General features: G+C 63.4%; 53 protein-coding genes and 1 pseudogene (2 of these 54 only partly in view). 34 read left to right on the forward strand and 20 right to left on the reverse strand.

What is annotated here, in order from left to right; translation table 11 throughout:
* On the reverse strand, window positions 1-1,427 hold the 5' portion of the coding sequence (locus DAAJ005_RS08005) for a tetratricopeptide repeat-containing diguanylate cyclase (protein WP_151846657.1). 355 nt of this gene lie to the left of the window's left edge; only the first 1,427 of its 1,782 coding nucleotides appear in the window; its start codon is at window positions 1,425-1,427; its stop codon lies beyond the left edge, outside the window.
* Window positions 1,428-2,047: 620 nt separating this feature from the next.
* On the opposite strand from DAAJ005_RS08005, the gene DAAJ005_RS08010 reads away from it, so the two are divergent.
* The gene (locus tag DAAJ005_RS08010) at window positions 2,048-3,217 is read left to right on the forward strand and encodes an Ig-like domain-containing protein (RefSeq protein WP_226342638.1); all 1,170 of its coding nucleotides are present in this window, start codon (window positions 2,048-2,050) and stop codon (window positions 3,215-3,217) included.
* A 74-nt stretch (window positions 3,218-3,291) separates the two neighbouring features.
* On the opposite strand, the gene DAAJ005_RS08015 is transcribed toward DAAJ005_RS08010, so the two are convergent.
* On the reverse strand, window positions 3,292-5,208 hold the full coding sequence (locus DAAJ005_RS08015) for an ABC-F family ATP-binding cassette domain-containing protein (RefSeq protein ID WP_151846659.1): 1,917 nt from the start codon (window positions 5,206-5,208) through the stop codon (window positions 3,292-3,294).
* Window positions 5,209-5,269: 61 nt separating this feature from the next.
* Between DAAJ005_RS08015 and DAAJ005_RS08020 the strand changes: the two genes are divergently transcribed.
* Together DAAJ005_RS08020 and DAAJ005_RS08025 are read left to right on the forward strand one after the other, a co-directional pair.
* Complete coding sequence (locus DAAJ005_RS08020) at window positions 5,270-6,925, forward strand: FecR domain-containing protein (protein WP_151846660.1); 1,656 nt, start codon at window positions 5,270-5,272, stop codon at window positions 6,923-6,925.
* Entirely contained in the window at window positions 6,909-8,402 is a 1,494-nt protein-coding gene (locus DAAJ005_RS08025; protein WP_151846661.1) for a CHASE2 domain-containing protein, read from the forward strand. The genes DAAJ005_RS08020 and DAAJ005_RS08025 overlap by 17 nt, the downstream gene beginning before the upstream one ends.
* Here DAAJ005_RS08025 and DAAJ005_RS08030 read toward each other — a convergent pair.
* The 5 genes from DAAJ005_RS08030 to DAAJ005_RS08050 all read right to left on the reverse strand — a co-directional run bounded on the left by DAAJ005_RS08030 (window position 8,399) and on the right by DAAJ005_RS08050 (window position 12,798).
* A complete protein-coding gene (locus tag DAAJ005_RS08030; RefSeq protein WP_151846662.1) occupies window positions 8,399-9,385 on the reverse strand; it encodes a GNAT family N-acetyltransferase in 987 nt (328 codons plus the stop codon). The two genes, DAAJ005_RS08025 and DAAJ005_RS08030, sit on opposite strands and share 4 nt — an antisense overlap.
* 124 nt (window positions 9,386-9,509) lie before the next feature.
* Window positions 9,510-11,045, reverse strand: a complete 1,536-nt coding sequence (locus DAAJ005_RS08035) for a radical SAM protein (RefSeq protein WP_192930902.1) — start codon at window positions 11,043-11,045, stop codon at window positions 9,510-9,512.
* 149 nt (window positions 11,046-11,194) lie between these two features.
* Window positions 11,195-11,962 (reverse strand): endonuclease III, encoded by a 768-nt coding sequence (gene nth, locus DAAJ005_RS08040; protein ID WP_151846664.1) that lies wholly within the window; start codon window positions 11,960-11,962, stop codon window positions 11,195-11,197.
* 6 nt (window positions 11,963-11,968) lie between these two features.
* Window positions 11,969-12,148: a hypothetical protein gene (locus DAAJ005_RS08045; RefSeq protein WP_151846665.1), complete on the reverse strand. Its 180-nt coding sequence runs from the start codon at window positions 12,146-12,148 to the stop codon at window positions 11,969-11,971.
* A gap of 143 nt (window positions 12,149-12,291) precedes the next feature.
* The gene (locus tag DAAJ005_RS08050) at window positions 12,292-12,798 is read right to left on the reverse strand and encodes a transcriptional regulator (protein ID WP_029480936.1); all 507 of its coding nucleotides are present in this window, start codon (window positions 12,796-12,798) and stop codon (window positions 12,292-12,294) included.
* A gap of 332 nt (window positions 12,799-13,130) precedes the next feature.
* Between DAAJ005_RS08050 and DAAJ005_RS08055 the strand changes: the two genes are divergently transcribed.
* The 4 genes and pseudogenes from DAAJ005_RS08055 (at window position 13,131) to DAAJ005_RS08070 (ending at window position 16,231) form a co-directional block, all read left to right on the forward strand.
* On the forward strand, window positions 13,131-13,574 hold the full coding sequence (locus tag DAAJ005_RS08055; protein WP_151846666.1) for a hypothetical protein: 444 nt from the start codon (window positions 13,131-13,133) through the stop codon (window positions 13,572-13,574).
* Between the two features lie 6 nt (window positions 13,575-13,580).
* Window positions 13,581-13,766 (forward strand): annotated as a pseudogene (locus DAAJ005_RS08060) (helix-turn-helix transcriptional regulator); the annotation flags it as partial.
* A gap of 463 nt (window positions 13,767-14,229) precedes the next feature.
* On the forward strand, window positions 14,230-14,979 hold the full coding sequence (locus tag DAAJ005_RS08065; RefSeq protein ID WP_151848459.1) for an ATP-binding cassette domain-containing protein: 750 nt from the start codon (window positions 14,230-14,232) through the stop codon (window positions 14,977-14,979).
* A gap of 16 nt (window positions 14,980-14,995) precedes the next feature.
* Window positions 14,996-16,231 (forward strand): ABC transporter permease, encoded by a 1,236-nt coding sequence (locus DAAJ005_RS08070; protein ID WP_151848458.1) that lies wholly within the window; start codon window positions 14,996-14,998, stop codon window positions 16,229-16,231.
* Between the two features lie 252 nt (window positions 16,232-16,483).
* Here DAAJ005_RS08070 and DAAJ005_RS08075 read toward each other — a convergent pair whose 3' ends face one another.
* Window positions 16,484-17,467, reverse strand: coding sequence for an alpha/beta fold hydrolase (locus tag DAAJ005_RS08075; protein ID WP_370519807.1), 984 nt, complete (start codon window positions 17,465-17,467; stop codon window positions 16,484-16,486).
* Window positions 17,468-17,554: 87 nt separating this feature from the next.
* On the opposite strand from DAAJ005_RS08075, the gene DAAJ005_RS08080 reads away from it, so the two are divergent.
* The 5 genes from DAAJ005_RS08080 (at window position 17,555) to paaD (ending at window position 21,906) form a co-directional block, all read left to right on the forward strand.
* The gene (locus tag DAAJ005_RS08080) at window positions 17,555-18,544 is read left to right on the forward strand and encodes a polyprenyl synthetase family protein (protein WP_151846668.1); all 990 of its coding nucleotides are present in this window, start codon (window positions 17,555-17,557) and stop codon (window positions 18,542-18,544) included.
* Between the two features lie 179 nt (window positions 18,545-18,723).
* Window positions 18,724-19,701: a 1,2-phenylacetyl-CoA epoxidase subunit PaaA gene (paaA, locus tag DAAJ005_RS08085; RefSeq protein WP_151846669.1), complete on the forward strand. Its 978-nt coding sequence runs from the start codon at window positions 18,724-18,726 to the stop codon at window positions 19,699-19,701.
* A gap of 235 nt (window positions 19,702-19,936) precedes the next feature.
* On the forward strand, window positions 19,937-20,605 hold the full coding sequence (locus tag DAAJ005_RS08090) for a phenylacetic acid degradation protein (protein WP_151846670.1): 669 nt from the start codon (window positions 19,937-19,939) through the stop codon (window positions 20,603-20,605).
* On the forward strand, window positions 20,602-21,381 hold the full coding sequence (gene paaC / locus DAAJ005_RS08095; protein ID WP_151846671.1) for a 1,2-phenylacetyl-CoA epoxidase subunit PaaC: 780 nt from the start codon (window positions 20,602-20,604) through the stop codon (window positions 21,379-21,381). The genes DAAJ005_RS08090 and paaC overlap by 4 nt, the downstream gene beginning before the upstream one ends.
* A gap of 24 nt (window positions 21,382-21,405) precedes the next feature.
* On the forward strand, window positions 21,406-21,906 hold the full coding sequence (paaD, locus tag DAAJ005_RS08100) for a 1,2-phenylacetyl-CoA epoxidase subunit PaaD (protein WP_151846672.1): 501 nt from the start codon (window positions 21,406-21,408) through the stop codon (window positions 21,904-21,906).
* A 70-nt stretch (window positions 21,907-21,976) separates the two neighbouring features.
* Here the strand turns inward: paaD and DAAJ005_RS08105 are convergent, their stop codons facing one another.
* Window positions 21,977-22,354 (reverse strand): NADH-quinone oxidoreductase subunit 15, encoded by a 378-nt coding sequence (locus DAAJ005_RS08105; protein ID WP_151846673.1) that lies wholly within the window; start codon window positions 22,352-22,354, stop codon window positions 21,977-21,979.
* A 78-nt stretch (window positions 22,355-22,432) separates the two neighbouring features.
* On the opposite strand from DAAJ005_RS08105, the gene DAAJ005_RS08110 reads away from it, so the two are divergent.
* The 8 genes from DAAJ005_RS08110 (at window position 22,433) to DAAJ005_RS08150 (ending at window position 30,285) form a co-directional block, all read left to right on the forward strand.
* Window positions 22,433-22,984 carry an adenylate kinase gene (locus DAAJ005_RS08110; RefSeq protein ID WP_151846674.1) on the forward strand — a complete coding sequence of 184 codons (552 nt, stop codon included), beginning with the start codon at window positions 22,433-22,435 and terminating at the stop codon, window positions 22,982-22,984.
* A 437-nt stretch (window positions 22,985-23,421) separates the two neighbouring features.
* Window positions 23,422-24,075 (forward strand): GntR family transcriptional regulator, encoded by a 654-nt coding sequence (locus DAAJ005_RS08120; protein WP_226342639.1) that lies wholly within the window; start codon window positions 23,422-23,424, stop codon window positions 24,073-24,075.
* Between the two features lie 38 nt (window positions 24,076-24,113).
* Entirely contained in the window at window positions 24,114-25,283 is a 1,170-nt protein-coding gene (locus DAAJ005_RS08125; RefSeq protein WP_151846676.1) for an ABC transporter substrate-binding protein, read from the forward strand.
* 136 nt (window positions 25,284-25,419) lie between these two features.
* The gene (locus tag DAAJ005_RS08130; protein ID WP_226342640.1) at window positions 25,420-26,580 is read left to right on the forward strand and encodes an ABC transporter substrate-binding protein; all 1,161 of its coding nucleotides are present in this window, start codon (window positions 25,420-25,422) and stop codon (window positions 26,578-26,580) included.
* Window positions 26,581-26,744: 164 nt separating this feature from the next.
* On the forward strand, window positions 26,745-27,632 hold the full coding sequence (locus DAAJ005_RS08135) for a branched-chain amino acid ABC transporter permease (protein WP_075832478.1): 888 nt from the start codon (window positions 26,745-26,747) through the stop codon (window positions 27,630-27,632).
* Window positions 27,629-28,633, forward strand: coding sequence for a branched-chain amino acid ABC transporter permease (locus tag DAAJ005_RS08140; protein WP_151846677.1), 1,005 nt, complete (start codon window positions 27,629-27,631; stop codon window positions 28,631-28,633). Before DAAJ005_RS08135 ends, DAAJ005_RS08140 begins: the two co-directional genes overlap by 4 nt.
* Window positions 28,630-29,403, forward strand: a complete 774-nt coding sequence (locus DAAJ005_RS08145; protein ID WP_151846678.1) for an ABC transporter ATP-binding protein — start codon at window positions 28,630-28,632, stop codon at window positions 29,401-29,403. The genes DAAJ005_RS08140 and DAAJ005_RS08145 overlap by 4 nt, the downstream gene beginning before the upstream one ends.
* A gap of 123 nt (window positions 29,404-29,526) precedes the next feature.
* Complete coding sequence (locus DAAJ005_RS08150) at window positions 29,527-30,285, forward strand: ABC transporter ATP-binding protein (protein ID WP_151846679.1); 759 nt, start codon at window positions 29,527-29,529, stop codon at window positions 30,283-30,285.
* 41 nt (window positions 30,286-30,326) lie between these two features.
* Here DAAJ005_RS08150 and DAAJ005_RS08155 read toward each other — a convergent pair whose 3' ends face one another.
* Window positions 30,327-31,064, reverse strand: a complete 738-nt coding sequence (locus tag DAAJ005_RS08155) for an MBL fold metallo-hydrolase (protein WP_192930903.1) — start codon at window positions 31,062-31,064, stop codon at window positions 30,327-30,329.
* Between the two features lie 273 nt (window positions 31,065-31,337).
* On the opposite strand from DAAJ005_RS08155, the gene ispG reads away from it, so the two are divergent.
* The 3 genes from ispG (at window position 31,338) to DAAJ005_RS08170 (ending at window position 33,551) form a co-directional block, all read left to right on the forward strand.
* A complete protein-coding gene (gene ispG, locus DAAJ005_RS08160) occupies window positions 31,338-32,564 on the forward strand; it encodes a flavodoxin-dependent (E)-4-hydroxy-3-methylbut-2-enyl-diphosphate synthase (protein WP_151846681.1) in 1,227 nt (408 codons plus the stop codon).
* Window positions 32,565-32,625: 61 nt separating this feature from the next.
* Window positions 32,626-32,853, forward strand: a complete 228-nt coding sequence (locus tag DAAJ005_RS08165) for a hypothetical protein (RefSeq protein ID WP_151846682.1) — start codon at window positions 32,626-32,628, stop codon at window positions 32,851-32,853.
* A gap of 296 nt (window positions 32,854-33,149) precedes the next feature.
* The gene (locus DAAJ005_RS08170) at window positions 33,150-33,551 is read left to right on the forward strand and encodes a DUF4259 domain-containing protein (RefSeq protein WP_151846683.1); all 402 of its coding nucleotides are present in this window, start codon (window positions 33,150-33,152) and stop codon (window positions 33,549-33,551) included.
* Window positions 33,552-33,602: 51 nt separating this feature from the next.
* Here DAAJ005_RS08170 and DAAJ005_RS08175 read toward each other — a convergent pair whose 3' ends face one another.
* Complete coding sequence (locus DAAJ005_RS08175; protein WP_151846684.1) at window positions 33,603-35,249, reverse strand: methylmalonyl-CoA mutase family protein; 1,647 nt, start codon at window positions 35,247-35,249, stop codon at window positions 33,603-33,605.
* Window positions 35,250-35,377: 128 nt separating this feature from the next.
* On the opposite strand from DAAJ005_RS08175, the gene DAAJ005_RS08180 reads away from it, so the two are divergent.
* Together DAAJ005_RS08180 and DAAJ005_RS08185 are read left to right on the forward strand one after the other, a co-directional pair.
* Window positions 35,378-36,310, forward strand: coding sequence for a hypothetical protein (locus tag DAAJ005_RS08180; RefSeq protein ID WP_151846685.1), 933 nt, complete (start codon window positions 35,378-35,380; stop codon window positions 36,308-36,310).
* A gap of 42 nt (window positions 36,311-36,352) precedes the next feature.
* Window positions 36,353-37,270 (forward strand): aldo/keto reductase family oxidoreductase, encoded by a 918-nt coding sequence (locus DAAJ005_RS08185; RefSeq protein WP_151846686.1) that lies wholly within the window; start codon window positions 36,353-36,355, stop codon window positions 37,268-37,270.
* Window positions 37,271-37,335: 65 nt separating this feature from the next.
* On the opposite strand, the gene crtI is transcribed toward DAAJ005_RS08185, so the two are convergent.
* From crtI to DAAJ005_RS08200, 3 genes are all read right to left on the reverse strand, one after another.
* Window positions 37,336-39,054 carry a phytoene desaturase family protein gene (gene crtI, locus DAAJ005_RS08190; protein ID WP_151846687.1) on the reverse strand — a complete coding sequence of 573 codons (1,719 nt, stop codon included), beginning with the start codon at window positions 39,052-39,054 and terminating at the stop codon, window positions 37,336-37,338.
* 109 nt (window positions 39,055-39,163) lie between these two features.
* Window positions 39,164-39,748, reverse strand: a complete 585-nt coding sequence (locus tag DAAJ005_RS08195; protein WP_151846688.1) for a hypothetical protein — start codon at window positions 39,746-39,748, stop codon at window positions 39,164-39,166.
* Window positions 39,749-39,840: 92 nt separating this feature from the next.
* Window positions 39,841-41,334 (reverse strand): serine hydrolase, encoded by a 1,494-nt coding sequence (locus tag DAAJ005_RS08200; RefSeq protein WP_151846689.1) that lies wholly within the window; start codon window positions 41,332-41,334, stop codon window positions 39,841-39,843.
* A 257-nt stretch (window positions 41,335-41,591) separates the two neighbouring features.
* On the opposite strand from DAAJ005_RS08200, the gene leuS reads away from it, so the two are divergent.
* The gene (leuS, locus tag DAAJ005_RS08205) at window positions 41,592-44,069 is read left to right on the forward strand and encodes a leucine--tRNA ligase (protein ID WP_151846690.1); all 2,478 of its coding nucleotides are present in this window, start codon (window positions 41,592-41,594) and stop codon (window positions 44,067-44,069) included.
* 83 nt (window positions 44,070-44,152) lie between these two features.
* Here the strand turns inward: leuS and DAAJ005_RS08210 are convergent, their stop codons facing one another.
* Window positions 44,153-45,112 (reverse strand): hypothetical protein, encoded by a 960-nt coding sequence (locus tag DAAJ005_RS08210; RefSeq protein ID WP_226342641.1) that lies wholly within the window; start codon window positions 45,110-45,112, stop codon window positions 44,153-44,155.
* The gene (locus DAAJ005_RS08215; RefSeq protein ID WP_151846691.1) at window positions 45,109-45,792 is read right to left on the reverse strand and encodes a M23 family metallopeptidase; all 684 of its coding nucleotides are present in this window, start codon (window positions 45,790-45,792) and stop codon (window positions 45,109-45,111) included. Before DAAJ005_RS08215 ends, DAAJ005_RS08210 begins: the two co-directional genes overlap by 4 nt.
* A 202-nt stretch (window positions 45,793-45,994) precedes the next feature.
* Between DAAJ005_RS08215 and DAAJ005_RS08220 the strand changes: the two genes are divergently transcribed.
* Entirely contained in the window at window positions 45,995-47,143 is a 1,149-nt protein-coding gene (locus DAAJ005_RS08220; protein WP_370519819.1) for an aminotransferase class V-fold PLP-dependent enzyme, read from the forward strand.
* A gap of 73 nt (window positions 47,144-47,216) precedes the next feature.
* Here the strand turns inward: DAAJ005_RS08220 and DAAJ005_RS08225 are convergent, their stop codons facing one another.
* On the reverse strand, window positions 47,217-47,840 hold the full coding sequence (locus DAAJ005_RS08225) for a CBS and ACT domain-containing protein (protein ID WP_151846693.1): 624 nt from the start codon (window positions 47,838-47,840) through the stop codon (window positions 47,217-47,219).
* Between the two features lie 328 nt (window positions 47,841-48,168).
* Window positions 48,169-49,101, reverse strand: coding sequence for a cation diffusion facilitator family transporter (locus DAAJ005_RS08230; RefSeq protein ID WP_151846694.1), 933 nt, complete (start codon window positions 49,099-49,101; stop codon window positions 48,169-48,171).
* A 325-nt stretch (window positions 49,102-49,426) separates the two neighbouring features.
* Between DAAJ005_RS08230 and DAAJ005_RS08235 the strand changes: the two genes are divergently transcribed.
* Window positions 49,427-50,446, forward strand: coding sequence for a DUF4384 domain-containing protein (locus DAAJ005_RS08235; RefSeq protein WP_151846695.1), 1,020 nt, complete (start codon window positions 49,427-49,429; stop codon window positions 50,444-50,446).
* Window positions 50,447-50,539: 93 nt separating this feature from the next.
* Here the strand turns inward: DAAJ005_RS08235 and DAAJ005_RS08240 are convergent, their stop codons facing one another.
* Together DAAJ005_RS08240 and DAAJ005_RS08245 are read right to left on the reverse strand one after the other, a co-directional pair.
* Window positions 50,540-51,151 carry a CoA pyrophosphatase gene (locus DAAJ005_RS08240; protein WP_370519808.1) on the reverse strand — a complete coding sequence of 204 codons (612 nt, stop codon included), beginning with the start codon at window positions 51,149-51,151 and terminating at the stop codon, window positions 50,540-50,542.
* Window positions 51,148-51,780, reverse strand: coding sequence for a MazG family protein (locus DAAJ005_RS08245; protein ID WP_151846696.1), 633 nt, complete (start codon window positions 51,778-51,780; stop codon window positions 51,148-51,150). Before DAAJ005_RS08245 ends, DAAJ005_RS08240 begins: the two co-directional genes overlap by 4 nt.
* A gap of 113 nt (window positions 51,781-51,893) precedes the next feature.
* Here DAAJ005_RS08245 and DAAJ005_RS08250 point away from each other — a divergent pair, with 113 nt between their 5' ends.
* The 6 genes from DAAJ005_RS08250 to DAAJ005_RS08275 all read left to right on the forward strand — a co-directional run.
* Window positions 51,894-52,400 carry a hypothetical protein gene (locus tag DAAJ005_RS08250; protein WP_226342642.1) on the forward strand — a complete coding sequence of 169 codons (507 nt, stop codon included), beginning with the start codon at window positions 51,894-51,896 and terminating at the stop codon, window positions 52,398-52,400.
* A gap of 137 nt (window positions 52,401-52,537) precedes the next feature.
* Entirely contained in the window at window positions 52,538-52,813 is a 276-nt protein-coding gene (locus DAAJ005_RS08255; RefSeq protein ID WP_151846697.1) for a hypothetical protein, read from the forward strand.
* Window positions 52,814-52,903: 90 nt separating this feature from the next.
* The gene (locus DAAJ005_RS08260; protein WP_151846698.1) at window positions 52,904-53,647 is read left to right on the forward strand and encodes an SDR family oxidoreductase; all 744 of its coding nucleotides are present in this window, start codon (window positions 52,904-52,906) and stop codon (window positions 53,645-53,647) included.
* A 202-nt stretch (window positions 53,648-53,849) separates the two neighbouring features.
* Entirely contained in the window at window positions 53,850-54,515 is a 666-nt protein-coding gene (locus tag DAAJ005_RS08265) for a TMEM175 family protein (protein ID WP_151846699.1), read from the forward strand.
* A 30-nt stretch (window positions 54,516-54,545) separates the two neighbouring features.
* Window positions 54,546-54,977, forward strand: coding sequence for an SsrA-binding protein SmpB (gene smpB, locus DAAJ005_RS08270; protein ID WP_151846700.1), 432 nt, complete (start codon window positions 54,546-54,548; stop codon window positions 54,975-54,977).
* Window positions 54,978-55,072: 95 nt separating this feature from the next.
* Window positions 55,073-55,744, forward strand: the beginning of a protein-coding gene (locus DAAJ005_RS08275; RefSeq protein ID WP_226342643.1) for an N-acetylmuramoyl-L-alanine amidase. The gene runs 693 nt beyond the window's last position; the window shows 672 of its 1,365 coding nt (coding positions 1-672); the start codon lies at window positions 55,073-55,075; its stop codon lies beyond the right edge, outside the window.

Consider the following 55,744-nt stretch of genomic DNA (forward strand, 5'->3'; position numbering starts at 1 on the left):
TTGACCTGCTTAAAATGATCGATGTCGCCGATCACCACCGTCATCTGGACGCCGGGTTGCAGGCGCTCCACGGCGCTGTCGAAGGCCCGCCGATTGGCCAGACCGGTCAGGGCGTCCTGATTGGCCTGCTGCTCGACCTGTTCCAGCAGCGCCGAGGTCCGGGCATGGGCGACGGTCAGTTCCTGATGTGTGCGTTCCAGTTCGCTGTTCAGTTGCTGAAGTTCGGCGCTCAACTGCTCGGCGGCGGCGCGTTGCTGCTCGGCGCGTTCCAGTTCAAACTGAATCTGCAAGCTCTGGACCCGCTGATCGGAGGCCGCGTTGAACAGCTCTTCTTTCAGCAGCAGATGCTGTTCCAGGTGCAGGAATCCCTCGCGGAACTGCCCGGCCTGACGGTAGGCGTCGGCCAGAGCCAGATCGGCGGCGCAGCGTTCGGTCTGTGCCTGACTGTGTCCGGCGGTGGCGCGCGCCGCATGAATGGTGTCCAGTGCTTCCTGCGTCTGGCCTAGGAGCAACTGAAGACCACCCAGGTGCCGCATGCTCTCGGCCTGACCGTGTAGATCGCCGATCTGCTGGCGCATCTGGAGGCCAAGACGGAAAAAGTGTTCAGCCTCCTCAAATCTGCGCTGATGCTGGGAGAGCCGTCCCAGTTCGTCGTGAACTTCTGCCACAGCCGCCTGATCTTCCAGTTTCTCAAAAATCGCCAGCGCCTGCTGATTCAGATCCAGAGCGCGGTCCAAGTGGTCAAGTTTGAAGCATGCGCGGGCGGCATTGTGAAGGGCCAGAGCGGATGTATGGGTGATGAAGGATTCTGTATCGGGCGCGACATCTAAACTGGCCTGTGCCGCTTCCAGTGCATCGTCGTAGCGCGTAAGTTCATAATACTCCACGCTCAGGTTATTAAGAATCTCGCTCTCCACGTCACGCAGTTCATGCTGTTGTGACAGACGCAATGATCGGAGGTACGATTCCAGCGCCCCCGGATGGTTGCCCATTGAAACGTACACGCTGCCAACATTATTTAACGCCTCGATTTCGCCCTGAATCAATCCAAGCGCCACGCTCAATTGCCGCACCTGCAAGAACGTCTGCAAGGCGGCCACCGGCTGGCCCAGCTCGCACTGCACCATGCCCAGAGTGTTGGAGGTCGTGCGCTTCTGGAGCAGGTCGCCCGCATCGGTGAACGTATCGAGGGCCTGGGTCAGTTCGGTCTGGGCGGCGGCAAATTCGCCCAGACGCAAGAGTCCGTAACCCAGACACAGCCGTGCCCTGGATTCCTCTGGGGTGGGCAGGTCAAGGGTCAGTGCCAGTCGCGCGAGCCGCACAGTTTCACGCGGCTCGCTGCGGCGGATTTCCCATGCCTGATTCAGCATCTGTATCATGGACACAGAAACTGCTTCGGAGACGGGATCGGCGGTAAGGTCAGTCATGGGTGTAGGAGTAAGACGGATAACTTGTGGCTCAATTCCGGTACAGGGGAATCAGTCCGTCCTCAGGCTAGGGGCGAGAGGCTTACCCCGCGCTTACATACAGTCACTTATAGGCCTGTTCCTTTATAGCAGTCGTCGGCTCCTCCCGAACGAGACCGGACACCGGGCGCGTCGCCACAAGCGAGATTGGCGGCGAGACCAGACGGCGGTGCCACGTCACTCATCCGGGTTTCTGTTCTGGGATCGCAAAACCAGATTTCACGTTTCCGTAACGCCTGTTGCCGGAAAGTGGAGTCAAGCATTATTCCTGGGTCGTGGGCGCACCTGCATAGTGGTGAAATAAACACAATGCAGAAGGGACCGTACCGAACGGACGAGTCTGTTCCGAAGCGCGGTCTGGCGTACCTCTTGATATAATGTGGCTTCTGTTGCCCTCTGTTTAGGTCATGTCGGGGGGAGTGGAGTCTCTGTGCAGAACGGATTGCAGTAGATTCAGACGAAGTAAATTGCAATCTATATGCGGCAAAAAAGTGCATGCTACGATACTGAACGCAATCCCTGACCCCTCGCCCTCTCAATACTCCTCTTTAAAGGTAAGGTACTTCATGTCAACATTTTCCATGTTCCGCCGTCCCGCAACCATTGCACTGTCGCTCACCGCTTCTATTGCTATCGTCGCCTGTAACCCCACCCCCGCGCCCACCGCCACTGTCACTAATGTGGCTGTGAGTGCCTCCCCAAGTACCATCGCCATCAACGCAACCACGACAGCCAAGGCCGTGGTGACCGGCACCAATAGCCCGGCCCAGACGGTGACCTGGACCAGCAGCGTGCCGACAGTGGCCTCAGTCAGCGGTGCGGGTCTGGTCACTGGTCTCAAGGAAGGTACGACGGTCATCACGGCCAAGTCCACCGTGGACACTAGTAAGTCTGGCTCGGTGACCATCACTGTTAAGGCACCCGCCAGCACCACCCCCGTCGTGACTGGCGTAGTGCTGACCCTGACCCCTGCAACTGCCCCTGTGGGCGGCACTGCCACGGCCAAAGGCGTTGTGTCTGGTACGAATCAGAGCCAGAACGTGACGTTCAGCAGTAGCAATGAGGCCATCGCCATGGTTGATGACAACGGCAAGATCACGGCCAAGGCTGTCGGGACCGCCACCATCAAGGTTACGTCTGTCGATGACACTTCCAAGTTCGATGCCGATACGTTCACCGTGACGCCTGCAACCACTCTGACCACCGCCAAGATCAACTTTCAGACCGCCACCGCCGCGACGCCTGCGGGTTACACCCCTAATACGGGAGCGGCCTACGTTGCTACGTCGGGTATCGGTTGGGTCACTGAGGCTACTGCTGGAACCGCAACACCCACGCCTCTGAACCTGACCAACAATGCCCGTAACCGCGTGCCGGATGGCACTAATGTTATCGCAGGCCAGGATGCCCGCCTCTACACCCAGATTCAGATGCAGTGCGGAACGCCTACCACGGGCGCCCCCTGCACTGATCCTGCCGTGCTTACCTCTGGCGCTTTCGAGTACCGCGTGGTGAACGGCAAGTACAACGTCACGGTGAGCGTGGGCGACGCCGATAAGCGCAACCTCAACAGTCTGCACAGCATTAACGTTGAGGGTGCTGTCGCCATCGCCCCCTTCACTCCTACGCTTACCAGCCAGTTCAAGTCGAACACGGTGGCCGTGACCGTCACAGACGGCAGCCTGACCATTGACGCCAAGAATGGCAAGAACACCAAGCTCAACTACGTTGACATCGTCCCAGCCCCTTGATCGCAAGTTTTGTAAAGGTTTAAAACAAACGCCCCCCATTACGGGGGGCGTTTCCTATTGCCTGCTCCAGAAATTTACCCTTCTTTCTCCTCGACCTCCGCTCCCTTCTCGCCCCACTCTTCCAGCTTGCGTTCCAGGGCCAGTTCCAGGTTGTGGGCGGCCTGACCCAGTTCGGTGAAATCGGCGTCGGGGAGCGCGCTGTTCAGGATGGCCTGGGCGGCTTCCAGTTCAGCTTCCAGGCGGGCAATGTCCGCCTCAATGGCCTCCACTTCCCGCTTGAGATGCCACAGGCCCTTACCCTTCGGGGCGGTAAGTTTTGGGGCCGCTTTCGCCTCGGCCTGCGCGGCCTCTTTCGCTTCCTCGGCCTCCAGTTCGGCCAGACTGCGGTGCTTGGCGCGGTAGTCCTCCCAGCCGGGGTATTCGTAGAAGTGGCCGTCCTCAATCAGCCAGATGCGGTCTGCCAGACCCTCGATAAAGGCGCGGTCATGGCTGACCATCAGCAGGGTGCCGCCAAAGTCCTCCAGGGCAAGTTCCAGGGCTTCCACCATTTCCATATCCAGGTGGTTGGTCGGCTCGTCCATCACCAGTAGGTTGCGGTCCTCCTGCGCCAGCTTCAGCAGGGCCAGCCGCGCCCGCTCACCACCGGACAGGATGCGGGCGGCTTTGTCGTGCTGGTCATAGGGGAACATAAAGGTGCCCAGCAGATCGTGGGCCTGCGGGTCTTTCTGCACATACTCACGGGCCACGTCATAGAGGGTCTGATCAGGGGAGACGCCGCGCAGGGCCTGATCGTAATAGCCCACGCCCACCCGCGCGCCGGTCAGCACCTTGCCGCGTGGATCGTCGCTCTTTTCCAGGCCCAGCAGCATTCGCAGCAGCGTGGTCTTGCCCGCCCCGTTGCGCCCAACGATGGCGATGCGCTCGCCCCGGCGCACCTGCACATTGATGTCCTCAAACAGCGTGCGGAATGCCCCGTCCTCCACCGGAATGCGGCGGCTGAGGTGGCGGGCGTCCAGCACGATGTCGCCGCTGCCGGGGGCGTGGAAGGTGATGCGGGCGCTGCGTTCCTCGGGTGGTGGGGCCGCCGTGGCGCGGGCCTGCATGCGGTCCACGCGTTTTTGCATGGCCGCTGCGCGCCGGGCCAGCTTGCTCATGCCCAGGCCCCAGATCTTCATGCGGTCTGCGCTGCTCTGGAGGCTGGAGATCTGGCGGGCGTCCTGCACGGCGCGGGCGGCCTGTAACTCGGCTTCGGCGTCCAGCGCGGCCCGGAAGGTGCTGTAATTGCCCGGATACGTTCGCAGGGTGCCGCCGCGCAGGTGGGCCGTTTCATTGGTCACGCGGTCCAGAAAGGTGCGGTCATGGCTGATCACCAGCACCGCGCCGGGGTAGCGGCTCAGGAAGTTTTCCAGCCACTCCACCATCACGATATCTAGGTGGTTGGTCGGCTCGTCCAGCAGCAGCACATCGGGGTTTTCCACCAGCAGGGCGGCCAGACCCAGACGGGTGCGTTCGCCGCCGCTGAGGCGCTCGGCCAGGGTGTCCTCGCGGCCCCGGAAGCCGAAGGCCAGTGTGACGGCGTCCTTGCGGCTGCGGCGTTCGAAGCCGCCGCGCCGGACATAGTGTTCCAGAATCTCCTCGTGGCGCAGCACGCTCTCGGGCGTTCCGGCGCTCATGGCCCGCGCGGCGGCGTCCAGTTCGGCCTCCAGGGCGTCCAGATCGTGGAAGGCAGCGTCCAGCACGCTGTCCACTGTCGTCCCGGCTTCAAACACCGGGTCCTGCTGCAAGGCGCGGACGCGCACGCCCGGCGCGCGGCGCACGCTGCCCCCATCCGGGGGAAGTTGCCCGGTCAGCAGCCGCAACAGGGTGGTTTTCCCCGCCCCGTTGCGGCCCACCAGACCGATGCGGTCGCCGCTCCTGACGGCAAAAGTGACCTCAGATAACACGGTGGCGGGACCGTAATCTTTGATGGCGTCCTGCACAGCAACAAGCACGCCCTTAAGTATACCTTGGGTCGCCCAAATGTCAGGTTTTTCTCGTAAACTGGTGGCTAAGATGCCCAAGGCCCTCCACTCTCCCTCTCCTGCCCGTGAGCTTTTGCTGCGGTCAATGGCGCTGTATAGCTGTCTGGGAGCGGGTGGACAGGTCGTGGCGCAGACCTCACCCCTGTCTCCGGCGTCTGCCCAGGCTGCCCCCAGCCAGGCCGACTCTGTCCCGCCGCCCACTTTGCAAGCCGCGCAGGGGCGCGTGGAGATTCAGGGACCGGACGGCACCTGGCGTGCCCAGACCGCGCCCACCGAGATCACCACCCGCCTGCGCGTCGGGACGGGCCGGGCCGTGGTGCAGGAAGGGCGGCTGGGTCAGGTGGTCGTCGGCAGCGCTGCTGAATTACGGCGCTATCTGGGCGAGGCCGATCTGCTGTCCGGGCGGTTTTTCCTGCGGGGACCGGTGGCCGTACATGTCGCGGGCAACCATGTGGTGATGGACGGTGCCGGGGAAATGCGTGTCGATCTGAGCGCCAATGAAAAGCGGGTGGCCGTGATCGCCGGGCGGCTGCGGATCGCGCTGAAGGGACGCGGGATAGAGGTGGGCGCGGGCCAGCAGATCGCGCTGGACAGCGGCAGGGTCAGCGCCTTCCGTGAGGCCGATCCGTGGTACGCCGCGCAGTTCACCGGGCTGGGCGCGGCCAGCGTGGAGGCGACGCGCGGCCCGGTCAGCCTGATTCAGCGGGGGGCGACGCGGGTGGCAGTCATCGGCGACGATCTGCAACCTGGCGCGGCGCTGAACACCGGGGCCGCCGCCTGGGCCGAGATCGGCTTCACGGGCGGCGGCTACCTGCGTCTGAACGAGGAGAGCGCGCTGAGCGTGGTCAGCATTGAGCGCACGTCGGCGGGGCGCGAAGTGTTGCTGAAACTGGAGAAGGGCACCGCCTGGAACGTGGTGGAAAAAGGTCAGGGTGGCTACCGCATCGATACCCCGGTGGTCAGCACGGCGGTGCGCGGGACCGTTTTTCGGGTGGATGCCAACGGACTGGTCAAGGTCTTCGACGGTCAGGTGGCGCTGCCGGGCCAGACCGCTGGAGGACAGGTGGCTGGAGATCAGGCCGTTTCACAGGGCCAGCAGCTCAGTCCCGGTGGCCCGCTCGTTCCGCTGCAACTCGACGCCGTGGACCGCTTCAACATCGCGCAGGACGCGGTGCGGGCGCAGGCGCTGACGCTTAGCCTGGACCTGCCGGGCCGCAGCTTGCAGGAACTGGCCCTCTCGGCCCGCAGCCTGCCCGACGCGCGGGTCACGCTGACGGTGGCCGGGCAGACCGTTCCTCTGGGCGGCGAGAACGGAGTGTTCCGGCTGGAGCGCCTCACAGACTCGCTGCCGGAAGGCCAGTACACCGTGACCGTCCGTGCCCAGCGCTACGGCCAGACGCTGACGCGCACGAAGCCCATTACTGTGGACCGGACGCCGCCGCGCCTGAGTGGGCTGGTGGTCAAGCGCGTGGGCCGCATCCTGACCCTGAGTGGCGTGGTCACGGATGCTGGAGACTCCCGCATTGGCCTGGGTGTCACGGTGGGCGGCCAGACCTACACCCGCACGGTGGAGACCCAGAGCAGTGGGTCTTTCGTGTGGTCTTTACCACTGCCCTCGCCCGCCGCCCCTGCCTCGCTGACCCTGCGGGACGGGGCCGATAACCAGAGTCATGCTCGGCTTCCCTGATTCCCTGGCCTTACGGCCCGGCCCGGCACGTCCGGTCCGGCGGCTGACCTTACCGCTGGCCGCACTGCTGGCGGCGGCGCTGGCCTGGGCGGTGCCCGAGAACGGCCTGCTGTGGGACGCCCTGAACCGCGCCCTGCCCAGTCCTCCTGATGGGCGCGTGCTGGTGGTGGGTATCGACGACGCCACGCTGCGGGATTACGGACGCATCGGAAGCTGGCCGCGCGAACTGTACGCCCAGGCCCTGAACACGCTGGATCAGGCGGGAGTCGCGGCCATCGGCGTGGACGTGCTGCTGGCCGATCCGGCGCGCAACGACGCCGCCCTGGCCGCTGTGTTTAGCCGTCCCAACGTAGTGCTGGCCACTGCCCCCGGCGAACCCACCGCACTGCGCCCCGACTGGCGCTCGCCCACCGGCATCAGCGCCCTGAACCTGAGTGAGGACGGCATCGTGCGCTCCTTTCAGGCGGCCTATCCGGATGCTGCTTCAGCACTGGCCCCCAGCTTTGCGCGCCAACTGGCGGTGGCGGCGGGACGCACCGTGCCGCTGGACGAACAGCCACGAATCCTGCGCTACAGCGCCCCTGATCCCCAGCGCCTGCCTGTGATTCCCTTCCGTGACGTGGTGAACGGTTCCATTCGTTACGGCGACTTTCAGAACCGGGTGGTGCTGGTGGGTCTGACCGCCAGTGGCGTGGGTGGCCCGGCAGTACGGGACGTGAGCGGTCAGGTCGTTGCCGGTGTGGAGTTGCAGGCGCGGGCGGTTTCCAGCCTGCTCAGCGCGCCGTTTGCCTCTCTGCCGCTGTGGACGGTCATGCTGGCCGGTGTGCTGGCCGCCATTGCCGCCGTGCTGGCGGGTGGAGTGTGGGGCTTTGCCATCGCTCTGCTGGCGCTGGCACTGGCCGTGCCGTACTGGTTGCTCAATTCGCTGCTGCCGGGGGTCACGCTGTCGCTGTGTGCGGTGCTGGGCACCGGACTGGTCATGCTGGAACGCTGGTGGATTCTGCGACGTTCTGGCGTGCGCGATCCCCTGACTGGCTTCGGCAACCGCCTGGCCTTTACCCGCGCCGTGGAGAGCCGCTGGCAGGGCCGCCAGAGCCGCCCGCTGGGACTGCTGCTGGTGGACCTCAGCGGCTTTCGCAAAGTCAATTCGGTGTACGGGTACGCCGCCGGGGATGAGCTGCTGCGCGAGCTGGCGGGCCGCATCATGCAGCACAAGCGCCGGGGCGACCTGATCTTCCGCTGGGGTCCCGACGAGTTCGCCGTGCTGCTGGACAACACCGCCTCTGCCGAACTGGCCGATCTGACCCGCCGCGTGCAACTCTCGCTGGACAATGTGTCTTACCGTGACCTGTCGCTTCAGGCCAGCGTTGGCGGCGCCAGCACTGGCCCGGACATCAACACCCCCGGCGATCTGATCGAGGCCGCCAGCCGCAGCCGCTACCGCATCAAGTACCAGCGCCAGCAGTGGCGGGTCTAGACCTCCTTTCGCAGCGTCGCCCGCGCACCTTCCCGCACGAACCCCAGCCGCTCGTTCACCGCCAGCATGGGGATATTGATGCTGTGGTTGCCTGTCCGAGAATGCGTGAATCCCCGTTCCAGTGCGGCGCGGGCGGCGGCCAGTTTGAGGGCCAGCGCGATGCCCTGCCCGCGCCAGGGCTTTAAAACTCCGGTCAGACCGTTGTGCAGCGTGCCGGGGCGCGTGGCGATGGGCAGGTACAGTTCGCTCAGGCCCACCCATTCGCCGTTCGGGGCCAGTGCGATAAACACGCCTTCTGGCAGCACCTTTACACCTGCGCGGCGTTGCCAGACCTCGAAAGGCCACACGCTGACTGGCGTGGTGCTGGGAACGTCATTCAGCAGAGTGGCCACCAGCGTATAAAAACGGCGCTGCTGCACTTCACCGAATCCGCCCAGTTCCGAGAGAGGCTGGATGGTCAAGCCCGCCGCCGCCACCCGCGCCTGACTCCCGGCAAAGCGAGTGAAGTCCAGCGCCTGCAAATTCAGGGTGCTGTTCCACATGCGATCATGCTCCGCGTAACCGCGCGCCAGGAGAAAATCGTGTTCCCACCAGTCTTCGTGAACGTGGGAGACGAGTGTGCCTGCGCCCTGGGCCACGGCGTCTGCCTCCGCCAGTTTCAGCAACTCACCGGGCAGTGCGCCGCCCACCTCTTCTGATCGGGTGCGAATCCTGACTTCCAGCCAGCCGGGATGCCCGTCCATGCGCGGCACACCCGTTTCTGCCAGCCCCACAATTTCCCCGCCGCGCAGTGCCAGAAGCTGACGGTGGGTTTCGCCCAGCATCCGCCCCGCCGCCAGCCGCTCCAGATCCTCTGCGGAAGTTGGGGCGTCGGGATGGGCAGCGCTCAGAAACGCGGCCAGATGGGGAAAGTCGGCGGCGCTGCACTCAAGAAGCTGGAGGTCTGGGAAACCGGGCAGTGGGGGAGAGGCGGTAGGTTCCATGCGTGAGTACAGCACAGGCGGGCGGCGTGGGCATCGGCCAAGTGGCGGAGTGGAGAGCAAAAAAAGCCCCCTGTAGGGGAAGCCTTGTAGAGCTGCCATGCAGAGGGTTGAAAGGGAACTTTAGTTAGACAGCCAGCCCATCCGCGTGGGCGTTGACTCCCCTGGGCACGTACTGGCCCGGCGGCAGCGAGATGGATGAGGCGTCGTTGTCGCCGTACTCATCCACCCAGCCGATCTCGTCCAGTGCTTTCTTCCATGCGCCGATGCTCTCGTTGCGGTAGAGCGTGTAGGCGGCCATGCCGATTTCTGGGCCACCCCGCGCGATCACGCTTTCCACCCAGGCCCATTTGGCAGACACATTGCGGAGTTCGGCGGTGCGGCGTAGCTCTTTCTGGATACGCTTGAGCCGCGCCTCAATCACCTGCACGCCACCAAAGGGATCGGCAAAATGCGGCGTATGGCGCTTGGGCACGAATGGAGAGATGCCCAGCGCAATCCGGTTGATGCCCGCCAGTTCCTTGGTGAACGAGATCAATTCGGTGATGTCGTCGTCGTTCTCCGGCCCCAGGCCGATCATCATGTAAACCTTGAGGCCGGAAAAGCCCAGGTCACGGCTGATCTGCGCGGTTTTCAGCAAGTCCTCGGTGGTAATGCCCTTCTTGAGCCAGCGGCGCAGGCGTTCGCTGGGTGCGTCGGAGGCCACCGTGAAAGTTCGCAGGCCGCCCGCCTTCAGAATCTCGGCCAGCTCAGTGTCCACCGTGTCGGCGCGGATGGAGCTGACGCCCAGCTTGACGCCGCGCTCGGTCAGGGTGCGGCCCACGAACTTGGTGTGTGGGAAGTCCGAGAGGGCCGCGCCCACCAGCCCCACCTTCTGCGCCCAGTCGGGAATTACGTCCAGCAGTTCTTGGCCGCCGTTGTTGCGGTTCGGGCCATACATGGTGCGCGCCAGACAGAAGGTGCAGGGGCGCGGGCAGCCGCGCTGCGCCTCCACCAGAAACATGTTGCTCAGTTCGCTGTGCGGCGTCACGATCTGGCTGTAGGCGGGCAGCAGCTCCTTGGGCGCGGTGGCCCAGGTGGGTTCATGCGTGTGCCGCGCTGGAAGGAAAATGCCCGGCATCCCGTCAATCAAGTCGTAGAAATCCTCGCGGGAGCCAGATTCGCGTAGGGCGTCGGACACTACAGGAATGATCTGTTCGCCGTCGCCGATCACAATCACGTCGGCAAAGGGGACCAGCGGGTAAGGGTTAGAGGACGTCAGCGGCCCGCCGATCATCACGATGGCGTCGCTGTCGTCGCGCCGTTCGCGCAGGGGATGCAGCCCCACCACGTCCAGCATGCGGATGATATTGGTCAGGTCCAGCTCAAAGGACACGCTCATGGCGAACAGTTCGCAGTCCCCGGCCTCGCGCCCGGTTTCTACGGTGGGCAGCGGCTGGCCCAGCTTTTCAAAGGCGTCCACATCGTCAGGCAAGAAGGCCCGTTCGCAGGCGACGCCTTCCTCGTTGTTGAACATGCGGTAGATGACCTGAAAGCCCAGCGAGGCCATGCCCACACTGTAGCGGTTGGGAAAGGCCAGCGTCACGCGCACTGGGGCGTGCTTGAACATCGTGCCTGTTTCGTCGTCCAGCAAGGGTTTCATGGTATTGCGCCAGTAACTCAAAAGTCCTCCGGGGTGTACGCGCGGCGGCCCCAGGTGTTGCTTGAGGTTAGCGGGGAGGCAGGCGCGTCACAGCCGCACAGTGTATCGCGTCTGCTGGCAGGAATTGGGGGATTGAACGCGGGTTGAATGTAATGCCTCCAAGCGAACATTCACTTTTGGGACTTCTTCGCCGCTTCACTTCTTTTCGCCTTCGTCTCAGTGAAACTCGGCACCCTGTCACCGAAAACCGCGAAGGCGTCGCATCTCTCGCGCAGGATACACACGCCGCATTTGGGGCGGCTCCAGTGGCAGACCTGCTGGCCGTGCTTGAGCAGATTGAGGTGCAACTCGTACAGGAAGGGCGGATCGTCTGGCAATACCCTGAGTAAGGCCCGGTGCGCCGCCTGCTCGCCCATCAGCGGGATTGCGCCGACGCGGGTGGCGATGCGGTGAACGTGGGTATCCACGGGGAAAACGGGGTGGGCATAATTGAAAAGAAGAACAAGGCTCGCAGTCTTGACCCCTACCCCTGGCAAGTCCGTCAGCCACTTCAGCGCGTCCTTGCTGGGCATGTCGCGCAGGAATTCCAGGTTGTAGCCGCCGGGAGAGTCCCTGATCTGGCGCAGCGTCTCCTGAATGCGCGGAGCCTTGGCCTCCGGGTAATTGCTGCGGCGGATGGCGTGGGCCACGGTTTCAGTGGGCGCGGCAATAATCGCGTCCCAATCACCAATCTCGCACAGCTTGTCGTAGGCGGCGGCCTCGTCCTGCCAGGTGGTGCGCTGCGACAGGATGGTGCTGATCAGCTCATGCATCGGCTCGCGGCGGGGATCCAAGTGACGGTCCCCGTATTCGGCGTGCAACACGTCCCTGATCCACACCAGCAATTCAGCCCGCTCCCTCTCAGGGCGGGCTGCGTTCAGGACAGGTTCAGCGTTCATCGCGTTTTAGCTGCTGGGCGTGCTGTCGTCTTCTACTTCGTCCCGGCCACCCTCGGCGGGGCCGTCCTTATCGGCGGGATCAAAGTTGGGGGCCTTGCCCCGGTCCGCTTCGGGAATTGGGTGGCTCTGGCCCTCGGCGGGCGACTGGTTGGCGGGATCATAGCCGGGCTTGGTGTCATCGCTCATGCGCTTTAGCGTGCGCGTCCGCCTCAGTCCTTGAGCGCGAAAGGACTAAAGAGGACTTTAGGCAGGTGCTGTGGTGACGGAACGAAAAAACCGGACCTCTCAATCAAGAGAAGTCCAGCTTTCTGCATTGTCAACTCAGAGATTCAGGCGACTTGCTTTTTCTTGCCCGTCGCGGCGGGGGCGGCCTGCTCGGTGCCCAGCGCCTGCACTTCCTTCATGCGGAAGATCACCAGGCTGCCCACGAAGGTGCAGGTGACCATGCCGTGCGCGTTCAGCAGGCTCAGGGCAGTCATGACGTCCTCGCGGGTCATGCGGAGCTGCTCGCTCATGTACAGGGCGCTGTCGGCGCGGCCTTCCAGGTAATCACGGACTTTCTTGGCGTCCACGGTCAGCGGGGTGGCGGGCACGTCAGCCAGACCGGGGTCGGCCAGACCGTACACCGCGCGGGTGCCGGTGCCAGGCAGACGGCGCACGCGGCCCTGATCCAACAGGCTGGCGAGAGCGGCGCGCAGATGCGACAGGGCCAGCCCGGTGGTTTTAGCCAGTTCGGTTTCAACCCATTCGGGCTTGCTGTCCAGGGCACTCAGGACCAGCTTTTCGTTGGCGCGGCGGGTTTCTTGCAGGTCTTCCAGGGTGGGGGGATTAAACATTCAGTGTCCTCCGAACGAGAATTTCGGGCGGCGCAGCCATACATGTTTTGAAGCACCGTCGCAAATTCTAAAGAAGCGATTTAACGTGTTGATCGCCTTAGACGTAAGAAATCAGAAGCAAGTGCGCTTGTGGGCGCAACTTTCCTATTGTCACATATTTTCTCTCATTTTTGATGAGGGTACAGAATGTTGACCTTGATGAAAGAAGGCGCTTCCGATTGCCGCGTTGAACAGATGGAATGTCCAGTCTCAGAATCCCTTGGCTATGCTAAGTCAAATAAGCTTGACATATGAGTCAAGGAAGCTGTACTCTAAGGTCAAGGAGGATTGACATGACACCTATTCCGATTCTCGCTCCATCATCCCGTCCTGAACGCAGCCGCACCCAGAAGGTCAAAACCCTGCACAGGGTCATGGGACTGGGTGGGGGCCTGCTCGCGGCGGTGGGCGCCGTGCTGATTTCAGTGGGCCAGAACGGTGGTGGCGAGCTTCACAGCGTGGTCAAGGGAATGGGCTATGGCATTCTTGCCGCCCTGCCTTTTTACTACGCCGTGTTTATCGTGAGGGCCATTCTGACGATGGACGAATACCTGCGTGCGCTCCAGGTGCAGGCCACCAGCATTGCTTTCATGGTCACGATGGTGGTGTCTGGCGGACTAATCGCCCTGGAAACGCCCTTCAAGTTTCAGACGCCATCTCTGGTGTTTTATGCCGTGGGACTGCTGAGCTGGGCTGCTGCGCTGGCTGCCTTGAAGGCACGCAGCCGCCGGGAATAGCGGGTCGTGGACAACCACATTCGCACCCTGCGCGCCGCACGGCAGTGGACCCAGGCGGACCTGGCTGCCGAACTGGATGTCAGCCGCCAGACCGTCAATGCGCTGGAGACGGGCAAGTACGATCCCAGCTTGCCGCTGGCCTTCCGCATCGCGCGGCTGTTCGGGCAGCCCATTGAAGGGATTTTTATCGACCCGCAGCAGATCAGTGTGCCTTCCCCGGCATTATCTTCCTTAGCACCCAATTCCCTGAAACTAGCCACTGAACTGGAAACGCGTTTCGACTATCAGACACGTGCTGCCACGGCCTTCAGCGAACTGGGCATCCTGCGCGAGATGGGCGAACACGGCTGGGAGCTGACCGGGGTGGGTCTGGGAACGCTGTCTTTTCGGCGTGCCAGTGAACCGCAGAGCGCCCCGCCGCGCTGGCTGTATCAGCGGCTGGGCGGCGTCCTGAGCGCTCAGCAGCGCCAGGAATTGCTTCAGCAGGGCTGGACACTGGTAGACACCTGGCTGGGTGGCGTCTTCCACTATTTCAAACGGCCTCTGTCGTGAGTTCGTCAGTATCTGAATTCGTGACTGCCGAGGCAACCCTATTCGCACTCCCCCCGTATTGCTTCTCAGGAGAGCCATGACGCACACCCCGGAAGCACAGACCATGCTTGATATTCAGAACGTCACCAAGACCTACGGCAAGTTCACCGCCCTCAAGGGGGTGTCTCTCAGCGCCCCGGAAGGCGAGGTCTTCGGGCTGCTTGGCCCCAACGGCGCGGGCAAGACCACGCTACTGCGGATTCTGGCGACGTTGTTGCGCCCCACGTCCGGCACGGCGGCGGTGGCCGGATACGACGTGCTGCGTCAGCCCGAGGACGTGCGACGCTGCGTCGGCGTGGTCAACGGGGGCATGGGGCTGCCCGCCCGCCTGACAGGCCGCGAGGTGCTGCGCTCGTTTGCGGGGCTGTACGGCATGACCCGCGCCCAGACCGAGGCCCGCATTGCCGAACTGGACGCCGGGCTGGAACTGGGCCGCACCCTGGACGTGCGCGCCGGGGACTACAGCACCGGCATGAAGCAGAAGGTGGTGATTGCCCGCGCCGTGATTCAGGATCCGCCCGTGCTGATTCTGGACGAGGCGGCCAGCGGTCTGGACATCTTTGCGCGCCGCACGCTGCTGGATTTTGTGCTGGCCACCCGCGCGCCGGGGCGGCTGACCCTGTACTCCACCCACGTCATGTCCGAGGCCGAGGAGGTCTGTGACCGCGTGGCAATTCTGCACGAGGGCGGGTTGCTGACGGTGGGCCGCATCCCCGACATTCTGAAACAGACGGGGGAGAGCAACCTGGAACGCGCTTTCTTCGCCTTGGTTCGGGGGGATGGGGTTCGGGGAGGTGGGCAGCGTGCGGTCTAACTCCATTCGCCCCAACATGGTCTGGCGCATTGCCGCGCGCGATCTGCTGTCCACCCTGCGGGACCGCCGCACGCTGAGTGCCACCATCCTGATGCCGCTGATCCTGATTCCGGCGTTGTCGCTGGGGCTGCCCCTGCTGCTGGGCAGCTTTATCGGCGGCCAGCAGCAGGAACGGCAGAAGGTGGGCGTGGTGGGAACCCTGCCCCCGGCGTTACGCACGGCGCTGGAACAGGATGAGAAGGTGGACGGCAAGACGGTGCGCGCAGGCGTGGACCTCGTTCCCGTGACAGACCCGCAAAAGGCCGTGCAATCCGGTGATGTGGACGCGGCCATTCAGGCCCCAGTCGCCCTGCCCACCCGCGCCGGAGAGGGCAGCGCCGCGCTGGAGGTCTATGCCAAGCTAAGCAGCCTGAGCGCCCAGGCTGGTGCTTACGGCAAGGTGCAGGACGTGGTGGACGGCTACAACCGCACCCTGACGCTGGACCGATTGAAGGGCCTGGGCCTGGGTGCGGACACCCTGACGCCCGTGACCGTCAAACCCATCGACGCCAGCCCCCCGCAGGAGCAGCGCAGCGGGCAACTGGCCTTCCTGATCCCATTTCTGATGCTGCAATTCATCCTGTCGGGCGGCATGGCCACCGCCATTGACGCCACCGCCGGGGAAAAGGAGCGCGGCACGCTGGAAAGCCTGCTGGTGTCCCCTGTGCGCCGCGCCGAGGTGGTCACGGGCAAGCTGCTGGCCACCACCATCACGGCGCTGCTCAGCGCGTGCTTCAGCGTGCTGGGCTTCATTGTCAGCGGACTGGTGGCGGCGGCGTTCCTGGCAAGTAAAAGCGGACTGGGCGCAGACATCACCGCGTCGATGGGCGGCCAACTGAGTCTGACCTTCGGTGGCACGCTGGGGATGCTGGGGCTGGCGGCCAGCGCTGCCCTGATCATCAGCGCCGTGCTGATCGCCATCGGCATTTACGCCCGCAGCTTCAAGGAGGCGCAGACGTACATCGCGCCGTTGACGCTGGTGATCGTGCTGCCCGCCGTGATGCTGCAATTCGCGGACTTTCTGACGCTGAATACTGCCGTCTACGCCGTGCCGCTGTTCGGCTCGATGGTGTCGATCCTAAACATCGTCAAGGGCGCGGCGCAGCTTGACCAGATCCTGCTTGCCATTCTGGCCAACCTGATTGGGGCAGCGTTGCTGGCGTTGCTGGCGTTACATTCCTTTGGGCGGGAGGAAGTGATTTTTCGGAATTGATACGGATTCCGTTTGTTTCGTGTAGAGATCGGGAAAGCTCCGATCTCCACACTCCACGCCTGGAACCCGTTTTTCTCCTTCTCGCTCCGCTCGGATTACAGGTGTTTTCAACACCCATTAATTCGGAGTCCGTATGAGTCGATGCGCCGTCTTCCGCCGCCCGTTTTCCAACTGCTCAAAACGAGGTCCGCCTCCGACCCAACGCTTCAGTTCAAGCGGAAGGGAGGAGGCTGACCTCATGTTTTTTGAGTGTTACTTCAGCCCGGCCCAGAAAGCGTCCAGCGCCGCCTTGACTTCTGGCATTTTCTCGAACTGGGGCAGCCCGTCGGTTCCCTCAATGCGTACGGCCTTCACGCCGTCTTGCTGGGTGAACTGTTGCAGGCGGTCAAAGCTGACGAAGCCGTCCTGGTCATAAAGGACGATGACGGGAATGGTCAGCTTGCTGTACAGCTCCCCGTAGGCGTCATCCGTGAACAGTTGCCCGCTGATGAAGTACACCGGCGCGTATTTCGCCCCTGGCTGGCGGGTGGCGTCCAGCGAGTAATCCACCAGTCCGCTGTCCACTGGCCCCCGGAACGACCGGCTCAGGAAGTATTCGATGCTGGGTTTGATTCGCAGGGCGGCGTACAGCGGCGTGCTGACCGAGTTCAGGCGGTTATACAGCTTCTTGCCGCCGTCCTCCGCGTTGGCCTCCTGCGTGCCGCCGCGCGGTTTGCCCAGTCCGCTGGGGCTGATCAGCGCCAGACTGCGAATGCGGGCTTCGGTCAGGGCGGCGCGGGCGTCAAATTCGCTGCCCAGGCTGAGGCCCACCACATCCACATCCGCTCCGATCAGTTCTATCAGGGCGTTCAGTGAGCGGGTCATCAATTCCCTGGTGTACTGCGTGTCCGGGCGGGCGCTGCTGCCGAAGCCGGGCCATTCAATCGCGTAGACCGGGCGGGTTCCCACATAGGCGTCCCACACGGGCTTCATCTCGTAGGCACTGGCGGCGGCATTCACGCTGGGGGTCAGGACCAGCGGACGGCCTTCCCCACGCGTATCCACGTAGTAGGCCACCTGCCCGAAGCCGGGGAGGTCCAGGTATTTCCGCTCCCCACTCAGGGCCGGGCGCAATCCGGTGGTGGCCTTCGCGTCTGGCACGGGCACGGTGGTGGCGGTGGGGGCGCAGGCAGCCAGACCCACGGTCAATGCTCCGGCCAGCAGGATCAGGGCGACGGTCTTTCGGTTCATCTTCATAATGTAATGTTGCTCGCTAAGGCGTCTCATTGTCTGTTCGTTGCGGTACGGTTCTCTTCATGTTTCAGGCGGTTAGACTTGCGCTCAATGCGTCCTGATCTGCTGTCCCGCGTCCTTTCTCTGCTGCCCGAACACGGCACGCGCCCCGAATACCAGGCCTATTACGACATGCTGCGCGACTACCCTAAGCGCGGTGGCAAAGGCATTCGCAGCGAACTGCTGTTGGCCAGCGCCCGCGTTCACGGCGTGGTCAGGGACACCCCGCAGTGGGAGGCGGCCCTGTGGCTGGCCGCCGCGCTGGAACTGTTTCAGAACTGGGTGCTGATCCACGACGACATCGAGGACGACTCGGAAGAGCGCCGGGGCCAGCCCGCCCTGCACCGCCTGCACGGTATTCCGCTGGCGATCAATGCCGGGGACGCCCTGCACGCCTATATGTGGGCCGCTGTCCATAAGGCCAACGTGGCGGGCGGCATGGATGAGTTTCTGAATATGATCCATCACACGGCCAAGGGCCAGCATCTGGACTTGTGTTGGGTGGAGGGTCGCCGCTGGAACCTCGTGGAAGAGGACTATCTGGAGATGGTGCGCCAGAAGACGGCCTATTACACGGTGGTCATTCCGTTGCGGCTGGGGGCGCTGGCGGCAGGCGTTGCGCCCTCCGAGCAGTTCACTCCGGCGGGTTTAGCGCTCGGCGCGGCCTTTCAAATCCGGGACGATGTGCTGAATCTGGAAGGTGACGCGGCCAAGTACGGCAAGGAAATTGGGGGTGATCTGCTAGAGGGCAAGCGCACCATGATCGTGCTGCACTGGCTCCGAACTGCGCCGGGTGCCCAGCGTCAGGCGTTTCTCAAGCAGATGGGCCTCAACCGTCCCGACAAGGACTTGCAGACCATCGCAGACATTCACCGATGGTTGCTGGACAGCGGCAGCGTGACCTATGCCCAGGACTACGCCCACGCTCAGGCGGAAGAAGGGCTGAAGCTGCTCTCTCAGACCTTTGAAAATGCTCCAGACCAGCAGGCGGCGGGCGAATTGCTGAATGCCATGCGGGAGTTGGCAACCCGCGAGGCTTGAACATAAAGACGGAGTGTATCGTCATTCTCAGAGACTGAAGCTGAATTCTCCGTCTGATACGAGGTTTCCAGAGCCTTCGTGATGGCATATGGAGAATGCTCCGTGTCCAGCATTCATAGACCTCACCCCCAACCTAACGCTCGTTAGGTAGAATGGGGATATCTCAGGAGGAACTTCCTATGACCCAGTCCATAATCCAGCCCAACAGCCATATTGCGCCGAACGAAACCGCCGAGCAGCACGCCGCTTTTGAAGCCCGCATTGAGCGCGGCGAGAAGATTGAGGCTGGCGATTGGATGCCCGCCGAGTACCGCCGCCAACTGATCCGCATGATCTCGCAGCACGCGCATAGCGAAGTGGTGGGCATGCTCCCCGAAGGCGAGTGGATTGCCAGCGCGCCGACGCTGAAGCGCAAAACCATCCTGATGGCGAAGGTGCAGGACGAGGCCGGGCATGGGCAGTACCTCTACCACGCTGCCGAGACTTTGGGCGCAACCCGCGAGGGCATGATTGACGCCCTGCTGACGCGCCGCGCCAAGTACAGCTCCATCTTCAACTATCCCACCACCAGTTGGGCCGACGTGGGCATGATCGGCTGGCTGGTGGACGGCGCGGCGATTAAAAACCAGACCATGCTGGCGGGCGCGAGCTACGGCCCCTACAGCCGCGCGATGGTGCGGATTTGCAGCGAGGAAACCTTCCATCACAAACAGGGCAAGGAAATGATCGTGGCCTACGCTGTGGGCACCCCCGCCCAGCGCGAGATGGCCCAGGACGCCCTGAACCGCTGGTGGTGGCCCGCCCTGATGATGCTTGGCCCGCACGACGCCGACAGCCCCAACACCGGAATCATGAGCAAGTGGGGCGTGAAACTCAAGACCAACGACGAGGTGCGGCAGGAGTTCATCAACGAACACGCCCCCGAGTTGCTGGAAGCTGGGCTGACCATTCCTGACCCCGACTTGCACCAGGACGAGCAGGGCAATTGGAAGCACGGCCCGATTGACTGGACCGAGTTCTGGGCCGTGATCAAGGGCGAGCGCGGGCTGGGCGCGGAACGCCTCGCCACCCGTCAGGCCGCCCACGACGACGGGGCCTGGGTGCGCGAAGCCTTGCAGGCGTACACGGATCGTCAGCGGGCCGTGGCTGCGGACTGATACGAACTCCGATTGAATCGTTTAAAAAACGATGGAAATCCGAGCGGACGCGAGTAGGAGAAGAACGGGTTCCGGGCGTGGAGTTGGCAAACTGGCGCTTTCCCAGTTTGTTAACGAAACAGACGGAATCCGTATGAGGAAGCAATGATGGTGGGCGGTTGGTGGCGGACGGAAGAACATCTTTCATTTGCTTCCAATCGTCTTTCTTTTCAAGGCTTTTCTTCAGAGGACATTTATGACTGACCTTCAACCCGATACCCAGTGGCCCCGTTGGGAAATCTTTAAGCAGGACACCGAGAAACGCCCCTATCAGGGGGTGGGCAGCGTCCACGCAGGCGATCCTGACCACGCTTTGCTGACCGCCCGTAACGTGTTTGTGCGCCGCCCCGCTGCCGTCAGCCTGTGGGCCGTGCGCGAGGACGACATCCTGAATGCCACGCCGGAAGAAGTTGGCACGCACCCGGAAGTGCTGGACACGCCCGGCGAGACCGACACCTACCACGTGGGAATCAAAAAGACCCACAAGCGCAGCATGACGTTTGTGGATATGGTGGAATCTGTTGAGGCCACTGGTCCCGGCGACGCTCTCCGGCAGGCACGGGAACAGCACGCGGACGCGCTGGCGTGGCTGGTTTTTCCCGATTCGGCCATTGCCCGCACCGACGACGATCCTGGCACGGTGGAAAGCTGGTTTGCCCCGGCCAAAGACAAGACCTACAAGCAGCAGCAGTATTACGGTGTGATCGGCAAGCATGTCGGAGAGCTGAAGCGCGAGGGCCGGATGCCCCGCCGCGCCACCGAGGAGCCGCACGCGGGGGACCACAAGGTCTATGACCACCCGCACGATGCCTCGCCTGCCGAACTGCAAACGCATGAGGTCCAGAAACCCGAGGTACAGAAATGACCGCGCCCGCCCTGATCCTGTCTGATGTCCAACAAGCGGCCCTGATCCGCAAACTGACCGCTCTAGCCGATGATGAGATTATCCTGGCCCAGCGCGGCGGCGAATGGACTGGACACGCCCCGATTCTAGAAGAGGACATAGCCTTGGCCAACATCGCGCAGGACGAGCTGGGCCACGCGGGGATGTATCTGGAGCTGCGCCGCGCTCTGGACGGCACGGACGCCGACGCACTGGCGTTTACCCGCAGCGCCGACGAGTTCACCAGCAGCCGCTTTGTGGAATTGCCGAAAGGCGACTGGGCGTTCACCATGTTGCGCCAGTACCTCTATGACGCCTATGAGGCGCTGTGGTTGGACGCGGCCCGCAAAAGCACTTACGAGCCGCTGGCCGAGGTGGCGAATAAGGCTTTCCGCGAGGAGCGCTTCCATCTTCAGCACACGGCCCTCTGGGTGGAGCGGCTGGCCCTGGGAACACCCGAAAGCATGAAGCGCACGCAGGACGCCTTAAATGCCCTGTGGCCTTATGTCGGCCAGTTGTGGCAGCCGGTTGAGGGTGAAGATGGGTTGATTGAAGCTGGACTGCTGCCCGATCTGAACGCCGTTAAGACCCGCTGGGAGGGCTTGATCGTTCCGCACCTGACCATTCAGTGCGGCCTGATTCTTCCTCCCGGTGGAGCCGCGCAACCCGGACGCGACACGCACACTGAATACCTTGCGCCGCTGCTGGACGAGATGCAAAGCGTGTACCGCGCCCATCCCGACACACCGTACTGGTAAGCGCCCAATCCTGAAGGAGCTGACATGACCGCAATTCAACCCCAACTGACCCCGCAAGCCATCTGGGCCGTGCTGGACACCGTGCCAGACCCCGAAATCCCGGTGGTGTCAGTCACCGATATGGGCATGGTGCGTGACGTGCAGATTGGCGAGGATGGCGCGGTCACGGTCACGTTCACGCCTACCTTCAGCGGCTGCCCGGCCCTGCACGTCATCCGCGAGAGCATCGGGCAGGCGGTGCGCGATCTGGGAGCCTCGGCGGTGGAGGTCAAAAGTACCCTGACGCCGCCCTGGACCACCGACTGGATCAAGGAAGACGCCCGCGAACGCCTGCGCCAGTATGGCATCGCCCCGCCCGCCCCCGCCGAGGACGGCCTGATTCAGTTGCAGGCCGACGCCACCCGCTGCCCCCGCTGCGCCAGCTTTGACGTGCGGATGACGGGCAGCTTTGGCCCCACGCTGTGCAAGCGTCTGTACGTGTGCGACGCGTGCAAGGAACCTTTTGAGGGTTTCAAGAGCGTCTGAGACTTCTGGAAATGCGAATGCCCCCTCCGTTTACTTGTGGAGGGGGCATTCGCTGTCTCAACGATTCATTTCAGGCCACGCCTCTCAAAGCCCCGTCCATAAGCGTGTCCAGCCGCTCCTGCGTGAAGGGCCGTTTCCCCTCCAACAAACCAGTTTGCCCGGCGTGCAGGTGCCAGTGTTTGCTGCCGCCCATCAGGCGCAGGCTGACGCCTTTCAGGTCCACATGGCGCGGGCTGACTGCCGCCACGATCAGCGGTTGCCCGGCCACACCCACGCTGGCGCTCATGACTGTGGTGGGCAGGTCATAGGGGCGTTCCATGCGGTAGATGTAATCGGGGAAGTCGGCCACCTTTTCAAAGGTCAGGCCGCGCGCCGCCGCTCCGGCTTCCAGCCAACCGAGCAACTCTATCCACTGCGTATACAGCGCCGAATCTGGTGCGTGTGACATGTTGGGGGCAGCATAGCGCAGACCCTAAGCGTTTCGGCAGATGTGAAGGGGACAGCACTCTGGGCGAAATAGTAAACCATGCAGCGGATCATCGTCATCGGCACCACAGGTAGCGGCAAGACCACCCTGGCACGGGCTATTGCCGCGAAACTCGGACTACCTCACGGGGAGCAGGACGCCTGGAACCACCTTGCCGACTGGCAGGAAGCGCCGCTGGCGCAGTTCCGTGCGGCGGTGGACTTCTTCACCGCGCAACACGGCTGGGTGATGGACGGCAATTACGGCAAGGCGCGCGACATCGGCTGGTCGCGGGCCGACACGTTGATCTGGATGGATTACCCCGGACAGGTGGTGTTCTGGCGGGTGCTGACGCGCACGCTCCAGCGCGTGATCGGCAAGCAGGAGTTGTGGAACGGCAACCGCGAAACCTGGCGGGGCGCTGTGCAAGCCGACGCACCCCTACGCTGGATTTTCAAAACGCATTGGCGAAGGCGGCGCGAAACGCCCGAACTGGCCGCCAAATATCCGAACCTTGCTGTGATCCGTCTGCGCTCCCCGTGTGAGGCGCAGCGGTGGTTCCAGAATCTCAGCCCTGAAGCAGAATCTGCCCCCCAGCCGCATCCAGAGTGATTTCGCCGCCTGGCAAGAGTTCGCCATTCACCGCGTCCTGCCACTCACCTGTAGGCAGGGTTAGGGTGACAGTGTGCATTTCTCCCCGGCGACTAGCAATCACCACGGCCCGCTCGGCACGCCCGTCCCATGCGTGTAGGCGTGCAGAAAGGCGATGGCGTCGGCCTCGGCGTGGAGGAAGCTGTCAGTTTATGGCAACACACGAGTTTTTCGGCGCAGGCGAATGGGTGTCTGCACCTTGCCCCCTGACTTCATGGCGTACTTTTCCGCGTTCCAGAACAACTGGAAAGCTGTCTTGGAGCGGGTATGCAGAGGTCGAGCCTCTCATCGCACTTGCATTCTCCAGTTCTACATGTAACACTCTACCTGTTCAAAAACTCTTCATATGGTAGCCGTTCGCAGGTCTGACCTGACGGCTGAAAGGAGGTCTTCCTCTGTTGCAACCGATTGCCAGCGCCCGCGTCGTGGATGTGGTGCGCGATCAGCTTCGTTCCGCCATTCTGGCTGGAGACCTTGCCCCTGGTTCGCGTCTGAGCGTGCCGGAACTGGCCCGCCAGTTGGGCGTCAGCCGCTCGCCTGTGCGCGAGGCCGTGCTGCTGCTGGTGGGCGAGGGTCTGGCGGTGGAACAGTCGCGCCGGGGCGTGGAAGTCGCGCGGCTGGAACTGGGTGATGTGCTGGAGCTGTACGAGCTGCGGATCAGCCTGGAAAGTCTGGCCGCCCGTCACGCCGCCGAGCGTATGACGAACACCGATCTGGTGGCGTTGCGCGGCGTGCTGGACGCCCAGGGTGCGGCGGCGGTGGGGGACGCCCGCAGCTTCCGTGAGCTGGATCTGCGCTTTCACGAGATCGTCTCCCAGACCTGCGGCAATACCCGGCTGGCCCGGCACGCGGCGCTGCTGGCCCGCGAGATGCGGCTGGCCGCGCCGCTGATGGTCAACGAGCCGTGGCACCTGCGCCAGAGCCACGAGGAACACCGCACCATTGAACGTGCCCTGCGTCAGCGCGACGGCCCCGCCGCCGAAAGTGCCATGCGCGAACACCTTAGCCGCGTGTGCCAGAGCGTGCGAAACCGACACAGTACAACCCTCTGAATCCCACTGCCGATACCCGGCCTCACAAGGAGAACACCATGCGCACATCTCTCAAAAAGACCGCCCTCTTCACCCTCGCCCTGACCCTGGCTGCCACCGCTAGCGCGCAGGACACCATCAAAGTCGGCGCGATCACCTCCGTCACCGGGCGTTTCGCCGAGTTCGGCAAGATGCAACTGGCCGGGTTCAAGGTTGGCGTGGCCGAGGTCAACAAGAATGGCGGCGTGCTGGGTAAGAAGCTGGAACTGGTCATTGAAGACAATGCCAGCGACGTGAACAAGGGGCTGGCCGCCGCCGAACGTCTGGTCAACGCGGGCGTGCCGCTGGTGCTGAACGAGTATTCCTCCAGTCTGGTCAAGGCGCAGGCGCAGTATCTGGCCCGCCAGAAGGTGCCGAATCTGGTCATCACGTCCAGCGGCGACGACATCACCAAGCCTGGCAACGACTACATCTTCCGCCTCAACCAGCCCGCCAGCGCCTACGCCCGCGTGATTCTGGACCTGTTCAAGGCCAACAAATTCAAGAGCATGGCGATCATTGCCGGGACGGGTTCGTTTGAAAAAAGTGTGGCCGACGCCGCCAACAGCATTGCCAAGGAGTACGGCATCACGGTGATGGAAGACCAGCGCTACGACAAGGGCCTGACTGATTTCCGGCCTGTGCTGAACAGGATTAAAGCCAAGAACCCCGACGGCATCCTGATGGTCAGCTATGCCGAGGACAGCGTGGCCCTGATGCGTCAGGCCCGCGAGGTGGGCGTCAAGCCGCGCCTGTTTGCCGGGGGCGCTGCCGGATTCGCGCTGCCCGATTTCATCAAGGACAGTGGGGCCGCCGCCGAGAACGTCGTGACCGCTACGGCCTGGATTCCGCAGCTTCGCTACGCCGGAACGCAGAAGCTGAACGTGGACCTCAAGAAGGCGCTGGGCGGGGCCGATCCCAGCTACCACGCGGCGCAGGCGTACGCGGGCGTGCTGACCGCTGCCGCCGCCATCAACAAGGCGGGCAGCGTGGACCGCGAGAAGGTCAGGGCCGCGCTGGGCACGGTCAACATTCAGACTGCCTTTGGCCCGATCCAGTTCAAGGATTACGACGGCTTCAAGAACCAGAACCCGCTGGAAATGGTGGCCCAGCAGGTGCAGAAGGGTGCATTCGTGCCGGTGTACCCCAAGTCGGTGATCCCCCGCGCCCTGACGTTTGAGCGCAAGTAAACGGGAGATTGAGGGGTTTTGGGTGGCGGCATTCTGGGAGTGCTGCGACGGTTTGACCCCTCGTTCCGTTTCGCCGCCAGCTTCCCTTGCGGGGAAGTAATTTGCCTTTCAACTTTGGTTTCAGAAAAGGAGTTACGTGCGCCCAATCCAGACCCTGACCGCCCTCGCCGTTCTCTCCCTCTCGCTGGCCTCTGCCCAAAGCACGATCAAGATCGGGGCCATCACCAGCCTTTCGGGGCGCTTCGCCACCTTCGGGGCCATGCAGCAGGCGGGCTTTAAAGTCGCCATTGACGAACTGAATGCCAAGGGTGGTGTGAACGGCCAGAAGTTAGAGCTGCTGCTGGAAGACGACGCCAGCGACACCAACAAGGCATTGAACGCCGCCGAGAAACTGGTCAATGCAAAGGTGCCAGTGATTATCGGTGCGTACAGCAGCGGGGTCACCAAGCCGCTGTCGCAGTATCTGGCGCGGGTCAAGGTGCCGCTGCTCGTCGCCACCGCCATTGACGAGACCATCACCAAGCCGGGCAATCCATACACCTTCCGCGTCAACAACCAGAGCAGCGTCTATACCCGCAGCCTGATCGACGAGCTGAAACGGATCGGCGGCATGAAGACGGCTGTAGTGCTGACCAGCAACGACGCCTTTGGCAAGAGCGTGCTGACCGACGCCACCAAACTGCTGCCTGCCGCCGGATTCACGGTGCTGAGCAAGGACACCTACGACAAGGGTCTGACCGACTTTCGCCCGCTGTTGAACCGCTACAAGGGCCAGAACCCCGACGTGGTGATCTTTGCCAGCTATGAGGAAGACGCCGTGGCCCTCGCCAAGCAGGTGAAAGAAGTGGGACTGGCCCCAAAGATCATTTCTGGCATCGCCACCGGTTTCGCCCTGCCCGACTTCCTGAAGGGTGCGGGGTCCACTGCCGAGAACTTTCTGGTCACGATGGTCTGGAACGCCGACGTGAAATATCCGGGTGCGGCCAGCCTGAACACCCGCCTGAAAGCCGCGCTGGGCGGTGAAGAACCCTCCCAGCACGCCGCTCAGAGCTACGCGGCGATGCTGGCCGCCACCGACGCCATCAAACGCGGCGGCACGGACCCCGAGAAAGTCCGCGTTGCGCTGGAAAGCACCAAGCTGAACACCGCTTTCGGCCCGGTCACCTTCCGCGATTACGCCGGATACCAGAACCAGAACAGCGTTGTGGGCCTGATCACGCAGGTTCAGGGCGGCAAATTTGTAACCATCGGCCCGGCCAGCGCGGCGACGGGCAAGATCGTCCTGCCTAAGCGGTAAGCCTGGGCCTCTTGTTGGAGGCGGGGGCCTGCCTGGTGGACCCCTCACCCCCTTGCTTCGCAAGGCCCCTCTCCCACAAGGGTAGAGGGGTCAGAGGATGAGGCTTCGCCTGTTTTCCCCACAGCCTACAGCCCACATCCCACAACCCACTCAAGGAGAACGACATGGATCAAGTCGCCGTCACGGCGTTTTTTCAAACCCTGGTTCAAGGCTTGTTGACCGGGGGCCTCTACGCCCTGATCGGCACTGGCCTGAGCCTGATCTTCGGCGTCATGAAGATCATCAACTTTGCGCACGGGGATTTTCTCGCCATCGGCATGTTCATCACGCTGGCGCTGTTCAAGGCGTTCAACCTGGACCCCTACCTGAGCCTGCTGGTGGCCGCGCCCATCGGCTTCAGCCTGGGCTACGTGATCCAGCGCTTCGTGCTGGCACGCCTGGGAGACCGGCTGGGCGAGGGCAGCCTGCTTGCCACGCTGGGCCTGGGGCTGATCATCAGCAACACGCTGCTGCTGGGCTTTGGCGCGCAGCCACAGAGCATCAACGTGCCGTATGCGATCAACACCTTCAAGTTCGCGGGCGTGCAGGTCAGCGTGTCGCTGCTGATCGCTGGGCTGGGCACGGTGCTGGCGATCTCAGCACTGAATCTGGTGCTGTACCGCACCGAGCTGGGCCGCGCCATCCGCGCCACCGCGCAAAATCCGCTGGGCGCGGAGTTGCAGGGCGTCAAGACCTCCAACATCCAGGCCATCGTGTTCGGCGTGGGCGTGTCGTTTGCCGCCATCGCGGGCGTGCTGCTGATGCCGCTGCTCTACACCTTTCCCACCGTGGGCGAGAATTACGTGACCAAGGCATTCATCGTGACCGTGCTGGGCGGCCTGGGCAACCTGCCGGGAGCGATTGCGGGCGGGCTGGTGCTGGGCGTCATTGAGTCGCTGGGAGCCTTCTATGTCAGCAACAATTACCGCGACGCCTACGGCCTGATCGCCTTCCTGCTGGTGCTGCTGCTGCGGCCAGAGGGCCTGTTCGGGAAGACTGTGAAGCGGGTATGACTACTCTTACCCCTGTCACCTCCCGCCCCCGCGCGCTGACCTTCGGCAACGTGTGGCTCAGCGTGGCCCTCGTCGCCATTCTGTTCATCTACCCCTTCTTGTTCGGCAAGACCCTGAATTTTGGGATTTCCACGCTGTTGTTCGCGGGCTTTGCCATGAGCTGGAATATTCTGGGTGGCTGGGCCGGGCAGACCAGTCTGGGCCACGCCGCGCTGCTGGGCATCGGGGCCTACGCCATGACGCTGTTGGCGACGCCCGAACGGCTGCCCCCCTTTCTGACCTCGCCGCTGGCCCCGTGGTGGGGTGCATTGGTGGGCATGGTGATCGCGGTGGCAGTGGCGGCGGTGTGGGGCTGGCTGACCTTCCGGCTCCAGGGATCGTATTTCGCGCTGTCCAGCATTGCTGTGGCTCTTGTCATTCGTCTTGTGGCCATCAACGCCGAGTGGACGGGCGGCGCGGAGGGGCTGTTTATGCCGGAGCTGCCCAAGCTCTTCGGGTTTGACCTGTTTGACCGCAAGGTGGAGTACTGGCTGGCCTTCGGCTTCGTGGTGCTGACCCTGGTGATCACGCACCTGATTCGCCGCTCACGCATGGGCTACGCGCTTCAGGCGGTGCGCGAGGACGAGGACGGCGCGCGGGCGCTGGGCATTGACCCGGCCCGCATGAAGTTGCTGGCCTTCATGCTCAGCGCCGCGCTGATGGCCTTGGGCGGCAGCCTGTATGCGCTATATCTGCAAGCCTTTGAGCCGCACACCATTCTGGAATTGCCCCTGAGCATTCAGATCGCGCTGCTGGCGATTATCGGCGGGCGCACCACCATCCAGGGACCGCTGATCGGGGCGCTGGTGCTAAGCATTTTCGGCGAGGTCTTCCGCAATGTGTTCAGCAACGCCAACCTGCTGATTTACGGCATCCTGATTCTGATGGTCACTCTGTTCGCTCCCAACGGCATCATGGGTCTGTTTCAGAAGGCTGGAAGCAAGCTGGGGACGGCGAGATGACGGCTCCTTCCCTGATCAAAACCTCTCAACAGCCCATTCATGCCCCTTCCGGCCCACCAATTCTGAAGGCCGAGAACATCACCGTGCGCTTCGGTGGCGTGGTGGCGGTCAAGGACATTTCATTGGCCGTGCGCCCCGGCGAAATCCTGGGCCTGATCGGGCCGAACGGGGCGGGGAAGACCACCCTTTTCAATGCATTGACTGGTTTTGTGCGGCCCACCAGTGGCCGCGTGCTGTACAACGGGCGCGACATCACCGCCCTTCAGCCGCAGGCCCGCGCCAAGATGGGCATGGCCCGCACTTTCCAGGTGGAGCGCCCTTTTGAAGACCTGAGTGTGCTGGAAAACGTGCTGGTGGCCGCCTTCCTGAAGTACAGGGGCAGTAAGGCCGAGGACCACGCCTACGCTGTTCTGGAGCGTGTGGGGCTGGCAGACCGCGCCACACAGCCCGCCTCGCAACTGAACCTCGCGCGCCGCCGCCGCCTGGAACTGGCAAAGGTGCTGGCGCTGGAGCCGAGGGTGCTGTTTTTAGATGAAAGCATCGCGGGCTTGAACCCGCCGGGGCAGCAGGAGATGGTGGCCCTGATCCGCACGCTGGCGCAGTCGGGCCTCGCCATTGTGATGGTGGAACACATCATGCACGTCATCATGAGCCTGTCGGATCACGTCATCTGCATGGCCTTTGGCGAGTTGCTGGCCGAGGGCGATCCGCATGCGGTGGCCGCGCACCCGGATGTGATTCGGGCGTATCTGGGGGACGACAGTGATTAGGTGGCGTGGTGCGCCGCGTCAAACGGTCAAACGGTCCAACCGTCAAACCGCCCGATCATTTGCGGTTAGACCTTTAGACGGTTTGACGGTTAGACAGCCGATTCCACGGCCCGGAGGCCACGTATGACCATCATTCAACCCCAACCCGCGCGTATCGGCTACGTTCCCGGCGAACGCGTGCTGGAGGCCGACAATCTGGAAGTCGCCTACGGTCAGGTACAGGTGGTCTTCGGCGTGTCTCTGCATGTGGACAAGGGCGAACTGGTGGGCCTTGTCGGTGGCAACGGCAGCGGCAAAAGTACCATTTTGCGCGTGCTGTCGGGGATGTTGAAGGCGCGGGCGGGAACGGCCACTTACAGAGGCCAGAACCTGAACGCCGTGCCGCCGCACCGCATCACCGACATGGGCGTGGCGCATGTGCCGATGGGCCGTCAGTTGTTTGGGCAGATGACCGTGGAGGAAAACCTGATCATGGGCGCGTACCTGCCGCGCACCAAGAAGAACCGCGCTGAGAACCTGCAAAAGGTTTATGACTTCTTCCCGCGCCTGACCGAGAAACGCCGTTCCCCCGCCGCCGCCCTGTCCGGGGGGGAACAGCAGATGGTGGCGATAGGCCGGGCCATCATGAGCGAACCCGAAGTCCTGTTGATGGACGAACCGTCGCTAGGACTGGCTCCGCTGGTGGTCTCGGAAGTGATGCGCGTGATCGGCAGCCTGCGCGAACTGGGCCTGACCGTGCTGCTGGTGGAACAGAACGTGCGGCAGGTTTTGAAAGTGACAGACCGGACCTATGTGCTGGAACTGGGCAACTTGGTGAAAGAGGGGCCGAGCAAGGAACTCATGGGGGACCCGGAGATCATCAAGGCGTATCTGGGCGTTTGAGAAAGCTGACCGGGGTGGAGGGGCGCGTTTGCCTCTTCACCCTATTTTGTGGGCCAGCGCCCCACGTTAGCCAGTTCGGCGGGGATTCCAGAGCGGCGGCTGATCGTGGCGGCCAGCCGAAGAATCAGGGGATGGGGAGGTGTGTTTTTCTCGGCCAATTCCACGGCGCGGCGCATGGCAGGCATGGGATCACGTATTACTCGCCCATGTCCCAGCGCCAGAAACTTCGCCGGAATATCCAGTAACTCCCGCGCGCTGCGAACCGTCCGGGCCAGATCCTCCGTGCCTATGGAGGGCAGCGGGAACATTGCGTTCACGACGCTGGCTACACGTAAACTGGGGATGCCCACAAAGGTATCGCCCGCGTACAGGGTGCCGTCGCGTTCATCGAAGAAGGCCAGATGCCCCGGCGAGTGTCCGGGGGTGTCCATCACGCGCAGGCTGCCCACGCTGTCGCCGCCGCGCAGCAGCCGGGTAGGCGCGGCGAGGACTCCATGGTGGGCCATCCCATCCGCGTCGTTTGCGCCTACCAGGATTTCCAGGTCAGGGAATGCTTTTTTCAGCGCGTCCATGCTGCCAATGTGATCTGGATGGGTGTGCGTCGTCACCACGCGCCGCAGCGTCCTGCTCGTGCGTTTCATCACCGCCAGAACATGCCGCTCAAGACCGGGAACACCTGCGTCGATCAGCGTAAAGCCGTCCGCTTCTGGCACCAGATACGAATTGATCACTCCAAACTGGGCGTGCTGCATGGGCGGCCTTGTGGCGTGAGGGGTCATCGGGTTCCTCCCTGAACGACGTTGAGAAGGGCGAGGCCAGGAAACGCGGCAGTGGGCAGCAGGCCAGAGGTGCTGATTTGATAATGCCAGATCATGCTCAGCATAAGCTCTGGGGGCGTGGAAAAAATCACCCGCAAACACTGGAGGCCAGCAGACTTTCATGGCTATCCGTGGGATGAACTTGGTTGCATTGCTCAGCGTGGCGGAAGTGGCGCACCCCACCCGTAACCCGCCTTCCTGAACCGCCCAGCCCCTCGCGCGTAAACTACGGGCATGAACCTCCGTCGCCAGACCGTCACCGTCAACGTGGGAGGCGTCCTGATCGGCAGCGCCCACCCGGTTGTGGTGCAGAGCATGACCAACACCGATACCGCCAACGCCGAGGCCACCGCCATTCAGGTGGCGCAACTGGCCCGCGCCGGCAGCGAACTGGTGCGCGTGACCGTCAACACCCGTGAGGCCGCCGCCGCCGTTCCCGAAGTTGTCGCCCGGCTGGAAGAGGTGGGCCTGAGCGTGCCCATCGTGGGCGATTTCCACTACAACGGCCATATTCTGCTGCGCGAGTTTCCCGAAACGGCCCGCCTGCTCGCCAAGTACCGCATCAATCCGGGCAACGTCGGGGCCGGGCAGCACCACGACGCCAACTTCGCCACCATGATTGATGTGGCGAAGGAATTTGATAAACCCGTTCGCATTGGCGTCAACTGGGGCAGCCTGGATCAACAGGTGCTGGCGCGGCTGATGGACGCCAACGCAGCGAAGGGCAGCCCGAAATCCGGCACCGACGTGATGATCGACGCGATGGTGGTCTCGGCCCTGGAAAGTGCCGCCTACGCCGAGGAACTGGGGCTGGCCCACGACAAGATTCTGATCTCGGTCAAGGTGTCCAGCGCGCCTGAGTTGTGGCAGGTCTACCGCCAACTGGCCGCCGAATGCGATTACCCCCTGCACCTGGGTCTGACCGAGGCAGGGATGGGCATGAAGGGGATCGTGTCCTCGTCGGTGGCCCTTGCGCCGCTGCTGAACGAGGGCATTGGCGACACCATTCGCGTCAGTCTGACCCCCGAACCCGGTGCCTCACGCAAGCTGGAGGTGGAGGTGGCGCAGCAGATTCTGCAAAGCCTGGGCATCCGCCAGTTCTCGCCGCAAGTGACCAGTTGCCCCGGCTGTGGGCGCACCACGTCCATCTTCTTTCAGGAACTGGCGCAGAAGATTCAGGATTACATCCGCGACACTATGCCCGACTGGAAGGAAAAATACCCGGGGGTAGAGGACATGCAGGTGGCCGTGATGGGCTGCATCGTCAACGGCCCCGGCGAGAGCAAGCACGCCAATATCGGCATCAGCCTGCCTGGCACCGGGGAAGATCCGCGCGCCCCGGTGTATCAGGACGGTAAGTTGCTGACCACGCTGAAAGGCCCCCGCATTGCCGAGGAATTTCAGGAATTGCTGGAGGCGTATGTGGAGCGGCGCTACGGGCATCAGGAAGTCGGTGCGTAGGTTCTGGCCGTTGGGCCTTGCCCCACTGCTGCTGGCTGGGTGTGTCGGGTTCCCGGAACGCATGCCAGACCTCTTTCTGATTCCGCAGGGGTACAGCGGCTGGGTGCGGGTGGAATACGAGGTCAAGGGTGCGCCCTCGCTGAAGCTGCTGGACGGTTACCGGGTTTCTCCGCTTGCCAGCAACGGTCTTTTTAAGACCTCCTCCGGTCAACCGCAGGGCTGGGCACAAGACGTCTATAAATTCGTGGATGCCAGGGGCAAATTCACGGACTTGCCGCAGACGGGCTGAGGCAAGGGCGGTCTGGTCTGGGGTGCGTCGGTCAACGGCGGCAAGGTGAGCGTGTCGTCCGCACGGGAAGGTCAGGAGGCCATCACCTGTAAGTTTCAGACCTCGCCCAGCCTGAAGTTCTTCGTGGGCACCGAGGCCCAGTTCAGGGGGTTGCCCGAGACAGGGAGCAGTCCTCTGATTCCAGCGGACCGGCTGGCGCAATCCTCGCCTTGGTGCCCCTGAAGCGGCGGTGGGCAGAATGTTCTGATTCTATTGACTTCCTTCCCCTCTGGGCCGACTCTCGTTAGACTTGAAGCATGGACATCTGGGGAACTGGCCCAATGGAAAACGAGACTGGCGCGGCCTTTGCCGATGAAGTGGTGCAGGACGGTGCGTTCGCCCTGGCCGAAGCCTTTGACGTGGCGCTGGACCCCGACACCGACTTTCTGGCGGCGGAGGAAGGCCACCGCACCCTGGCCGCCGCCGAGATCCTGGCCGCCGTGCTGGACGGCGAAACGGTGAACATCGTCAGCGCCCGCCTGAGAAGCTGGGTGCAGGAGGCAGACGCGCTGGACCTCGCCCCCCTGCGTGATGTGGCCCGCGACGCCGTGGAACGCGTTCTCGGGCCCGATAGCGAATTGCCGGACCAGTGGGCCGACAATGCTGACGCGGACGAGTGGTTGGGCAGCGTTCAAACCTTGCGGGCACGTCTGGAGTGACCTAAAAATGGACCGCAGGATTGCTCCGACGGTCCATCCTCAGATCAGCCGTCAGACCACCGCAGGCTCTACATATTCGCCGTACACGGTCTTCAACACGTCCATCTGCTCGCCCAGAGTGACGTAGGCGTGGGCGCACTCCAGGAAGGCGGGCATGGAGTTGGCCCCAGTCACCGCACTCTGGCGCAGGTCTTCAATAGCCGCGTCCACCCGTACCGGATCGCGTTCGCGCCGCACCCGCGCCAGCCGCGCTTCCTGCACGCGCTCCACCTCGGGGTCAATTAGTTGGATGGGCACTTGCACAGCGTCCTGCACGAAGTCGTTGACGCCCACGATGATGCGGCTCTTGGTTTCTACCTCGCGCTGGTAGCGGTAGGCGGCCTCGGCCATTTCCAACTGGAAGAAACCGTTGTCAATCCCCTCTTCCACGCCGCCCATCATGCGAATCTGCTCAATGTAACCCATCGCCGCACTCTCTATGTCGTCGGTCAGTTTTTCCACGTAGTAGCTGCCTGCCAGTGGGTCCACCACTCCGGCCACGCCCGTTTCGTAGGCGATGATCTGCTGGGTTCGCAGGGCAATCGTGGCCGCTTCCTCGGTGGGCAGGGCCAGCGCCTCGTCGAAGGCGTCGGTATGAAGGCTCTGCGTGCCACCCAGCACGGCGGCCAGCGCCTGGATCGCCACGCGGGCGATGTTGTTCAGGGGCTGCTGCGCGGGCAGGCTGACCCCGGCGGTCTGCGAGTGCGTCCGCAGCATCCACGACTTGGGATTCTTCGCGCCGTAACGGTCTCGCATCTGCCGCGCCCAGATTCGCCTCGCGGCCCGCAGCTTGGCAATCTCTTCAAAGAAATCGTTGTGGATGTCCCAGAAAAAGCTGATGCGCGGCGCGAATTCGTCAATGTCTAGCCCGCGCTCCAGCGCCTTTTCTACATAGTGGAAGCCGTCGGCCAGCGTGAACGCCAGCTCCTGCACCCCTGTCGCCCCGGCCTCGCGGATGTGGTAGCCGCTCACGGAAATAAAGTTCCATTTTGGCACCACTTTCGGACCCCATTCAAAGGTGTCAATCACCAGTTTCACGCTGGGCGCGGGTGGATAAATAAATTCCTTTTGGGCAATGAATTCCTTGAGAATGTCGTTCTGGATGGTCCCGCCGATCTTGTTGAGGTCCTTGCCCTGCTTCTGGGCGTTGGCGATGTACATGGCCCAGATGGCGTTGGCGGGGCTGTTGATGGTCATGGACGTGGTGACGGTTTCGGGGTCAATGCCGCCGAACAGAATTTCCATGTCGGCCAGCGAGCTGACGGCCACCCCGCACTTGCCCACCTCGCCGCGCGAAAAGTGGTGGTCCGAGTCGTAGCCCATCAGGGTGGGCAGGTCAAAAGCCGTGGAAAGGCCCGTCTGGCCGGCCTTCAGCAGCGCGTGGAAGCGCTCGTTGGTCTGCTCGGCGCTGCCGAAGCCTGCGAACATTCGCATGGTCCACAGCTTGCCCCGGTACACGCTGGGCTGCACGCCGCGCGTGTAGGGGAACTCGCCGGGGTAGCCCAGATCGCGCTCGGCGTCCCAGTCTTTCTGGTCATCCGCCGTGTAGATCGGCTCCGGGTCCATGTCGGACAGGTTGGTGAAGTTGTACTTGCGTTCGGGGAATTTCTGGCTGGCAGGGCTGTAGACGCTCTGCATCCACTCGTTTTTAGTCTTCATATCGTCCTCCGGTAGTCGTTGAGACTCGGGAAACTAACGCTCGTTAGGTTGGCCTATAGATTAGCAGAAGCGCGTGTAAGCCATGCGGCCCATGCCTCCACGGTTGCTTGTGATTTACGCTGGATTCAGTGATTTCTGAAGATCTGCCAACCCCCGCTGATCTGGCCCGCTTCTCTTTGGCTGCCCAGCACCCGCTGACGCTTGAATGGTGCTCAGAGGCTGAGCGGCTGGCGAATCTGGCCGAGGAACATGCCTTTGATCTTCAGCTTGCCACCGATCTAAAACTGGCGGGCAAGCGGGCCGAATTTATCAATGTGGGTCCGCCCGTAGAGGCTTATCTCAACCGCTGGGTCAGTGTTTCATCCGATCTGGACGCCATGCTCAGTATCCGCTTCAAGGGAATGGATGTGGGGAAGCCATTCGTGGATGTCAGCGTGACCTCGCGGCCTGTGACGGTGACTGATCTGCCTGCGCTGGTTGAGACAGCGGGACATGAATATGGCGGCTTCAACGCACCCCGAATCCGCATTTGGAGCGCCGCCGAAACGTTTTTCGATCTGCGTCCCGATCTGCGTGTGCTGGCCGCGCCGCTGGCTGAACTGGGTGGGGGAGAGGTGGCCCCCGGATTGAGCCTGAAGCCGACTGCCGATCTCTCCAGCTATGCCGACGCTCAGGCTGCCTACGCCGCCGTGGACGCTGCCCATCCGAAGCATCCCGGTCAGGCTGGCTTGCTGTGTGAGGAAGATTTGCAAGAGACGATTGACGCCGGAACGATGTTTGACGTGATCTGGCGGGGGCGGTGGAGCGGGTACGCGGGTACACTCGCTAAAACCAAAAATGGTCTGCCTGCCCAGTCGGTTCAGGAAATGCTGCTCGCCCCGCACGCACGCGGCCTCGGGTTTGGCTCCTCCCTATCCGTTTTGCTGGCCCGTCACCTGTCGGCAGACAGACGGGTGCTGAGCGGCACCATTCACGGCGAGAACCGGGGAGCTTTGGCAGCGGCGCGGCGGGCTGGGCGGCACAACATCGGCGGCTGGTGGTGGGTGCCGACGGTAAACTGAAGATGAGACCTCGCCTGCCAGTTTTGACGCACAATACGGGCCATGAGAACAATCAAACTCGGAAGCAGTGAGCTGGATGTGCCTGTCGTCGCCGTGGGCATGATGCGGATCAACACCATGAGCAAGCCGGAAGTGCAGACGCTGGTTGGCACCGCGATGGACGCGGGCGCAAACTTCTTTGACCACGCCGATATTTACGGCAAGGGAACCTGCGAGGAAATCTTCGCCGACGCCGTGGGCATGAGCAGTAGCGTGCGCGAAGGGATGATCCTGCAATCCAAGTGCGGCATTCGCCCCGGCATGTTTGACTTCTCCAAAGAACACATTTTGTCTTCGGTGGACGGCATCCTCAAGCGCCTGAACACCGATTATCTGGACATTCTCCTTCTGCACCGTCCCGACGCTCTGGTGGAGCCGGAGGAAGTCGCCGCCGCCTTTGACCAGTTAGAGCAGGAGGGCAAGGTGCGGCATTTCGGGGTGTCCAACCAGCAGCCGCGCCAGATTGAATTGCTGAGGAAATATGTGCGTCAGCCTTTAGTTGCCAATCAACTGCAACTGAGCATCACCAACGCCACGATGATCACGCAGGGCTTCAACGTCAACATGGAAAACGACGAGGCGGTCAACCGCGACGGCGGCATTCTGGATTACTGCCGCCTGAACGACATCACCATCCAGCCGTGGTCCCCCTTCCAGTTCGGCTTTTTTGAGGGCGTCTTCTTGGACAACCCTAAATTCCCCGAATTGAACGCTAAAATTGACGAGATTGCCGCCAAATACGGCGTCAGTAACACCACCATTGCCATTGCCTGGATTCTGCGTCATCCGGCCAAGATGCAGCCTGTGACGGGGACCACCAATCCACAGCGTCTCGCAGACTGCATCAAGGCGGCGGACATTCACCTGACCCGCGAGGAATGGTACGAGATTTTGCTGGCGGCGGGAAATACGCTGCCCTGAACACAGTGACTTGAAGAACGCCGCCGAGAAGCTGAATCCCGGCGGCGTCTCTGTGTGGGCTGGCTTCAGTCCGCCGCGCCCGCCACTTCCCTGGCGACTGCTTCGGCAGCGGCTGGCACGCCATCGCGCACGTCTTTGTGAATCCCAAAATCATCTGCGATCAGGCGGGCCGTCATCTTGGCCGACATCATGACGCTGGGGGTGCCACCGCCAGGCTGTGCGCCTGCGCCCACCATGTACATATTTCCAATGTCCTCGCTGCGGTTATGCGGGCGGAAATACGCGCTCTGAATCAGCACCGGTTCGGGACCAAAAGCGTTGCCCAGGTAGCTGTCCAGCGTTCCTTCAAAATAATCTGGAGTGATGTACTCGCTGTGCGTCAAGCGCTCGCGCAGATTGGGGATGTAGCCGCGTTCCTCCAGGAAGGTGTAAACCCGGTCCACCAGCTTCGGCCCCTCCACCGCCCAGTCCAGACCGCTGGCGTTGTGCGGCACGGGAACGAGGGTGTAAGCGGCGTGGTGCCCGGCGGGGGCGAGGCTGGAATCGGTCAGCGTCGGCACATGCAGGTACTGGCTGAAATCTTTGCTCATCACCTTCTGCCCGAAGATCTCGGTCAGCAGTTCTTCGTAGCGCGGTCCCAGGATGATGTTGTGGTGGCGCAGGTCCAGCGGGCGGGCGGGATCGTCGCGGAAGCCGAAGTAGATCACCAGCAGGCTCATGCTCTGGCGGGCGGCCTTGACGCGCACGTCGCTGTTGACCAGGCGGGCGGCGGCGGGAATGCGCTTGAGGTTGGTGTTGGCCCAGTCGCCGTTGCTGACCACGATATCGGCGTGTAACTCTTCGCCGCTTTCCAGCCGCACGCCGCGCGCCGTCCGCTTGCCGATGGGCCGTTTGACGGGCTGGCCGCGCCCGTCCGTGACCAGAATCTCGTCCACGCCTGCATTCAGGCGAAGCGTGCCGCCCAACTCTTCAAACTTCTGTACGAAGGCACGGACCAAAGCCCCGGTGCCGCCCATCGCGTAGTGGATGCCCCAGGTTTTTTCCACGAAATGGATCATGGCGTAGATGGCTGGAACGCTCAGGGGGTTGCCGCCCACCAGCAGCGTTTCAAAGGAAAAAACCTGCCGCATTTTGGGGTTCTTGAAATACTTGCTGGTAAACGAGAACAGTGTGCGAACCGCGTCCAGGCGCATCAGATCCGGCACCACGCGCAGCATGGACGGCATATCGCCGAAGTGCGTGTACCCTAGCTCCAGAAAGCCGCGCTCGAAGATGGCGCGGGCGTCGGCGTGGAAGCGCTCGTAGCCCTCTAAATCCTCCGGCGCGAGTTCGCTGATCTGGCGGCGGGTGCTTTCTGGATCGCCGTCGTAGTCGAAATAGGTGCCGTCGTCGAAATAAATCCGGTAAAACGGCAGGATCGGCACCAGTTTCACGTAGTCGCGGGTGCGCGGGCCGCCGCTCTCGCCGGACTTGACGCGGGCGTCCTCGGTCAGCGTGTGAGGCGGGTAATCTGGCTCGCCCAGCATCCCCTTGTCGCGTTCCAAAGCGAATAATTCCTCGATGAAATGCGGCACGGTAATAACAGTCGGCCCCATGTCGAACACGTAACCGTCCTCGGTGCGCTTCTGGTAGGCGCGGCCCCCCGGCGCGTCTAAGCGCTCCAGGATGGTGGTGTCGAAGCCCAGGCTTTGCAGGCGGATGCCCAGAGACAGCCCGCCGATGCCGGAGCCGATGATGATGGCGGTCTTGCGCCTGCTGGTGGAGGAAGTGGAGGGGGAAGTCATACTGCGCCCACTACAGCACGTCTGGAGGTTCGACTCTGTAGGAAGGGGTTAAAGACAGAAAGAAGCGGAGGCCCGTTGCTGTGGCCTCCGCTTCTCCTCGTGGTGAAAATCAGCGCACGATGACGGTGAAATCCGCCGGGCGGACCAGCACGCCGTCGCCGTTGAACACCGAGCGGATGGTGTAGTTTCCGGCGGGCACGTTCTGGTTCTCATCATTCTTGCCTTCCCAGCGGATTTTCTGCAACTCCTCAGTCTGGCCAGGGGCCACGTTGGTGCCCACAATTTGCAGCGTGCAGATGGCGTCCTTCGGCGTGGTGCGGACCACCTGACCCGCCGCGTTCAGCACCTCGAAACGCACGTCACACGCGCCGTGTTGCAGGTTGATGGTCTTGTCACCCGTGTTGGTCAAAAGAACATTCCACATGTTCGCCTGACCTGCCTGCACGCTCTGTGGTCCCTCTAACTTGGCGGTGTAGGGCTGCGCCAGCGGGGGGTTGACGGCGGGCAGGGTGGTCACGGTGGGCGGCGTCACGGGAGTTCCTTGGGTGGGAGCTGGGGCTGGAGCCGTGCTGGGCAGTGTTGCGCCGCTCTGGGGCAGGGCGGGAATATCAGTCACGCTGACCTGCGCGTGGGCCTGCATACTCATCAGGGTGCCGCCCAGCAGGGCCAGGGTCAAAACAAGGTTTCTGCTCATGCCCCCAGCCTGACGCCCCGGGCCTGACCCGGGGTGAGACCCGGTAAAGAAAGGGCCATGCGTTCATCAGGCAATCTTCAGCGCCACCACGCTCACCGCAGTAGCTTCAGCACGCCCGCGTACATGGCGACGAATTGTTGCTCGTTTAGCGGTTCGGGGCGGTTCCAGGTGGCGCTGATACACAGTGTTTTGCCCGCCTTCGTGGTGACCTGGGTGGTCAGGTTGATCACGCCGATCTCAGACCCCCCCTTAAAGCTCACACTTCCAAAATCGCCGGGGGTGGCGACACCGGGGTTCAACTGGGTTTCAGGCAGTGCGGCCACATCGGCCATCAGGTGGCATAGACGCTGGTTGCTGGCGAACCATTCCACGTCCTGCGCGGTGGTTTTGCCCTGCGCGAAAAGGCCCGCATTGGGCAGCGGCGCGGTGTCGGCTTTTTTAAGCACTTCCCGCCGCGTGGCCCTGTCCAGCCCCGCCGAACGGTAGGCGCGCAGCAGTTCAAGATTGGCCGGATTCTTGAGGGCGAAGAACTCGCGGGTGCTGGGCATGGCGGTCTGCCCCAGCCGCGTTTCTACCCCTTCGCGCCCTAAGGCCTTCAGCAGCAGGTCCGTGGCGGTGTTATCGCTCTGGGAAATCATGCGGGCAGCCAGATCGCGCAGGGTGTATTTGCTTCCGGCAGGCGCATCTTGCAGGGTGCCGCTGGGCAGGCTCCTGTCGGCGTCGGTCAGCGTGACCTCATCGGTCCATTTTTTCTCACCGCGCGTAATCTGTGCCTGCAACTCACCCAGAATCGCCAGCTTGAAGGCCGAGCCAATCGCCAGCAATGTGCGGCTGTTCAGGTCCACCAGCGGCTGCGGCTTGCCCGCCTCCTGGACCAGCAGGGTGACGCTACCGGGCAGGGCGGCGAAGGCAACACGGGCCTCTTCCAGAGTCTTATAGGTGACGACGGGTTGCAGTTGCAAACCAGTGATCAGGCCCTGGGCGTCCACGGTAATGGCCGTCACATCCACTTGCCCTTTCTCAAAGGTCAGTCGCCAGCCGTTGCCCGGTGGTTCAATGCTCTGGAAAGCACCGTTCTGAGCACGGAGACTGGCGAACTGCGCGGTCAGTCCCTCGGCGCTGACCTGGGCCAGAAACTCCGGGCTAAACAGCGCTGTATCGACGGGATCAGACTTGAACACTTCCTCGATCAGCGCCGCCGCCTTCTCCTGTGCGGCCTGCGTGGCCGTCTGGTCTGCCGCCGCCGAGGCCGGGCCAGGCACCGCGCCGAAGGTGGTCAGCCGTCCCTGATCGTCCAGTGCCGCCGCCGTGATGACCAGTGTGCCGCGCTCATAGACGGCCAGCGGGCGATCCTGCAAGGTGTCCAGCCGGACAAATTTCCCGTACATCCCCGTGATTCCCTTGAACTGTGCGGCGATGGTTTCAAAAGGCACCTGCGTCAGAAAGTCCGGCGCAAACCACTCCGCTCTGATCTCCGGTGTAGATAGTAACCGCGTAATGGCCTCGGTCTGTGTGATGCCCTGCGCCTGTGCCGAAGCCGAGGCAATCAGGGCAATGGTGGTCAGCGACAGCATGGCTTTGTTCATGCCTCCGAATATGGGCTGGGTGGCCGAAAAGTTGCCGCGCATACGCTTCATACGGTCTTAACCGCCTGCCTTCCCCCCACGCGGCCCTATGCCCTAGACTGGACCCATGATCCGCTCTGCACTTACCCCCAGGGGACGCCGCGACTAGCCCACGCTAGAGCGCCCGCCCCCGGCTGTGTTGCGCCGGGGCTTTTTTTGGTCCCCGCCTAGTTTTTGACCCTCAGACTTTTTGACCCTTAGACCTCCGCAGGAGCCATATGACCCAGACCGACGAACAATCCATCAATATTCATGAACCCCGTGCCGAACGTTACAACCCGCACGCCATCGAGCAAAAATGGCAGGACCAGTGGGCCGAGGACGGCCTGTACCGCTTCGACGAGAACGGACCCGGCGAGAAGTTCTATGCCCTGACCATGTTCCCGTACCCCAGCGGCAATCTGCACATCGGCCACTGGTACGCCAACGTCGCCCCCGACGCCCGCGCCCGCTGGATGCGGATGCGCGGCTACAACGTGCTGTTTCCGATGGGCTTTGACGCCTTCGGCCTGCCTGCCGAGAATGCGGCGATCAAGAACAACGTAGACCCGGCGGCGTGGACCTACGGCAACATCAAGTCCATGACCGCGCAGTTTCAGCGCATGGGGACCATGATCGACTGGAGCCGCCAGTTTGCCACCTCTGACCCCGAGTATTACCGCTGGAACCAGTGGTTTTTCACCGAGTTCTTCAAGCGCGGGCTGGCCTACAAGAAGGGCGGTCTGGTCAACTGGTGCCCCAAGGACCAGACCGTGCTGGCCAACGAACAGGTGGTGGGCGGCGCGTGCGAGCGCTGCGGAACCCCCGTGGAACGTCGAAATCTGAACCAGTGGTATCTGAGAATCACTGACTATGCTGACGAACTGCTGGATTTCACAGGTACCGATATGCCCGAGCGCGTGCGGGCCATGCAGACCAACTGGATCGGTAAATCGGTGGGCGCGGAGATCGTGTTCGACACCCCCGCCGGGCCGGAAACGGTGTTTACCACTCGCCCCGACACCATCATGGGCGCAACCTTCCTGGTGCTGGCCCCCGAACATGCCAAGGTGGCTGAACTGACCACCGACGAGCAGCGGGCTACCGTTGAGGCGTACATCGCGGCGGCGGGCCGCAAGACTGACGTGGAACGCCAGCAGGACGTGGGCGAGAAAACGGGCGTGTTCACAGGCAGCTTTGCCACCCATCCCATCGGCGGGCATCAGGTGCCGATCTGGGTGGCGGATTACGTGCTGGTTACCTACGGCACGGGGTCCATCATGGCCGTCCCGGCCCACGACGAGCGCGACTTCGCCTTCGCCCGCAAATTTGGCCTGGACATCACCGAGGTCATCCGCGCCGAAGGTGCTGAGCCGATGGGCGCGGACGCGGAGGCTTCCTACAGTGGCCCCGGCGTGATCGTCAACAGCGGCGAATTTGACGGACTGCCCGGCGGCAAGGTCAGCATTGACGCGGTGATCGAGAAGTTGGAGGCGCAGGGCGTGGCGAAGGCCAAAACCACCTACCGCCTGCGCGACTGGCTGCTGGCCCGGCAGCGTTACTGGGGGACCCCCGTGCCCATCGTCTACTGCCCCGAACACGGCGCACAGCCCGTGCCCGAAGACCAGTTACCGGTCAAGCTGCCTGAATTCAAGGGCTTCACGGCGTCCGGCCAGAGTCCATTAAAGCTAGACCGCGAGTGGGTGCAGACCACCTGTCCCATTTGTAACGGCCCCGCCGAGCGCGACACCGACACGATGGATACCTTCGTGGACAGCAGTTGGTACATGTACCGCTTCCTGTCGCCCCATGATGACAAACATCCTTTTGACCCGGCCAAGGCGAACCTGCTGCCCGTGGACCTGTACACCGGGGGCATCGAACACGCGATTTTGCACCTGCTGTACAGCCGGTTCTGGACCAAGGTGATGCGTGACATGGGCCTGACCACCCAGAACGAGCCGTTCGCCTGGCTGCGAAATCAGGGCATCATTCTGGGCGAGGACGGCGAGAAGATGAGCAAGTCGCGCGGCAACGTCGTCGATCCCGACGATCTGGTGCGCGAGTACGGCGTGGACACGGTGCGGACCTACCTGCTGTTCATCGCGCCGTGGGAGGTGGGCGGCCCCTGGGACCCGCAGGGCATCAACGGCCCGTCCAAGTGGCTGGGCCGCGTGTGGACGCTGTTCTTTGGCGAGCGCACGGCGGGGCCAGACGAGGCCGTGACGGTGGTCGATCTGCGCTACGGCATTCACAGCACCCTGAAGAAGGTCACGGGCGACTTTGACCGCCTGAGCTTCAACACCATCGTCGCCGCGTTGATGGAGTTGACCAATATTCTGGTGCGTGCCCGCCGCTCGCCCGCCTACGCGACCCCGGAATGGGATGAGGCGCTGAACATCTTCAATCTGATGCTGGCCCCGGTGGTTCCGCATATTGCCGAGGAAATCTGGCACGAGCGCGGTCTGGAAGGCAGCGTGCATGTCCAGTCCTGGCCTGCTACCGACGAGGCTGCTGCCGTGCGCGACACCGTAACAATCGGCGTGCAGGTGGGCGGCAAGGTGCGCGGTCAGGTCAGCATTTCCAAGACCGCCACCCAGGACGAGGCTCTGGCCGCCGCCCGTGCCGAGCCGGATGTGGCCCGCTTTCTGGAGGGCAAGGCGGTGGTCAAGGAGATTTACGTGCCGGGGCGGATCATCAATATTGTGGTGAAGTAGCAGGACTGAAAGCGGCGCTCTGAAAGAAATTTCAGAGCGCCGCTTTCAATTCATGTTCAGCGTCAATAGCGGTTCTCCCTGCCTTACGGCAAAGTCACCACCCGCACATTCCCGTCCTTCGCGCTCAGAAAATTCAGCAATTTGCCGTCCGGGCTGACATTCCAGTCGCCCTGCCGCACCTGATCGCCCAGATCGCCCAGTGTGTTCCAGGCGTTCACCTTCACGTCGTACTGCCGCAGCACATGCGCGCCGCCGTCCGTCTTCAGCGGCATCAGTAAGAAGCGTCCCGCGTCGCGCCAGCGGTACGCTCCGTAATCGTTGATCTCGGTGGGGGTGCTGCCTGACGTGCTTTGCAGCCACAGGCCGTTGCGGGCGGCGCTGTCGAAGGAAATCGTGTACAGCACCTGTGCCCCGTTCGGGCTGAGGCTGATGCCCCGGAAGCCCAGCGCCGTCCGCAACGTCTTTTTCACGCCACTGCGGATATTCAGAGTAAGCAGGTCCCGGTCCCGGTTGCCCGGCGCACTCTTGCCCGACAGCAGCAGCGTGTCATCGTCTACCCAGCCGCTGATGCCGCCGCCGTAGAGGGTGGCGACGGTACGCGGGGAACCGAAGGCGTCGGCCACAAAAACCCGTGTGGCGCGGCGGTCATAGTTGCCGCTGGTATCACTGCGGGTGTAGGCCAGCCGCGTCTCGGCATCGTTCCAGGTCACGTCCGCGCCGAAGGTGGGCAGCGTGAAACGCTTGCCATCGACCAGCCGCTCCAGCACCGTCGTTTCCCCGGAACCGGGCCGCACCGCCCAGCGCAATTTGGGCGAGAAATAGGCGATGCTGGAAAACCGGCGCGTCACCTCGCCGCCCGTGGCCGCCACCTGATAAAAGCCAGTGCTGGGGCGTGCGGTCGGCCCGTCCAGAAAAAGCAAGGCTCCCGAATCCGGCGTCCAGACCGTGCCAGGGCAGCACTCGCCACTCAGCACGGCGCGCGAGGGGAGGGTGGCGGCCACGGCAGAGGTGCCTAGCAGCAGTGCTACGAAGGCTAGTTTCACCGCGCACCCTCTGGAGCAATCGGCCAGGGCCGGGCAAACTCGTTGAGCAGGCGGCCCCCACGTATGGCGGCGGGTTGCGAGTCCGGCGTCTGCCATTTGCGCGGAGCGCTGAGGTCATATTCGTAGCCGCGCCCGAAACTGCCCGCCAGCGCCAGCGTGTCCCAGTCGGCGGCGATGTATGGCAGCGGATTAAAGAACCGCTGGTGCGCCCGGTCCCGCAATTCCAGATGCAGGTGCGGCGCGCTGACGCACGTTCCCTGCGAGTCGCCGCTCTGGCCGATGACCTGTCCGCGCGTGATCTTCTGGCCGATTCGCAACGAGGCCCGCTTCAGCAGATGCCCGTACAGGCTGCTCAGGTTGCCCGCATGATCAATTACCACGTTGTGTGGCAGGCTGCCGTGTGGGCCGTCCACTTCGGCCACCACGCCGTCACCGATGGCGCGCACTGGGGTGCCGCACGGCGCGCTGAAATCCAGCCCGGCGTGGATGCCCTGCAAGTTGCCGTAGGTGCTACGCCGCTGCCGATACGCCCCGGTGGTGTTGCCGTAGCCCTGACCCAGTAGCCAGGAATCGGGGCCGGGCGCACCCGCGAAGGGCAGGCCGAACTGGCGGGAGGGCGGGGCGATGGCACTCAGCGGCAGGGCCGGGGCGTAGTGGGCGGCGGCCAGGGAAGGGAACATCAGGCCACACAGGGCGGCTACGGTTCGTCTTGCCGGGTGGCCGCGCCAGGGGGCCGGGGTGGGGGAGGGCATACGCGATCTTGCCTTAATTCCTTATTCAGAGGCGTGCCAGCGGCTACGGTTGGAAGGCGGAGGGCGCGGGCGGTTCAGACCTCTGCTCCGCGTGTCGCCGCGCCGGGTCTACTCTGGACCCATGACCCAGATGGCCCCTGCTGCCCACATTCCGCTGAACCGCGAACGCCTGATCGCCCCCGGCCCGGTGGAGGTGGACCCGCGCGTGCTGCTGGAACTGGCCCAGCCGCAGATGCACCACCGCAGCCGTGACGCTGCTGCCAAATTGCTGGAGGCGCGGCAGAAACTGAGCCGCCTGCTGGGCGATCCCTATGAAGCGGTAATCACCACCAGCAGCGGCACCGGGGCCTTCGAGGGCGCGCTGGTCAGCACCACGCCTGCTGGGGCAAAGGTGGTCAACGCGCAGGCCGGAAAATTCAGCGAGCGCTGGGGCGACATGGCGGGCCGCTTCGGCTACGACGTGGGGATCGTCGCCCGCCCCTGGGGCGAACTGCTGGACGCGGATGAGGTGGCTGAAGCCAGCCGCGACGCCACAACTTTGCTGATCACCCACAGCGAAACCAGCACCGGGGCCTTGCATGATCTGGAGGCGATTGCACGGGCGGCCAAATTGCAGAATCCCGATCTGATCATCATTGCCGACTGCGTGACCTCCTACGGCGTGGCGGAGTTGCGGGCCGCTGCCTGGGGCGTGGATGTGATCGTGTCGGGCAGCCAGAAGGGAACGGCCACGCCGCCAGGCCTGGGCTTCGTGCTGTTTAGCCCGGAAGTGCAGGCCCGCATGGTGCAGAACACCGCCCACGGCTACTACCTGGACCTGACCCGCGAGCTGAAGGGTCAGAAAGCAGGTAATACCCCGCAAACCCCTGCCATCAACCTGATCTACGCCCTGTCCGCCGCGCTGGACCGCCCATTGAGTGTGCCGCTGGAGGTGCTGTGGGCCGAGCAGGAGCGCAAGGCAAAGGCACTGATCGCCGCTGGGACCGCGCTGGGCTGCCCGTCTTGGACCGCCCGCCCCAGTCCTGCAGTCGCCGTATTGAAGGCCCCCGAAGGGTTGACGGGCCGCCAGATCGCCGCCGCCCTGACGGGCCTGGGTCAGCGCGCCCTGGCGGGTCAGGCCCCCCACGAGGACACCGTGTTCCGCGTCAGCACGATGGGCTACGCGGACCGCTACGACGCTTTAGGTGTCGCCGGAATGCTGGAAGACGCCTTCGCCGCTCTGGGCCACGAGTTCGAGCGGGGTGTGGCCGTGTCGGCAGCGTGGGCGGCGATGAAGTAGGGAGAGGGAGAAACATCAAACCGCCAGAGCGATAAAACTCGCTGCTGGCGGCTTGATTTTTGAATCCTCTGGTTTACTCTAGAACGGTAATTCCCGAATCCCTCACGCGCTGCTTGACGTCTTTCGTCCCCTCGCCGCTGACGCGCATCACGAAACGGCGGTGACCGTCACGCCCGTCGTAGGTGGCGACGCTAATGATGTTGCTGGGCGCAATGGCGCGCGTGGCTTTTTCCAGGCTGCCGGGGGTGTCGGGCATCTCCAGCGTGATGCGCTGGCCGCCCTCACGCATGCCCAGGATCTCGGTGAAGGCGCGCAGCACGTCCATCGTGGTGATGATGCCGCTGAGCTTGCCGCTGTCGTCCAGCACGGGCAGGCCGCCCACATGGTGTTCCTGCATCCGCAGCGCGGCATCTTCCATGTACTCGCCCTCGGCTGCCGTGATCACCGGGCGGGCCATCATCTCGGCCACCGTCAGCTTGCTCAGCAGGTAATTCAGCTCCCACACGCTCAGGGTGGTGGCCTTGCTGGGCATGGCGTCCTTGAGGTCCTTGCGGGTGGTGATCCCGATCAGCTTGCCCTTATCCATCACGGGCAGGCGGCGGAAATTGCCGTCCTTGAGGGTCTTCAGCGCTTCCATGACGGGCGTGCTGGGGGTCACGGTTACAGGGTCACGGGTCATCCAGTCGCGTACAAGCATGGTAAAAGTCTACTGGATTACGCTTAGGTAGACATGCCGTTAATTCCCGGTCCCGGCCCACCGGCTGTGATGGTAGCGCCCAAGGGGAGGATGGATGTGGGTTTCGCCCGTGCTAGACGCAATCCGTTCTGCTCCTGCCCACTCTTGTCATGAACAGATTGTCGTCGTGGGATAGCACCCGTATGGGGTGACTCCTCCCCGTGCCTGGGACAGATCGAAGACAGGAAGCTCTTCCTCTTCTACGACGCTTTTCAAGTCTGCTGGCACAGCTCTGCGAGTCCCGTTCGGATTTCCAGGTGTTTCCAACACCTTTTCATCGGAGTCCGTACTACAGCACCAGCACGCCGTGGTGCTTGGCCTTGTCCTGCGGCTCCACATGAATGGTGATGCTGCTGCCTGGAATCTCGGCGCGGATGGCGTCTTCCAGGCGGTCACAGATGGTGTGGGCCTGCTGCACGGACATCTCGCCGGGGACCACCATATGGAACTCGATGAAGGCCAGACGCCCGGCGTGGCGGGTTCGCAGGTCGTGCATTTCCAGCGCGCCGTCGCCGTGTTCGCTCATGATCCGGCGGATGCCTTTCTCGGTCTGCGGGTCCACGGCGGCGTCCATCAGACCGCCCACGCTCTCGCGCATCAGGCCAAAACCACTCCAGAGAATGTTGACGGCCACCAGCAGGGCCATCACTGGGTCCAGCCAGCTCAGCCCGGTCAGTTTGGCGGCCAGCAGGCCCAGCAGCACGCCCACACTGGTCAGCACGTCAGTCCTGAGATGTCGCCCGTCGGCCAGCAGCGCCGGGGAGCGCAACTCGGCCCCCGCCCGCAGCAGCAGCCCAGCCCACAGCATGTTGATCACGCTCGCCCCCGCGTTGACCAGCAGGCCCGCGTAGGGGGCGGCCAGTTCGTGAGGGTTCATCAGCCCGCCAATCGCCTCGCGCCCGATGCTCAGGGCCGCCAGCACGATCAGCACGCCCTCGGCCACCGCGCTGAAATACTCGGCCTTGGTGTGCCCGTAGGGATGGTTCTGATCGGCGGGCAGGGCCGCCACGCGCAGCGCCACGAAGGCGGCCAGCGCCGCCGCCACGTTGACCACGCTCTCCAGCGCGTCCGAGTACAGCGCCACGCTGCTGGTCATCAGGTAGGCCACGAACTTCAGCCCCAGCACCACCAGCGCCACTCCCACCGTCCACAGCGCCAGTTGCGCCGCCCGTCCGGTTCCCTGTGGCCGGGGTGAGTTCTGGGCAGAAGACGGCGCGCTCATGTCAGGAGGCTAGCAGGGTTAGTCATGACAAAAGGCGTGGTGGGGGGTGTGGAACTGGGCCGGAGACAGTCTGGAATGGAGTTGATGAGGGTAGTTGATCTGTCTGTGACAGAGGCGCGTAACCCTCGGAACACCGGTCTTAATGAAACTTCGGTCAGATGGGGGTGGAGGCCCGTAGTGGCCGCATCGGAACTGCCCACTGACACGGGCGTCAGCCATCCGTCATGCTGCTGACGGTAAGCTGAAGCACTATTAACGTTGCCCCCTGCCCCACTCATGGCCCGTCATGTTGCCCGGCTTAACCTGCATCTCGGAGGTACCACCCGTGAAGAAATTCTTGATGATCCCCGCAGCCCTGCTGCTGTCCACCGCCGCCGCCGCCCCCAAGATCAGTGCCCAGAGCATCATCGTGAACCCCACCACCCCCGACCTGAGCGTCAGCGTACGCGTCGACAAGGACTCCAGTGGCGCACAGAACCCGGCCTACAAGGTCGGCGACAAGGCCGTGATCAGCGCCACCGTCAACCGTGACGCCTACGTCTACCTGTTCAACGTCAACCCCGACGGCAGCGTGGACCAGATCCTGCCCAACCGCCTGAGCGAGGCCAACTTCGTCAAGGCCAACACCACCCGCAGCTTCCCCGCCCCCGGCGACAAGTTCACCTTCGACATTGCTGGCCCCATCGGCCAGAACAAGGTGCTGGCGCTGGCCAGCCTGACTGAACTGAATCTGGGCCAGATCAGCTCTTTCAAGACCACCCAGGACCAGTTCGCCACCGTGAACGCCAAGAGCCAGGCCGGACTGGCGCAGGCCCTGAGCATCGTGGTCACGCCAATTCCCCAGAACTCCTGGGTGTCTGATACGGCGTTCTACACGGTTGCTGGCGTGACGCCGATCAGCACCGGCAGCCTGTTCGTGGGGGCCAACGTGGACAACGCCACCGTGACCCTGAACGGCCAGCGGCTGGGCGGCGCGAACGTCACCTATAACGATCTGCGCCCCGGCAGCTACCCCGTGCGCGTACAGGCCCCCGGCTACCGCGACATCTCCACCACCGTCGCCATCCGTGCCGGAGCCACTACCAATGTGAACGCCGAGTTCGCCGCCGTGGTGGTCACCCCACCCGCTCCCACCAAGCTGACTATCACTATCCGTAGCAGCGTGAACAACGCCCGCGTGTTCGTGGACGGACGGGAAGCCGGCACCATCGGCAACGGCAGCCTGAACGTGCAGGTGGACCGGGGCAGCCACGAGATCGTGTTGATCGCCCCCGGCTACCGCACCTTCCTCAGCACCTACAACGTGACCACCAACGGTCAGATCACCATCAACCCCACCCGCTAAATTCAGCCCTGTGGTTGTGATCCCCCGCCTCGTTGGCGGGGTTTTTTCCGTTTCAGAAGCGTGAAGAGAGGCCCGGTTCCTGCTAGGTGCCGATTACAGCGGCCCGTCTGTCAGCAGATCGTGCAGCACCCGCGCGGTCATGCCCCAGATGTCGTGGCCCTGCCAGGGGTAGCGGTACAGGATCACCGGCTGCCCGTCCGGCATCTGGCGGTTTTCCTGGGTGGGGGTCAGGGCGCGCAGTTCCGAGAGGGTGGGCAGCAGAAGCTGGGCCACCTCACCCGATAGTCTCAGCGCGGGCTGGGCCGGAACGCGTGCCAGTACTGGGGTGACATGAAAGCCCGCCGGGGTATACACGTCGTCCATCTCGCCCAGCACGGTCACGGTGGCGGGGTCCAGGCCCACCTCCTCCCACGCCTCGCGCACGGCCCCGGCGATCACACTTTCCCCGGCCTCCAGGCTGCCGCCCGGAAAGGCGATCTGGCCCCGGTGGGTGGGGAGTTCCGAGGACCGCACGGTCAGCAGCACGCGCGGGTCTGCCTCACGCGTCAGGGCCACCAGCACGGCGGCGGGGCGGTAGTTGGGCAGGTGCAGCGTCTGACGGCGGCGCGCGGCCAGCCAGCCCTCCCAGGGATCTAAATTGCCTCTGGTTTGAACATCTTCGAGCAACGAAGCGTCCAGTGGGTCCGTGCTGGGCGAATCGCTCACGGGGCGGCGCTCTCGTCCGGAAGCCCTTCCAGGGTACGCGTGCTGTGGTCCCGCAGCGCCAGTTCGGCGTCCACACCCTGTGCGCGTGCCCAGGCCACTACGGCGGCCAGCACGTCTGCAACGCCCTGTGGCGAATCGGGGGCGGTCTCCAGAATCCCGGCCACATCTTCCCGCTCTCCCGCAAAGCCCGCCAGTTTCTGCGTCGCCGCCTCGCGGGCCAGTGCCCCCAGCGCGGACGGGACCCGGTCCACAGCGCGGCGGGGTTTGCCGCCCTGTTCTTCTGACTTGATGGCCTGCCAGTTGCTGACCACCTCGGCGCTGCCGCTGACCACCGCGATTCCAAAGACGTGCGGGTGCCGCCGCACCAGCTTCTTCACGATGGCCTCCTCCACGTCCGTGTAAGAAAAAGTGCCCTCCTCCTCGGCGATCACGCTGTGAAAGGCCACCTGAAGCAGCACGTCGCCCAGTTCACCGGCCAGTTCCGTCGGACTGCCGCTGTCGATGGCGTCCACCGCCTCGGCGGCTTCCTCCAGCAGGTACGGGCGCAAGGAGGCGTGGGTCTGTTCAGCGTCCCAGGGACAGCCGTCCGGGGCGCGCAGGCGGCGCATGGTGGTCAGGAGGTCCTCCATGCGGGCCACTGTAGCGCCTGGGTCGGTGGGGTTTCGTGGGAGGTCTTCGCCCGGGAGCATCTGCCTCATCCCTGCTTCACGGCCCATCAGACAGGGTGTGCTGGACTGTGAACATGAAGATCCAGACCCGCCTCGTACCCGCCGCGTTGCTGACTGCACTGCTGCTGCCCGCCCAGATGTCCGCCCAGGCCCAGACGCCCGCTCAAGCCCAGACACCTGCCACCGCGCTGCCCGCCGCCTGGACTGGTGCCCGGCTGTCCACAGCCACCTATGTGATCCTGAACCCGCAGATGGTGGGTCCCAACCTGCTGGGCGGCAGCGATCAGGCCAGCGTGCTGGACGCCATGCGGCGGGACTCGGGAAATGCGCTCAAGCGGCGGTATCCGGGGGCCACCATCAGCACCGACGCCATCAGTGCCGGGGCAATCCACGTGACCCCGGTCCTGAACACCCCCTCTGCGCTGTTGCCGTGGCTCAAGCTGACCGCCCGCCTGGACCTGACCCTGCCCGAAGGCGACAGGGTCAGCGTGGGTCAGGAATTTACCCTCTGGGACGTCTATCAGCACCGCGCTGAGGCCGCCAATTACGTCTATGACCAGTTGGCCCAGCGCCTTCCCTGAGTGGGCCGTACTTTCCAGAAGGTTGCTCCACCTGATTTCCCTGCGCGCCTCCCCGTCGTCCCGTGATTTATGTGGGTCTTGCTGACCCACCACCCAGTCTTGCCCTATGTTAAAGGTCAGATTTACGGAGGCGTACGATGAACAGGAACGCATATTTGAAGCGCTGCATGGCCATCAGCCTGCGCCATCGGGCTGCCTGGGTGGCTGTGGGCGGGGTGGCTGGGCTGATTTTCGCCGCTCTGCTGGGTCTGAGCGTGGCCGATCTGATTGCCCTGACTGTGCTGGGTGCCGCCGCCGTCGTGCTGGCCGTTGCTGTGAATTCCTACCTGCGGCATTCGGCAGACCCGGAAGCTCAGCCGGAGGATGGCCACAAGGCCCCCGTGACATCTCGAAATAGCAATCACCCGCACTGAGGCCCACGCCTGTCTCGGTTTCAGGGTCGCGCCCATGTATTGCGCCCCTTCATTCATTGGTCTGACCCCGGAGCGTGTTAGCGTCGGGGAATGACCGATCAGACAACACACGCTCAGGCAGAACAGGGCAAGGCAGGCACGCGCGGCAGCGCCTTTATCACCGGGGCCAGCAAGGGCATCGGCTACGAAGTGGCACGTTCTCTGACACAGGCGGGCTACGCGGTGACCATCACCAGCCGCAACGAGCAGGAGATCACTGAGGCCGCCCGCAAGATCGGCGGCACGGCGCGCGGCGTGGTCTGCGATGTGCGTGACCCGGCGGCCCTGGAACGTGAGGTGGGCGCACACACCGAAGCCTTCGGCGGGCTGGATGTGCTGTTCGTCAACGCGGGCGTGGGTAACTTCGCCAACGTGGCCGACATGACCGTGGAGCAGTGGCAGGACGTGATCGACACCAACCTGTCGGGAGCCTTCTACACCATCAAGGCGGGTATTCCGGCCCTCAAGAAGCGGGGCGGCTATATCTTCACGCTATCCAGTCTGGCAGGCAAGAACCCGTTCGCGGGCGGCGCGGCCTATAACGCCAGCAAATTCGGCCTGAACGGCCTGTCCGAGGTGCTGACCCTGGACCTGCGCCAGCACGACATCAAGGTGACGCAGATCATGCCAGGCAGCGTGGCCACCCACTTTGCCGGGCACACCCCTAGCGACGCCGACGCCTGGAAGATCCAGCCGGAAGACATCGCGCAGCTCACGGTGGACCTGCTGAACATGCCCGTGCGGACGCTGCCCAGCAAGGTGGAAGTGCGGCCCAGCAAGCCGCCTAAGAAGTAGGCGCAGCCCGAACTGCAGCTCATACGGACTCCGGTTAAAGAGTGTTGGGAACACTTGTCATCCGAGCGGACTTGCAAAGCTGCGAAGCAGAAAAACGGCTTCCGGGCATGGAGTGTAGGGATCGGCGCTTTTCCGATTCCTGCGCGTTACAAACGGAATCCGTATCAGGCAGGGCAATTGATACGGCGGCGTAGCATGGCGCATGGCCGAGCCTGAAACCGGAGTCGCCCCTACACCACCTGGCTCCCACGAACCCGCCTCGCACGATATTCCCCTGAGCAGGGTGCATGGCCTGAGCGACGGCGTGTTTGCCATCGTGGTCACGCTGCTGGTGCTGGAACTGCACATTCCCGAAATTGCTGGGACGCTGAGCAGCGCCGAACGCGCTCAGGAGCTGAACAGCGCGCTGGTGGAGCTGTTGCCGCGTCTGCTTGTTTTCTTCGTGACCTTCTTGGTAGCGGGCGTCAGTTGGGTCAGCCAGACCCGCTTTCAGGCCCGCCTCTCACGCGCCGATCCGCGATTGGCCTTTCTGAACATTATCTATCTGATGTTCGTCTCGCTCTTGCCGTTCACGGCGGCGGTCATCGGCTTGTATGGCGATACGCCGACTGGCCTCGCCACCTATGCGGTCAATCAGGCGCTGATCGGTCTCGCCTTTCTGTGGATGCTGTGGCACGCGGTTCGCCACGATTTGATGTCTCCTGGCTGGCGGGCCGAACGGCTGGGACAGCGGGCGCTGATCAACCTGAGCGTCTTTGCGCTGATGGCGTTGGCGGCTGTGACCGTGCCTAGTTTGGCCTTTTTCGTGCCCTTCGTGCTGCCAGTCGCCCACCCGCTGCTGTCGCGCACGAACGGGCTGCGGTGGTGAAGGTCAACACCTCTCACCAGCTTTGCTAGACTGCGGGGCGTGTACACCAACCGCCGCGCCCATTACGAGTACGAGTTGCTGGAGCGCTTCGAGGCGGGCATCAGCCTGACCGGCAGTGAAGTCAAGAGTGTCCGCGCCGGGGGCGTCGATTTCCGCGACGCCTTTGCCCGCCTCGCAGGCGGCAACGTCGATCTGGAGGGCCTGTATATCCCCACCTACAACGAGGCCACCTACAACAACCACGAGCCGCGCCGCACCCGCCGCCTGCTGCTGCACCGCGAGGAAATCGCCAAGATGAAGCGCGGGCTGGAGCAAAAAGGCCTGACCCTGATTCCCACCCGCCTGTACGCCAAGGGCCGCTATTTCAAGGTGGAACTGGCCCTGGCACGTGGCAAGAAGCTGCACGACAAACGCCGCGCTGAGGCCGAGAAGACCGTGCAGCGGGAACTGCGTGCGCTGTGATATGGGTGCTGTGATGTGTGTACTGTGACTAATGTGATGTGGACGCTGTGAAGTCGTTTCTTCCAAAGTCGCCCTCTGGCGGCAACCGTGGTGGGGTGCGGCGTTCCTGGCCCCTGCTGGCGGCGGCCCTGTTGCTGGCTGGCCTGGCGGGCGCGCAGATCACTTACGGCAAGCTGAATCTGGCGGGCCAGCAGGTCGAGAGCATCGGGCTGTACGGTGCGGAGTACGTCAATGTGGATGCGCTGGGCAAACTGGTCACGGTGGTCCGCGACGGTTCGGTGATGAGGATCACTGGCCTGGGCCATACGCTGCTGCTGCCCATCGATCTGGATCAGGAGCGCGCCACCACGGATTTCAACACAGTGCAGTTCGATACCCGGCGGATTCAGGGACAGGCGGCGACGTGGGTGAACGGTTCGGTGTACCTGCCCCTGTCCACGCTGGCCACCGGGTTGGGAGCCAAGTACGAGCAGGGCAAACTAACGCTGGTGCAGCCCGAACTGCTGGGCGTCAGCAGCCGCGCGGGCCAGGACAGTGACCGGCTGGTGCTGGACCTCAGCCGCGACGTGAACATCAGCGACGAGGCGCGCGGCAGCCGCGTGGTGGTGCGCCTGCGCGGCGTGAAGGGCGAGGCCCGCAAGTACACCACGCGCGGGGCCTTCCTGCCGTCCGCCGAGGTCAGCCGCGACGGCGACGATCTGATTCTGAGCGCCCCGATCACTGCCGCCAGTGGCTACCGCGTGTACAAGGTGGTGCGTCCCGGCGGC

The sequence above is a fragment of the Deinococcus sp. AJ005 genome (assembly GCF_009017495.1).
Taxonomy (GTDB): Bacteria; Deinococcota; Deinococci; order Deinococcales; family Deinococcaceae; genus Deinococcus.

Bases quoted from the DNA above. Each gene is read 5' to 3' on its own strand.
- DAAJ005_RS08010 (WP_226342638.1), top strand. From the start codon at position 2,048: ATGTTCCGCCGTCCCGCAACCATTGCACTGTCGCTCACCGCTTCTATT.
- DAAJ005_RS08020 (WP_151846660.1), top strand. From the start codon at position 5,270: ATGCCCAAGGCCCTCCACTCTCCCTCTCCTGCCCGTGAGCTTTTGCTG.
- DAAJ005_RS08025 (WP_151846661.1), top strand. From the start codon at position 6,909: ATGCTCGGCTTCCCTGATTCCCTGGCCTTACGGCCCGGCCCGGCACGT.
- DAAJ005_RS08030 (WP_151846662.1), bottom strand. From the start codon at position 9,385: ATGGAACCTACCGCCTCTCCCCCACTGCCCGGTTTCCCAGACCTCCAG.
- nth (WP_151846664.1), bottom strand. From the start codon at position 11,962: ATGAACGCTGAACCTGTCCTGAACGCAGCCCGCCCTGAGAGGGAGCGG.
- DAAJ005_RS08045 (WP_151846665.1), bottom strand. From the start codon at position 12,148: ATGAGCGATGACACCAAGCCCGGCTATGATCCCGCCAACCAGTCGCCC.
- DAAJ005_RS08050 (WP_029480936.1), bottom strand. From the start codon at position 12,798: ATGTTTAATCCCCCCACCCTGGAAGACCTGCAAGAAACCCGCCGCGCC.
- DAAJ005_RS08055 (WP_151846666.1), top strand. From the start codon at position 13,131: ATGACACCTATTCCGATTCTCGCTCCATCATCCCGTCCTGAACGCAGC.
- DAAJ005_RS08065 (WP_151848459.1), top strand. From the start codon at position 14,230: ATGCTTGATATTCAGAACGTCACCAAGACCTACGGCAAGTTCACCGCC.
- DAAJ005_RS08070 (WP_151848458.1), top strand. From the start codon at position 14,996: ATGGTCTGGCGCATTGCCGCGCGCGATCTGCTGTCCACCCTGCGGGAC.
- DAAJ005_RS08075 (WP_370519807.1), bottom strand. From the start codon at position 17,467: ATGAAGATGAACCGAAAGACCGTCGCCCTGATCCTGCTGGCCGGAGCA.
- DAAJ005_RS08080 (WP_151846668.1), top strand. From the start codon at position 17,555: ATGCGTCCTGATCTGCTGTCCCGCGTCCTTTCTCTGCTGCCCGAACAC.
- paaA (WP_151846669.1), top strand. From the start codon at position 18,724: ATGACCCAGTCCATAATCCAGCCCAACAGCCATATTGCGCCGAACGAA.
- DAAJ005_RS08090 (WP_151846670.1), top strand. From the start codon at position 19,937: ATGACTGACCTTCAACCCGATACCCAGTGGCCCCGTTGGGAAATCTTT.
- paaC (WP_151846671.1), top strand. From the start codon at position 20,602: ATGACCGCGCCCGCCCTGATCCTGTCTGATGTCCAACAAGCGGCCCTG.
- paaD (WP_151846672.1), top strand. From the start codon at position 21,406: ATGACCGCAATTCAACCCCAACTGACCCCGCAAGCCATCTGGGCCGTG.
- DAAJ005_RS08105 (WP_151846673.1), bottom strand. From the start codon at position 22,354: ATGTCACACGCACCAGATTCGGCGCTGTATACGCAGTGGATAGAGTTG.
- DAAJ005_RS08110 (WP_151846674.1), top strand. From the start codon at position 22,433: ATGCAGCGGATCATCGTCATCGGCACCACAGGTAGCGGCAAGACCACC.
- DAAJ005_RS08125 (WP_151846676.1), top strand. From the start codon at position 24,114: ATGCGCACATCTCTCAAAAAGACCGCCCTCTTCACCCTCGCCCTGACC.
- DAAJ005_RS08135 (WP_075832478.1), top strand. From the start codon at position 26,745: ATGGATCAAGTCGCCGTCACGGCGTTTTTTCAAACCCTGGTTCAAGGC.
- DAAJ005_RS08140 (WP_151846677.1), top strand. From the start codon at position 27,629: ATGACTACTCTTACCCCTGTCACCTCCCGCCCCCGCGCGCTGACCTTC.
- DAAJ005_RS08145 (WP_151846678.1), top strand. From the start codon at position 28,630: ATGACGGCTCCTTCCCTGATCAAAACCTCTCAACAGCCCATTCATGCC.
- DAAJ005_RS08150 (WP_151846679.1), top strand. From the start codon at position 29,527: ATGACCATCATTCAACCCCAACCCGCGCGTATCGGCTACGTTCCCGGC.
- DAAJ005_RS08155 (WP_192930903.1), bottom strand. From the start codon at position 31,064: ATGACCCCTCACGCCACAAGGCCGCCCATGCAGCACGCCCAGTTTGGA.
- ispG (WP_151846681.1), top strand. From the start codon at position 31,338: ATGAACCTCCGTCGCCAGACCGTCACCGTCAACGTGGGAGGCGTCCTG.
- DAAJ005_RS08165 (WP_151846682.1), top strand. From the start codon at position 32,626: ATGCCAGACCTCTTTCTGATTCCGCAGGGGTACAGCGGCTGGGTGCGG.
- DAAJ005_RS08170 (WP_151846683.1), top strand. From the start codon at position 33,150: ATGGACATCTGGGGAACTGGCCCAATGGAAAACGAGACTGGCGCGGCC.
- DAAJ005_RS08175 (WP_151846684.1), bottom strand. From the start codon at position 35,249: ATGAAGACTAAAAACGAGTGGATGCAGAGCGTCTACAGCCCTGCCAGC.
- DAAJ005_RS08185 (WP_151846686.1), top strand. From the start codon at position 36,353: ATGAGAACAATCAAACTCGGAAGCAGTGAGCTGGATGTGCCTGTCGTC.
- crtI (WP_151846687.1), bottom strand. From the start codon at position 39,054: ATGACTTCCCCCTCCACTTCCTCCACCAGCAGGCGCAAGACCGCCATC.
- DAAJ005_RS08195 (WP_151846688.1), bottom strand. From the start codon at position 39,748: ATGAGCAGAAACCTTGTTTTGACCCTGGCCCTGCTGGGCGGCACCCTG.
- DAAJ005_RS08200 (WP_151846689.1), bottom strand. From the start codon at position 41,334: ATGAACAAAGCCATGCTGTCGCTGACCACCATTGCCCTGATTGCCTCG.
- leuS (WP_151846690.1), top strand. From the start codon at position 41,592: ATGACCCAGACCGACGAACAATCCATCAATATTCATGAACCCCGTGCC.
- DAAJ005_RS08215 (WP_151846691.1), bottom strand. From the start codon at position 45,792: ATGTTCCCTTCCCTGGCCGCCGCCCACTACGCCCCGGCCCTGCCGCTG.
- DAAJ005_RS08220 (WP_370519819.1), top strand. From the start codon at position 45,995: ATGGCCCCTGCTGCCCACATTCCGCTGAACCGCGAACGCCTGATCGCC.
- DAAJ005_RS08225 (WP_151846693.1), bottom strand. From the start codon at position 47,840: ATGCTTGTACGCGACTGGATGACCCGTGACCCTGTAACCGTGACCCCC.
- DAAJ005_RS08230 (WP_151846694.1), bottom strand. From the start codon at position 49,101: ATGAGCGCGCCGTCTTCTGCCCAGAACTCACCCCGGCCACAGGGAACC.
- DAAJ005_RS08245 (WP_151846696.1), bottom strand. From the start codon at position 51,780: ATGGAGGACCTCCTGACCACCATGCGCCGCCTGCGCGCCCCGGACGGC.
- DAAJ005_RS08250 (WP_226342642.1), top strand. From the start codon at position 51,894: ATGAAGATCCAGACCCGCCTCGTACCCGCCGCGTTGCTGACTGCACTG.
- DAAJ005_RS08255 (WP_151846697.1), top strand. From the start codon at position 52,538: ATGAACAGGAACGCATATTTGAAGCGCTGCATGGCCATCAGCCTGCGC.
- DAAJ005_RS08260 (WP_151846698.1), top strand. From the start codon at position 52,904: ATGACCGATCAGACAACACACGCTCAGGCAGAACAGGGCAAGGCAGGC.
- DAAJ005_RS08265 (WP_151846699.1), top strand. From the start codon at position 53,850: ATGGCCGAGCCTGAAACCGGAGTCGCCCCTACACCACCTGGCTCCCAC.